The following is a 57,671-nucleotide window of genomic DNA, read 5'->3' on the forward strand; positions in this document are numbered from 1 at the left end:
GTGCGATTGGCGTAGTCCGGGGCGATCTCGCCGGCAAAGCCGGCCTCGCGCAGGGCCTCGAGGAAGGCCCGGTAGCGGGCGGCGGCCGGGCCGAGGGAAGCCTCACTGGTGTCCAGTCTTGCGATCATGATGTCGGTATCGGTATTGGCGCCGTCCTGCTGCGTCGGCTGGCTTGCCGGGCAGGACGAACGGGGAAGAGGTGGCGTCTACTGTACCGCGACAGGCCCATGAGGCGCATCCCGGGTCGTGGCGCGAGACGGGGCTTTTGCCTACAATGGGCGCCTTGCGTTTGCCGCTTTTTTCATCGACGGACAGGATTCCATGCTCGATCCCAAACTGCTGCGCAGCGACCTCGAGGGCGTCGCTCAACGCCTGGCCAAGCGAGGTTTCGCTCTCGATACCGAACGACTTGCCGCGCTGGAGTCCCGGCGCCGTGAACTGCAGGCCGAGACAGAGCGGTTGCAGAACGAGCGCAACACGCGCTCCAAGTCGATCGGCAAGGCCAAGGCCAATGGAGAGGACATCCAGCCGCTGCTCGCCGAGGTGAGTGACCTCGGCGATCGTCTCGATGCGGCCAAGTCCCGTCTCGCCGAGGTGCAGGCGGAGTGGGACGAGCAGGTCAGCGGCCTGCCCAACCTGCCTCACGAGAGCGTGCCGGAAGGGCAGAGCGAGGACGACAACGTCGAGCTGCATCGCTGGGGGACACCGCGTGCGCTCGATTTCACGGCCCGCGACCATGTCGATCTCGGTGCCCTCAAGGGGGAGCTGGATTTCGATCTGGCGGCCAAGCTCACCGGGGCGCGCTTCGCCGTGATGCGTGGCGCCATCGCACGCCTGCATCGGGCGCTGGTCCAGTTCATGCTGGACAAGCAGACCCTCGAGCACGGCTACGAGGAGTGCTATGTCCCCTACATGGTCAACCGCGACTCGCTCTATGGCACCGGGCAACTGCCCAAGTTCGGCGAGGACCTGTTCCGGCTGGAAGATGAGCGTGGCTACTACCTCATCCCTACGGCCGAGGTGCCGCTGACCAACTTCGCGCGTGACGAGATCATCGAGCACAAGTCGCTGCCGGTGCGCTTGACCGCCCATACGCCGTGCTTTCGCAGCGAGGCGGGCTCGCACGGCCGCGATACCCGCGGGATGATCCGCCAGCATCAGTTCGACAAGGTCGAGATGGTGCAACTGGTCGAGCCATCGACCAGCTATGACGCTCTCGAGGAGATGCGTGGCCACGCCGAGGCGATCCTCCAAGCCCTCGAGCTGCCCTACCGTGTCGTCACGCTCTGTACCGGCGACATGGGGGCCGGTGCCGCCAAGACCTACGACCTGGAAGTCTGGCTGCCGAGCCAGGAGACCTACCGGGAGATCTCCTCGGTGTCCAATTGCGAGGACTTTCAAGCTCGTCGCATGCAGGCGCGCTATCGCCACCCGGACGAGAAGAAGCCGCAGTTGCTGCACACCCTGAATGGCTCCGGACTGGCGGTGGGACGTTGCCTGATCGCAGTGATGGAAAACCACCAGAACGCCGATGGCTCGATCACCATCCCCGAGGCGCTGCGCGCCTACATGGGGGGAATGGAAACGATCAATGTGGCGTAACGCGTAAGAGGCGCCTATCCAGAGCGCCTCGGTCTTGGACGAGGGCTGGGGAAGGGCTTTCTCAGGCCTCGACGGCGATCATGTCCGTGCGCTTTGCCCGCTGGCGTGCCAGGGCCCAGCGGACGTGCTCGCGGACCAGGTCGGACGGGTAGGGCAGGCGAGCTCGCAAAGCGGACTCGACGCTCTCGCTCCAGGGCGCGTTGCCCAGCCCCACGGCCAGGTTGCGTAGCCAGCGTTCGTAGCCGATGCGTCGAATGGGGCTGCCCGCGGTCTTGTCGAGAAACTCTTCCTCGCTCCAGGCGAAAAGGCTGACCAGGTCGGCACGGTCAAGATCGTGGCGAGGGGCGAAGTCGCGCTCGCGGCTGGCTCGGGTGAAACGCGTGAAAGGGCAGACCAGCTGGCAGTCGTCGCAACCAAAGACGCGGTTGCCCATGGCGGCGCGGAATTCTTCGGGAATCGCCCCGTGCAGCTCGATGGTGAGATAGGAGATGCAGCGGCGCGAGTCGACGACGCGATCCTCGACGATGGCATCGGTGGGGCAGCCCGTGCGACAGGCGCTGCAGCTGCCGCAATGGGCACCTTCATAGGGCGGGTCCACCGGCAGGGGCAGGTCGGTGTAGAGTTCGCCGAGAAAGAACAGCGAGCCCGCCTTGGGATTGAGGATCATGGCGTTCTTGCCGACCCAGCCAAGGCCCGCCTTGCGGGCCAGGGCACGTTCCATCACCGGCGCCGAGTCGACGAAGGCGCGATAGCCGAACGGGCCGATCTCGTCCTGGATCTGCTTGGCCAGCGTGGCCAGGCGCTTGCGCATCAGCTTGTGGTAGTCGCGGCCTACGGCGTAGCGCGAGACGTAGGCTTTCTCCGGACGGGCCAGCATCCGGGTCGTCTCGACCTCGGGCGGCAGGTAGTCGAGCCGCACGCTGATCACGCGCACCGTGCCGGGCACCAGCTCCTCGGGGCGGGTACGCTTCGTGCCGTGCTTGGCCATGAAGTGCATCTCGCCATGGTGGCCCAGGTCCAGCCAGCGCTGCAGTCGGGCCTCGTCCTCGGCCAGGTCGACATCGGTGATCCCGACTTGCTGGAAACCGAGTTCACGACCCCAGGTCTTGATCGAGTCGGCCAGGGCCTGGAGATCGGGGGATGCGTCGCCTTGAGCAGACGGCTGGGACATGATCGAGCAAACACCACGCAGAATGGCGCCACGACGCTTGGCGTCTGGCGGGGGAAAACGACACACTTCTACATGGTAAAGCATCGTGTGCTGGGGGAATAGCGAATGACACAGGCGCCACCGGAGGATCACAAGGGCCGAGCGCTGTATCGTGCCGAGCAGGTGCGCGAGCTGGACCGGCGCGTCATCGCTTCCGGCGTGGCGGGGTTTGCGCTGATGCAGCGTGCCGCGGCATCGGCCTGGCGATACCTGCGTGAGACCTGGCCAGAGGTGCGCCACCTGAGCGTGCTGTGCGGTGGCGGCAACAACGGGGGCGATGGCCATGTGCTGGCCGCTCTGGCAGCGGCTGAGGGGCTTTCGGTTCAGCGTATCCTCCTCAAGCCCGTGGAGGCGCTCGAGGGGGATGCGCGCCGAGCCGCCGAGATGGCCGATGCCGCCGGCGTCGGTCGTCAGCCATGGCAGGAAGGCATGGTGTTGACCGGCGAGCTGGTGGTGGATGCCGTGCTCGGCACGGGGCTTTCCGGCGAGGTGTGGGGGGCGTCTCGGTCGGCCATTGCGGCCATCAATGCCTGCGGCAAGCCGGTGCTGGCCATCGACATTCCCTCCGGGCTGCATGCCGATACCGGCGCCGAGCTGGGCGAGGCGGTGCACGCCTCCCGGACCGTCACGTTCATCGGCGACAAGCTGGGATTGCACACCGGGCGGGGACCGGCGCGGACCGGCGGTGTGGCCGTTTTTGACCTGGCCGCGCCCCGGGCAGCTTTCGATGGCATGACGCCGGCCGCATGGCGGCTCGATCGGTCGTTGATCGCGTCGCGACTGCTGCCCCGTGAGCGCGATGCCCATAAAGGCGCGGCGGGGCATGCGCTGATCCTGGGGGGCGCACCGGGCATGGGAGGTGCCGGCCTGCTGGCCGCCGAAGCGTGCGCGCGGCTCGGTGCCGGCAAGGTGAGCCTGGCCACCGACCCTGAGCATGTGGTCGCCAGCCTGATACGCCGGCCCGAGGTGATGGCACATGGCGTGCGCGGTCTCGCCGATCTCGGCGAGCTGCCTGGGGCGGCGGATGTTCTGGTCGTCGGGCCGGGACTCGGAAAAGGCAGTTGGGGGCAGGCCATGCTGCAGGGCGCCCTGGCCGCCGGAAAGCCCTTGGTGGTGGACGCCGATGGCCTCAACCTGCTCGCCGAGCGTTTCGCGGAGCAGCGGCGCGATGACTGGATCCTCACCCCGCATCCCGGTGAGGCGGCGCGCCTGCTGGGCATTGCGACCGCCGAGGTGGAGGCGGACCGCCCGGCGGCGGTGCTGGCCTTGCAGCAGCGTCTCGGCGGCGTGGTGGTGCTCAAGGGCGCCGGCAGTCTGGTGGCTGGTCCGGGCGGACTGGCCGTATGCCCCTACGGCAACCCGGGCATGGCGAGCGGCGGTATGGGAGACGCGCTTTCCGGCATGCTGGGAGCCTTGGTGGCCCAAGGGCTCCCGCTGGAGACGGCCGCGCGTCTCGGTGTGCTGGTGCATGCCCTGGCCGCCGACATGGCGGCTCGGCAGGGTGGTGAGCGTGGCTTGCTGGCCAGCGATCTGGCATCCTGTGCGCGAATTCTGGTCAATCCAACGATGGACGAATGACGATGCGGTTGCGACTTGCTGACGAAGACCGACAGGTCGCGCTGGGCGAATGTCTCGGTCGGGCGCTGGCCGGCCAGGGGCGGGTTTATCTGGAAGGGGAGCTCGGTGCCGGCAAGACGACGCTGACCCGGGGCATCCTGCGCGCCTATGGCTACCAGGGAGCGGTCAAGAGCCCGACGTATACGCTGGTGGAACCCTACGAACTGGCGCAGGCACGTGTGCATCATTTCGATCTCTATCGCCTGGGTGACCCGGAAGAGCTGGAATTCATCGGTGGGCGCGACCTGCTCGGCGAAGAGGCGCTTTGCGTGATCGAATGGCCCGCTCGGGGCGAGGGCTGGCTACCCAGGCCCGACCTATGGGTGCGCTTGAGCCTTCAGCCGCCGGGGCGCCAGGCCTTGCTGTCGGCCGAGACGGCACGAGGCCGCGAGGTTCTCGAACGGTTGGCCGCGGATGTGGCCCGGCCTGACGGCTGTCTCGCCGGTACGGACGAAGACGTTTCATGAGGAAAAGGATATTGCGTCGTAACATGGCTCGCTGGCTATTGCCGCTGGCGTTGTTGGTGCCGTTGTGTGCCGAGGCCGCCAGTGTCGATAACCTACGCCTCTGGGCAGCACCCGACCATTCGCGTCTGGTCTTCGACCTGTCGTCGCCGGTTACGGCGGAGGTCTTCACGCTGGAGGATCCGCGCCGGCTGGTGATCGATCTGCAGGACAGCGAATTCAATGCCGATGCCGATCGGCTGGACCTGTCCGGCAGCGCCATCCGCGAGGTGCGCACCGGCGTGCGCAATGGCGACGACCTGCGGGTGGTGCTGGAACTGTCGCGGGCGGTCGAGCCGCGCCATTTCACCCTGGAGCCCAACGAACAATATGGCCACCGCCTGGTGGTGGATCTGGAGTATCCCGGCGAGAGTGCCGTGGAGGACCCCATCGATCCCATCGAAGCCAAGATTCGCGAACAGGAGATTGCCGCCGAGCGGGCCCAGGCCGAGGCGGTGGCCGAAGGGCGCGATCCCGACACCGTGACGCCAGCGGCCAAGCAGGCCCAGCCACATCCCAAGCGCGACATCATCATTGCCGTGGATGCCGGCCACGGCGGTGAGGACCCCGGCGCCACCGGTCCTGCCGGTACACGCGAGAAGGATGTCGTGCTGGAAATGGCCAAGCGCCTGTCGCGGCTGATCAATGCCACCGAAGGCTTCAAGGCGGTGATGATCCGTGATGGTGACTATTATGTCGGGCTGCGTCAGCGCACGCGCATCGCCAGGGAGCAGAAGGCCGACTTCTTCGTCTCGCTCCACGCCGATGCCTTCAACAGCCCCCGGCCACATGGCAGCTCGGTGTTCGCCCTTTCACAGAGCGGGGCGACCTCGGAGACCGCCAAATGGCTGGCGGCGTCGGAGAATCGTTCGGACCTGATCGGGGGCGTGGACGGCAACCTGTCACTGGACGACAAGGACGAGGTCCTGCGCGGCGTGCTGCTCGACCTGACCATGACCGCGACCCTCAACGATTCCCTGACCATCGGCGGGCGCGTGCTGGATCGCATGGGACGTGTCAACGATCTCCACAAGTCGCAAGTGGAGCAGGCGGGCTTCGTGGTGCTCAAGTCACCCGACATTCCTTCACTGCTGGTGGAGACCGGGTTCATCTCCAATCCCCAGGAGGAACGGCGGCTTCGCGATGGCAGCTACCAGCAGCGGATGATGCAGGCCGTCTTTGGCGGTATTCGCGCCCACTTCGAACGCAACCCGCCACCGGCCAGCCTGCTGGCCTGGCAGCGCGATCAGGGGCGCGGCGGTGCCGGTGACGAGTATCGGATCCAGCCGGGTGATACCCTGTCGGAGATCGCGGCTCGTCACAATGTGCCGGTCGGCCAGCTTCGGCAGGCCAATGAGCTCAACGGTGATGTCATCCGGGTCGGGCAAGTGCTGAGGATACCGAGTTCTTAAGCTGGAAGTTTAACGAGCGGCGCTTTGCGCCTGGAAGCGCTTCATCGCGATTGACGGGACGTCAAGCGTTCGACTTCCAGCGTCAGGGGGGGTTATGACAGACAGGCAGCATATCCGGGTTCTCGATCCGCGACTGGCCAACCAGATCGCCGCAGGTGAAGTGGTCGAGCGACCCTCCTCGGTGGTCAAGGAGCTGGTCGAGAATGCCATCGATGCCGGTAGCCGGCGCATCGAGGTGGAGCTGGAGTCTGGTGGGGCACGCCTGATCCGGGTGCGTGATGATGGCGTCGGCATCGACGAGGAAGATCTGCCGTTGGCCCTGTCGCGTCATGCCACCAGCAAGATTGCGTCGCTGGACGACCTCGAGGGTGTGGCGAGCCTGGGCTTCCGTGGCGAGGCGCTGGCCTCGATCAGTTCGGTGTCGCGCCTGGAGTTGATGTCCAACGTCGAGGACGACCCGACCAGCGGCTGGCGTGTGGTGGTGGAAGGGCGCCGCATGGAGCCTCGGGTCACGCCCTCGCCGCACCCGCGCGGTACCACGGTGACGGTGCGCGACCTGTTCTTCAATACGCCGGCGCGCCGCAAGTTCCTGCGTACCGAGAAGACCGAGTTCGGCCACGTGGAAGAGGCCTTCCGCCGCCAGGCCCTGTCGCGGCTGGATCTCGGCTGGGTGCTGCGACACAACCAGAAGACCATCCACCAGTTGAGTCCTGGCGGTGATCTGGTCGGCCACGAGCGTCGTCTGCAGGCCCTGCTCGGCAAGGCCTTCCTGGAAAACGCCCTGCACCTGGACATCGAAACCGGTGGCTTGCGCCTGTGGGGCTGGGTCGGCCTGCCGACCCATTCCCGGGCCCAGGCCGACCAGCAGTACTTCTTCGTCAATGGCCGGGTGGTCCGCGACCGGCTGGTGGCCCATGCCATTCGGCAGGCATATCGTGACGTCCTCTTCCACGGTCGCCATCCCGTGTTCGTGCTGTACCTGGAGGTCGACCCGGCGGTGGTGGATGTCAACGTGCATCCGACCAAGCATGAAGTGCGGTTCCGTGATGGCCGCATGGTGCACGACTTCCTGTTTTCCAGTCTGCACCGGGCGCTCGGCGAGGCGCGCGCCGGCCAACCGGGCGACGGGTCGGTTGCGAAAGAGTCCCCGGCCGGGGAAGGCGCGTCAGACGCGGTGGCGCCATCGTCCAATGAAGTGGCCGAGCCTGCGGGGCGCTGGCAGCAGCAGCCCATGGCGCTGCATGGCCGCGACGAGGGAGGCGAACAGAAGGTGACTCCGGACCGGGTGCGCGCCTTCATGGAAGGCTATCGTGCCCTGCATCCGGAACACGAGGAAAGCCTGCTGACCCCTCAGGCATCCGCGCCGGGAGCAGGCGGCAATGCCGCCGAGGTGGCCCTGGCCGAACGCGAGGCATCGCCCGCGGCGGCGACATCCAGCCCGGCTCCCGCCCCGGCGATGCCGGAGGACGATGCCACCCGAGCGCCGCCCCTGGGCTATGCCGTGGCCCAGTTGCACGGCATCTACATTCTTTCTCAGACCGAGCGTGGCCTGGTGGTGGTGGACATGCATGCCGCCCATGAGCGTATCGTCTACGAGCGCATGAAGGCGCAGGTGCATGGAGACACCGGTGACGGGGGAGGCCTGCAGGCCCAACCGTTGCTGGTGCCGGTGTCCCTGGCGGCCAGTGCCGCCGAGGTGGCCACCGCCGAGGCCGAACGCGACGCCTTCTCGCGACTGGGCGTGGAACTCGACGTGGCCGGTCCGGAAACGTTGCTGGTACGTCAGGTGCCGGCCCTGCTGGTGGACGCCGATGTCGAGTTGCTGGTGCGCGACATGCTCGGCGACCTCGAGCGTTACGGACGTTCCGACCGGCTCGAGGCCCATATCAATGAATTGCTGTCGACCATGGCCTGCCACGGTAGCGTGCGGGCCAACCGCCAATTGACGACGGCGGAAATGAACGCGCTGCTGCGTGACATGGAACGTACCGAGCGCAGCGGCCAGTGCAACCATGGTCGTCCCACCTGGACCGAGATGAGCCTCAAGGAATTGGACCGCCTTTTCCTGCGAGGGCAGTGATCCGACGGAGTTTTCATGAGTGACACCCGCCCGCCGGCCATCTTCCTGATGGGGCCGACTGCCGTGGGCAAGACCGACATGGCCATCGCCCTGCATGAACGCTTGGGATGCGAGCTGATCAGCGTCGACTCGGCGATGGTCTATCGCGGCATGGACATCGGCAGTGCCAAACCGTCAGCCAGCGAACTGGCGCGGGCCCCGCACCGCCTGATCGATATCCGCGATCCCGCCGACCCCTATTCGGCGGCGGCGTTTCGCGAGGATGCGCGCCGCGAGATGCGTCGTATCACCGATGCCGGTCGCGTTCCCTTGCTGGTCGGTGGGACCATGATGTACTACCAGCGTCTCTGGGTCGGCGAGCCCAATCTGCCCTCCGGCGATCCGACGATTCGCGCTGAACTGGATCGGGAAGTCGAGCAGCGCGGGCTGGCCGAGCTGCATGAGGAGTTGGCGCGCATCGATCCGCGCGCGGCCCGGCGCATTCATCCCAACGACCCCCAGCGCCTGACCCGGGCACTTGAGGTCTATCGAATCAGTGGACGTTCGCTCACCGAGCACTGGGATGAGCAGCAACCGGAAACCTTCCCTTGGCGTGTGCTGTCGATAGGACTCGCTCCGGCCGATCGGAGTGTGCTGCACTCACGGATAGCGGCACGTTTCGATGCCATGCTCGAGGCAGGTTTTCTCGATGAGGTGACTGGCCTGATGGCACGAGACGACCTGCATGCGAGACTACCCGCGATGAAGAGCGTGGGGTATCGTCAGGCTTGGGAGTACCTGCAAGGACAGGGCGACCGAGAGACGTTGCGACGCCGGGGCATTGTCGCCACGCGGCAGCTGGCCAAGCGCCAGTTGACCTGGATGCGTGGTTGGCCTGACCTGCATTGGGTTGACATTCTGGCCGGCGAGCCACTCGATCATGTCTTGAAATTGGTGCGCGAATTCAGCAGTTAGCGTAAGATGAGCGTTCCATGAGACCGGTTGATCGGGCTCCACCGGGCAAGAGTGCCACCTCGGGAAAAGAGGTGGGCACCCAATAGCACTATCAATCCCATAAGAGACAATTTAGGGAGAGCAACATGTCCAAAGGACAGTCCCTTCAAGATCCATACCTGAACGTACTGCGCAAGGAGCGCATTCCGGTGTCGATCTTCCTGGTCAACGGCATCAAGCTGCAAGGCCAGATCGAGTCCTTCGACCAATTCGTCATCCTGCTGCGAAACACGGTCAGCCAGATGGTCTACAAGCATGCCATCTCCACGGTGGTGCCGTCGCGCAATGTGCGTCTGCCGGCGACTGACGTGCCCGCGCAGCCGGAAAGCAACGCGTGAGGTATTGATTGTTTTTCGAACGTCCCGACGCCGGTGAGACGGCGGTACTCGTCCATGTGGACTTCCAGGACGAAAGCGAGCGTGAGGATTCCGGAGAATTTCTCGAGCTCGTGCGCTCGGCCGGCGCGGAGCCGGCCACGCTGCTGACCGGCAGTCGAGGCCGGCCCGATCCGCGTTTCTTCATCGGTTCGGGCAAGGTGGAAGAAGTCCGCGAAGCGCTGGCTGTCCACAAGGCCGAGCTGGTGATCTTCAATCATGCTCTCAGTCCTTCCCAGGAGCGTAATGTCGAGCAGGCGCTCAAGTGTCGTGTGCTCGATCGCACGGGACTTATTCTCGACATCTTCGCTCAGCGGGCACGGACCCACGAGGGCAAGTTGCAGGTGGAACTGGCCCAGCTGGAGTACATGTCGACCCGGCTGGTACGCGGCTGGACCCACCTGGAACGACAGAAGGGTGGCATCGGCCTGCGCGGTCCGGGCGAAACCCAGCTCGAGACCGACCGTCGCCTGTTGCGTGGCCGCATCAAGGCGATTCACAAGCGCCTGGACAAGGTGCGTAGCCAGCGTGGCCAGAACCGCCGTGCCCGCTCGCGAGCCGAGATCCCCAGCGTGTCGCTGGTCGGCTATACCAATGCCGGCAAGTCGACGCTGTTCAATGCTCTGACCGAGTCGCGGGTCTATGCGGCGGACCAGCTGTTCGCTACCCTCGATCCTACCTTGAGACGTCTCGAGGTCGAGGATGTGGGGCCGGTCGTGCTGGCCGACACCGTGGGCTTTATCCGGCACCTGCCGCACAAGCTGGTGGAAGCCTTCCAGGCGACGCTCCAGGAAGCCGCCGAGGCGAGCCTGCTGGTTCATGTGATCGACGCCGCGGACCCGGACCGCGACCTGAACGTGAATCAGGTCAACGAGGTGCTGGATGAGATCGGCGCGCTGGACGTGCCGACGCTCAAGGTGATGAACAAGGTCGACCTGTTTGACAGTGCGCCGCGTATCGAGCGCAATGCCGATGGGCGGCCCGAGTCGGTGTGGTTGTCGGCCCGGGATGGCCGAGGCCTGGAGTTGTTCGAGCAGGCCCTCTCGGAGTGTCTGGCCGACGATATCATCGACTTCGACATCACCCTGACGCCTGTCCAGGGCAAGCTGCGGGCCGGCCTGCACGAACTGGGTGCGGTACGCGAGGAGCGCTTCGACGAGCAGGGACGTACCCTGCTCGAGATACGGCTGCCGCGACGTGATTTCCTGCAATTGATGGCACGTCTCGGCGAGAGCGCCAACGATTACCTGCCGGAGGAATTGCAGGAAGGTCCCGTATGGGAGCAATGAGTCGCCTTCGGGCGTCGGCCGGCGTTGCCAACGCCGGTCGGCGCTACAAGGATCGCAACGATGCCCGTCGCGACGCTCCGGTGCGCGACGGTATGCAACGCAGAGTGGAGACGACGTATGGCCTGGAATGAGCCCGGTGGCGGCAACCAGCATGACCCCTGGAGTGGTGGGGGCCGCCGTGGTGGCAACGGCGGTGGCGGCAAGGGGGGCGGCAACCAGGGCCCCCCGGACCTCGATGAGGCCCTGAAGAAATTTCAGAACAAGCTCAACAGCATGTTGGGCGGTCGTGGCAAGCGCGGCGGCAATGGTGGAGGCTCGGGCGGTGGCAAGCCTCGCAACACCTTTGCGTTGCCGGGCCTGCTGCTGATCGTGGCACTGGCTATCTGGGCGGCTTCGGGCTTCTATCTGGTCGATCAGTCGGAGCGCGGGGTCGTGCTGCGTTTCGGCAAGTACCAGGAAACCGTGACACCGGGCTTGCAGTGGAATCCGCCGCTGATCGATGACGTCCACATGGTCAATGTGACGCGGGTACGCTCGATCACCCAGACGCAGTCGATGCTGACCCAGGACGAGAACATCGTTTCCGTCGAGATATCGGCCCAGTACCAGGTTGCCGATCCTCGCGGCTATGTGCTCAACGTGCGCGATCCCGAGCTCAGCCTGGAGAACGCGCTGGACTCCGCCCTTCGCCACGTGGTGGGGGGAACCGACATGATCGATATCCTGACGTCGGGACGCGAGATCCTCGGCAGCTCGGTCAACAGTCGTCTGCAGTCCTACCTGGACAGCTATGGCACCGGCATCATGCTGCAGACATTGAACGTCGAGTCCACCTCGCCGCCCGATGCCGTGCAGGATGCCTTCGATGATGTCATCCGCGCCCGCGAGGATCGCCAGCGCACCATCAACCAGGCCATGGCCTATGCCAATGCCGTGATTCCCGCGGCCCAGGGCCAGGCTCAGCGTATCGTCGAGCAGGGGCAGGGGTATCGCGAATCGGTGGTGGCCGAGGCGCGAGGCCAGGCCAACCGCTTCAACGCTCTCTTGACCCAGTATCAGGATGCCCCGGCGATCATGCGTGAGCGCCTCTACCTGGATACCCTCTCCGAGGTCTACAGTGGCACGCCGAAGGTGATGGTCGACGTCACCGAGCAGAGCCCGCTGATGGTCCTGCCGATGGATCGCCTCAAGCGCAGTGACAGCGGCAGCAAGTCGAGCGATGGCGAGACGCAGCTGGATCCGCAGTTGCTCGAACGCCTGCAAAGCATCCAGTCATCGTCCAGCCCGAGCAGCAGCAACAGCAGCAGCAACGGAATTCGCAGGGAGGGTCGCTGAAATGATCAATAATCGTTCCCTGCTCATCGTCGGCGGCCTGGCCGCGGTCGCCTGGCTGGCCAGCAGCAGCCTGTATGTGGTCGACGAAACCGAGCGTGCGGTGAAGCTGCGTTTCGGCGAGATCATCGAGGAGAACATCCAGCCGGGACTGCACTTCAAGATCCCGATCACCCAGACGATCCGCAAGTTCGATACCCGGGTGCTGACGCTGGATACCGATGCCAGCCGCTATCTGACGCTGGAGCAGAAGGCGGTGATCGTCGATTCCTACGTCAAGTGGCAGGTGGTCAATCCGACCCGCTACTACGAGGCGACCGCCGGCGACGAGATGCAGGCCGTGCGCCTGATCCAGCCCCGGGTCGACGAGAGCCTGCGTAACGAGTTCGGTCGCCTGAACCTGCAGCAGATCATCTCCGAGAAACGCGATGAGTTGATGACCGGGCCTACCCAGGAGCTCGACGAGCTGATGCGCGAGGAGCTCGGGGTGGCCATCCTCGACATTCGCGTCAAGCGCATCGACCTGCCCGAGGATGTTTCCTCGGCGGTATATGATCGCATGCGCTCGGAGCGTGAGCGTGAGGCGCGAGAATGGCGTGCACAGGGCCAGGAAGAAGCCGAACGCATTCGTGCCAACGCCGACCGGCGCCGCCAGGTGCTGCTGGCCCAGGCCCAGGAGCGTTCCGAAACCCTGCGCGGCGAGGGGGATGCCGAAGCGGCAGCGATCTTCTCGCAGGCCTATGGCAAGGACGAGGAGTTCTTCTCCTTCTGGCGCAGTCTCGATGCCTATCGCGATAGCTTCCAGGGTGACGGCGACATGCTGGTGCTGGATCCCTCCAGCGACTTCTTCCAGTATCTCAAGAGCCCGACGCCGACCGACGACTGAGTTGGCCGGCCGGGGAGAGCCCAGGAGGGCGCCGGTGCCGTCGGGCATCGGCGCCAGGGTTCATCCCGACGCCAAACGTGATAGAATCGGTAAACCGGGCGTGGCCCGGTTTTTTTGTGGCCTCTCCACTCCCGGCGAGCTTTCTCCGGCATCCCGCCATGCTTAGTTCCGCCATGCCGTGAGGCTTGCCACAGGCCAACCACTGTCTTGCAGGAAGAACGACATGACCATTGCTGACCGCTGGCTCTTGCCCGACGGCATGGACGAAGTGCTGCCGCCTCAGGCCAGCCGCATGGAGGAATTGCGCCGGGCGCTGCTCGACCTCTATCACTGCTGGGGGTACGACCAGGTGATGCCGCCCCCTGTGGAATTCCTCGACTCCCTGCTGACCGGAACCGGCACCGAGCTGGATCTGCAGACTTTCAAGCTCACCGATCAGATGACGGGGCGCATGATGGGAGCCAGCGCCGATGTGACTCCCCAGGTGGCGCGCATGGACGCCCATTCCCTCAAGCGGCAGGGACCCGTGCGGCTGTGTTATTGCACTAATGTGTTGCGCGCCAAGGCCGACCAGTATCAGGGCGGACGCAGCCCTGTTCAGGTGGGGTTGGAGCTCTTCGGCCATGCCGGGCTGGAGGCCGATCTCGAGATCCTGCGTCTGGCGTTGACCAGCCTGTCCGTTGCCGGTGCCGGCGAGGTTCACCTGGCGCTGGGGCATATCGGCATCTATCGTAGCCTGGTGGAGGCGGCGGAGCTGTCACCGGAGCAGGAACGCCTGGTGTTCGAGGCGCTCGAGCTGAAGTCGCCGGGCGAACTGGCGACTCGGGTCGAAGCCTGTGTCGACGATCCGGCACTGGCAGAGATGTTCCGTGACCTGGTGACCTTGCACGGTGGCCCCGAGGTACTCGACGAAGCCCGGGAAGCGTTTGCCGAAGCGCCCCAGGCGGTAGGAGCAGCCCTCGATCAGCTACGGGCGCTGTATCGTGGCGTGGTCGCCGAACACCCTGAGGTCGAACTCTATTTCGATCTGGCCGAGTTGCGGGGATACCAATATCACACCGGCATGATGTTCTCCGCCTATGTGCCGGGTTACGGCCAGGCCCTGGCCAAGGGCGGACGTTATGACGACACCGGACGTGCCTTCGGGCGTGCCCGACCGGCCACCGGCTTTTCCCTGGAGCTCAAGCTGCTGGCTACCCTGACGCCGAAGGAGCCCCGTGATGGCGGTATCTGGGCGCCAAGCGAAGGCGATGGGCTGAGCGAGGTCGTGAGGGACCTGCGCCAGCAGGGAGAGCGGGTTGTCCAGGCGCTGCCGGGGCAGCGGACCGGCCCCGAACAACATCACTGTCAGCGACATCTGGTGCCGGCCGATGGCGGCTGGCGGGTGGAGGCGCTGCCAGCCTCCGATGACTCGGCCTGATGAGGCCTGGTGAGCCGTTTTATTCGACTCCGGCCGACCGCCGGCGCGCAGCAACGAGAGACGAGACACTATGGGCAAGAACGTAGTCGTACTGGGGACCCAGTGGGGTGACGAGGGCAAGGGCAAGGTGGTCGACCTGCTGACCGAATCTGCCAATGCCGTGGTACGTTTCCAGGGGGGGCACAATGCGGGCCATACCCTGGTCATCGATGGCGAGAAGACGGTCCTGCACCTGATTCCCTCCGGCATCCTGCGAGACGACAAGACCTGTGTGATCGGCAATGGCGTGGTGCTGTCACCGGAAGCGCTGATCGAGGAAATCCGCGAGCTGGAGGCCAAGGGCGTGCCGGTGCGCGAGCGGTTGCGCCTGTCGCCGGCCTGTCCCTTGATCCTGCCGTATCATGTGCGGCTCGATCAGGCGCGGGAGAAGGCCCGTGGCGTGGCCAAGATCGGCACCACCGGCCGGGGGATCGGCCCAGCCTACGAGGACAAGGTGGCGCGTCGAGGGCTGCGTCTCGGCGACATGCTGCACCGTGAGCGTTTCGCCTCCAAGCTCGGCGAGGTGCTGGACTACCACAATTTCGTGCTGACCAAGTACCATGGCGAGCCGGCGGTGGATTTCCAGCAGGTCCTCGACGATGCCATGCGCATGGCCGACGATCTGCGCGACATGGTCTGTGACACCGTCAGCTTGGTCCACGATATGCGCAAGGCCGATGAGAACATCCTCTTCGAAGGGGCCCAGGGCTCGTTGCTGGATATCGACCACGGCACCTATCCCTTCGTGACCAGCTCCAACACCACGGCGGGCGGCACCGCGACCGGTTCCGGCGTGGGGCCGCTGTATCTCGACTATGTGCTGGGCATCACCAAGGCTTACACCACGCGGGTCGGTTCCGGTCCTTTCCCGACCGAGCTGTTCGACGAGCATGGGCGTCATCTGGCCGAGAAGGGGCACGAGTTCGGGGCCACCACCGGTCGCGCTCGCCGTTGCGGCTGGTTCGATGCCGTGGCGCTGCGCCATGCCGTGCAGATCAACTCGGTGTCGGGGCTCTGCCTCACCAAGCTGGACGTGCTCGACGGCCTGGAAAACATCCGCGTCTGTGTCGGCTACCGTAGCAAGGACGGCGATGTTCTCGATGCGCCGGTGGATTCCGAGGGCTATGAAGCCATCGAGCCGGTCTACGAGGACCTGCCGGGCTGGAACGAATCGACGATCGGCGTGAAGAGCGTCGAGGGGCTGCCCGCCAATGCTCGCGCCTACATCCGTTTCCTCGAGGAACAGGTGGGCACGCCCATCGACATCATCTCGACCGGGCCGGATCGCAACGAGACCATCGTGCTGCGTAACCCCTTCGCCGAGTAAGCCAGCCGTCCTTTCGGACGCATCTCGTAGAACCTGAACGCCGCCCATCGGAGCTTCCGGTGGGCGGCGTTGTCGTTCCAGGGCCGGAAACGCGATCGCCCCGCGGGAAGCGGGGCGATCCGGCGTAGAGGGCCTTGTTACGGGCCGATCAGACGCTCTTGGGCTCGCTCATCAGCCCCTTGACGATGGCGTAGCAGGCCACCAGGAGCACGATGGTGAAGGGCAGGCCGGTGGTGATCACCGCGGTCTGCAGGGCCGTCAGGCCGCCACCCAGCAGCAGGGCGATGGCGATGGCCCCCTCGATGAGGCACCAGAACACGCGCTGGGAACGGGGCGCGTCGACCTTGCCGCCGGCGGTGATGGAGTCGATCACCAGCGAACCGGAGTCCGAGGAGGTGATGAAGAACACCATCACCAGCACGATGCCGACGAAGGAGGTGATACTGGTCAGCGGAAGCTGGCCGAGCATCTCGAACAGTTGCAGTTCCAGCGCCGCGTTCTTCACGCCTTCGAAGCCGTCGGTGACGTACTGATCGATGGCGGTGCCACCGAAGGCGGTCATCCACAGTACCGAGACCACGGAGGGCACCAGCAGCACGGCGATCAGGAACTCACGGACGGTGCGGCCACGGCTGACCCGCGCGATGAACATGCCGACGAAGGGCGACCAGGAAATCCACCAGGCCCAGTAGAAGGCCGTCCAGCCTTGGCTGAAGTTGGCATCCTCGCGGCCGAAGGGCATGGACAGGGCCGGCAGGTTGACGATGTAGGCCACCAGGTTCTCGAAGAAGCCCGTGGCGATCATCAGGGTCGGCCCGACGACGATCACGAACATCAGCAGCAGGAAGGCCAGTGCCATGTTGATCTGCGACAGCCGCTGCACGCCCTTGTCGACCCCCAGCATCACGGACCCCAGGGCCACGACCGTGATGCCCATGATCAGCAGCACCATGGTGGCATTGGTGTCGGGGATGCCGAACAGGTAGCCAAGCCCCGCCGAGGCTTGGGAAGCACCGAGACCCAGCGAAGTGGCCAGCCCGAAGAGGGTGGCGAATACCGCCAGGATGTCGATGACATGGCCCGGCCAGCCCCAGACGCGCTCACCCAGAACCGGGTAGAAGATCGAGCGCATGGTCAGCGGCAGACCCTTGTTGAAGGAGAACAGGGCCAGGGCCAGGGCAACCACGGCGTAGATCCCCCAGGGGTGCAGGCCCCAGTGGAAGATGGTCGCGGCCATGCCCAGCGAGATGGCGCCTTGCTGGTCGCCGGCGGCAGCACCCAAGGGGGCCCAGTCGGTTCGCACGCCGTTCTCCACCGTGGTGCCGCCCATGGCGGTACCGAAGTGGGTGATCGGCTCGGAGACGCCGTAGAACATCAGGCCGATGCCCATCCCGGCGGCGAACAGCATGGCGAACCAGCCCGCGTAGCTGAAGTCCGGCGTGGCATGGGCGCCACCGATCCGTACCTTGCCCATGGGGGTGAAGATCAGAACGATGGCGAGGATCACGAAGATATTGGCGGCCAGCAGGAAGAACCAGGACAGGTTGCCGGTCAGCACATCGAAGATGGCGTTGAAGAGCGGCTCGACCTCGTTCTGCATGGCCAGGGTGATGATCACGAAGAACAGGATCACCAGCGAGGAGATGGTGAAGACCTTGCCATGAAGGTCCATGTCCACCCCGAACTTGGTCGCGGTGATGTTGTCCTGCCCGATCACGTAATCGGTATCGATGAGGTTGGCGGGTCCGTCCGGGGCGGGAATGCCCTCGGATCCCGCGTTGGCCTCGTGGGCTTTATCGTCGTTCGTCACGGGACTTCTCCTTGTTGGCGTCGATGAACGGTGGGAAGCAAGGTGTCAGGCGTGCGAATGGAGCATGCCTGACACCTCGACAAGCGTGGCGATACGGTCGTCAAGCGAGAGGCCGGTTCGGCGGCGGGAACCGGAGAGATGCGTCACCCGGTCGGTGCCGATCTCGTCGGTGCGTTCCCCCAGTGCCAGATCCCTGGGCACCATGATCCGCTTGAACATGCTGGGTACTCCTCCCTGATGTTTCGCTCGTTGATGACACGACAAGTGTGGCCGTTTGAAGATGATTGCGTAGGGCATCACTTTCAACGGACTGTTTCGCCACGAATCGTTGCATACCGTACATCATCTCACGCGAATCGTCTGCGCTTGGCGACACATCCGGGCGGGGATGGCTATGTCATGTCGCAATCATCGCTGCCTGAGCGATCAATCGATGAGTGATCCTGCTTCCAGGCTTCAATTTATTGCGTTTCTTCATCGCTGTCACTGCCATGGCGCGATATTCGAGCAGGGTGGCCGCCGGGATGACTCTGGTCCCGTGCGTGCTCTGTTGTTGCCCCGGTAAGCGTCATGAAAGTAAACGTCATGAAAAAAGGAGGCACCGACAGGTGCCTCCCTTCCACGATGGCGACCGCATGTGGGATCGCTCGCCGGGAGCCCGCGAGGGACTCGAGCTCAGGACTCGGGCAGCCACTCCTGCACGACGTCCTGATTCTCCTCGACCCACTGCTTGGCGTTCTCGTACGGGTCGGAGCCTTCTTCCTGGTTCATCAGCATGACTTCGCCCATCTGCTCGGGCGTCCACTCGAAGGCATCGAGGATGGCGTAGGCCTCGGGCATGTCCTCCTTCAGCCCCTGACGCACGATGGTGTTGATGTGCTCGGCACCGCCATAGACGTTCTTGGGATCATCCAGATACTTGAGATCCCAGCGGGCGAACATCCAGTGTGGCGTCCAGCCGGTCACCACGATGTCCTCTTCGTTCTGGATGGCCGACTGAAGGGCGGCGGTCATGGTGGCGCCGCTGCCGCTACGCAGGGTGAGGTCCAGGCCGTACTCGTCGACGACGTCCTCGCTCAGGCTCATCAGGCCGGCGCCCGGGTCGATGCCGATGATCTCGCCATCGAAAGTGTCGGCATTGGCGTTGAGCTCATCGATGGAATCGACGTCGGTATATTCGGGCACGACGAGACCGAGCTTGGTGCCTTCCAGGTTCGGGCCGAGATTTTCGACCTTGTCGCCCACACGCTCCAGATAATCGGCGTGAGTCGTGGGCAGCCAGGCGGCAACGATGGCGTCCGAATCGCCAGTGGAGACGGCCTGCCACATGGCGGCGGCGGACAGCGACGTCATCTCGACGTCGTAACCGGCCTGCTCCAGGACGGCACGAATCACGTTGGTGGAGGCGACTTCCGAGGACCATTCGACATATCCAAGCTCTACCGTCCCCTTTTCCTGAGCCTGGACGCTACCTGCAGCGAGAGCAGTACCGGCAGCCAGCGCGAGGCCAGCGATTCTGAGGCTGTGACGCATAGGTTGCTTGGTCATCTGAATTGCCTTTGTTGGAGATGTTCTTAGAGCATGCAGACCCGGGCGCCGGTATGCAACCGTGCGCCCGGGACATTGTGTGGCCTCAGGATTTGCGTTGCTTGCGCAACGACTGGGTGACGCGATCGAGGATCATGGCCAGGATGACCACCGCGATGCCGGCCTCGAAGCCATCGCCGGGCCGCAGGCGCTGGATGGCGCGCCAGACTTCGCTGCCCAGGCCATCGGCGCCGATCATGGCCGCGATCACCACCATGGAGAGCGCCAGCATGATCGTCTGGTTGATGCCGGCCATGATCGTGGGCAACGACATCGGCAGCTGGACCTTGATCAGCTTCTGGCTGCGGGTAGCGCCATAGGCGTCGGCCGCCTCGACCAGTTCCACCGGCACCTGGCGGATACCCAGGGTGGTGAAGCGGATGGCCGGGGGCATGGAAAAGATGACGGTGGCGAAGATCGCCGACACCGAGCCGATGCCGAAGAACGGGATGGCCGGGATCAGATAGACGAAGGCCGGCATGGTCTGCATGAAGTCCAGTACCGGCATGATGGTGCGATAGAGGCGCTCGGAGAGGGCGGCGGCGATGCCGACCGGCAAGGCGATGACGACGGCCACCAGGGTGGCGATCACCACCAGGGTCAAGGTCTCGATCATCGGATCCCATAGCCCCAGGTTCCAGATCAGTGCCAGGCCGATGGCGGCACCGATGGCCAGACGAGAATTGGCCAGCCACCAGCAAAGCGCGACGATGATCGCCAGCAGGGACCAGTCGGGCAACCACATCAGGGCATCGTTGAGGCCATCGATACCGGTCTGCGTGACTCGGGAGATGCCGCGGGTCACGATGGAATATTCACTGGTCAGCCAGTTCAGGCCACCTTCGATCCAGTCGCCCAGCGGAATGCGCGGAATGTCGATAGCCATCAATCTTCTCCTGCCTGTGCGAGTTCATCCAGGACGGCGCCCTTGACCACCACACCCTGGAGCACCTTGTCATCGTCCACCACGGCGATGGGGAAGCGATTCTCGCTGAACATGGCGAACAGGTTGTGCAGTGGCTCTTCCCGCGTCACGCTGCGGAAGTCCTGGGTCATGGCGTCGGTGACCCTGGCCTTGCCCTGTTCCAGCGCTTCGCTTGCGGCATCGGCGTCGATCAGGCCGATCAGGCGGCGTTCGCGGTCGAGGATGTAGATGGAGTCGAGGCTGTGCTCGCGCATCTTGCGCAGCGCGGTACGTGGCCCATCACTGTCACGCACCGTGGAACGAACCTTGCGCATGGCACTTTCGGCGGTGAGGATGCGCGACTTGTCGACCCCCTCGATGAAGCGACGCACATAGTCGTCCGCCGGCTTGGTGAGAATTTCCTCGGGCGTGCCGATCTGCACCACTTCACCGTCCTTGAGCAGCACGATGCGATCGCCGATGGTCAGCGCCTCGTCGAGATCGTGGGTGATGAAGACCGTGGTCTTCTGCATGCGGTGCTGCAGGGCCAGCAGTTCCTGCTGCATGTCGCCGCGGATCAGCGGGTCCAGCGCCGAGAAGGCCTCGTCCATCAACAGTACGGTGGCGTCGTTGGCCAGGGCGCGCGCCAGGCCGACACGCTGCTGCATGCCGCCGGAGAGCTGATTGGGATAGGCATCCTCCCAGCCGTCCAGGCCGACCTGCTTGAGGGAATTGTCGGCCGCTTCCCGGCGCTTGGCCGGGTCGACGCCTCGCACCTCGAGGCCGAACTCGGCGTTCTGGCGCACGGTACGATTGGGGAAGAGGGCGAAGTTCTGGAACACCATGGAGAAGTGGCGACGGCGGCATTCCAGCAGTTCCTTCTCCTTGAGGTCGGGAATGTTCTCGCCGTCGATGACGATCTCGCCCTCGGTGGGCTCGATCAGTCGGTTGAGGCAGCGAATCAGGGTCGACTTGCCCGATCCGGAAAGCCCCATGATCACCAGAAGTTCACCCTCATGGACATCGAAATCGATATTGGAGAGGCCCAGGGTCTGGCCGGTCTTGTCGAGGATCTCGGGCCGCTTCAGGCCCTGGTCGCGCAATTCGAGCGCCTTCTTCGGCTGGCTGCCGAAGACCTTGCTGAGGTTGCGGACCCGAATCTTGACGTTTCGGTTGTCACTCATTGCTGTGCCTTAGTGGTTCCTGGCCGTGGGCGCGGATGCCATGGCCGGTGCCAGGTTGGGATAAGGGGTCGCATCAGGATGCCAACGGCGTTTGTTGGCGCGCACGAGGCGGCACACCCTAGCGTCGCTTGAATGATGATTCAAATTCGCAGGGCGGCCACGAACGCTCAGGAAGCGCAGGATGCGGGGCTTCCCGTTGCCGGTGTCATCGGTAACAGCCGAAAGAGGCTACCGTCGGAAGCATCATTGAGCAAGTACAGGGCGCCCTCGGTCGTCCCGGGTGATTTCGACCCTGACGGGAAATCACTAGTCGGGCTGGCGGTTGGCGAACACGTCGTGCGGTAGATTCGATTCTCGCTCATTGGCATGGCCATGATCAGCTATTGATAAGGTATGGATGAGGTGTCGGGAGTCAATGGTGTCGCAGGGGAGATCGTGGCTCGCGCTGGCTGTTGATGTGAAACCGGCGACCCGAAAAAGGATAGTCGAAGACGGGGCGAGTCGGGTTCATGTTGTCTCATGTGTCGAAATTAACCATCCCCGAGGCTGGTTTAGCGATAGCGTTCATGATTTCTTGTTCTGGATATCTATTTGTTATTAATGATTTTTTATATTTTTGTGTCGGATTGGCACGAGCTTCGCTTGAGTCTAGGTGCACATCCATCAACGAGGAGCCACACCGAATGACATTCCACTTCCCCGAACAGCGAAGTGCCAGGCGGTCACATCGCTTGACAGCATTGCTCGCCTTGGTGGCATTGAGTCTTGGCACCTTGACGATGGCCGGGTGCAGCGATGGTGGGACGGCGCCAGCAGAAGAGTCGTCATCCATGGAACAGCAGTCCGGTTCCACCGGTAACCAGGATCAGATGAACGGAGATCAGGAACAGAGCGGTTTCTGACATGCCACTCTCCTATTCGCGGTCGCGAAGAAAGAGACGATGTGGCAAGACGTCAAACCCATGGTTTGGCTTTATTGAGGAGACATCAAATGTTGAACCAGGATCTTATCAAGAAGCTCGGTATTCTCGGCATCTCATTCGGCTTGGTGGCCAGTCCGTTGGTGATTGCCGACCCGGCTGATCCGGCGACCGAGAGGAGCGCTCCGGCAGAGGCGGGTAGCGCAACGACGCCGAGCAGCGGCTCGGCAACAACTGCCGGGGAGCCGGCAACATCCGGCACTGCTCAGCAAGGGGCCGCCCAGCAGGAGGATCCCTATGCCACAGGCAATGGCACGACGGGCACTGGCAGTGATGGCAATGTCGGTGGTGAACCTGCATCCGGTGAGCAATACGAACAGAGCGGAGGACAGGGTAGCACCGGAACCATGAGCGGAGACGGCCAGGGTGAGACAGAAGAGAGTGGCTGGTAAGTCCAGCGGGGGCTCCGGCATCGCCCGGTGCGGGTTGGCCCCCTTGGCCTCGCGATAACTCCGGCAGTCTCATTGCAGACCTGCTAATGAAGGAAGGCTTCCACGAGTCAGTGGAAGCCTTCTCAATTCATGGAGTCGTCAACTTCCTCGAGGCGGCGATAGAGAGTGCGTCGTGCGATTCCCAGCAGGTCAGCCGTCCGCCGCTTGTTCCCACCAGTGGCGTCAAGCACTTTATGAATATAGCGCCTTTCCACTTCCTCAAGGCTTGGCCAGGTGCTGTGGCCGGAAGCGGTCATTGCTTCCTGGGTGTTCAGCGGTCGGGGGGAGTGTTCTGGGGTATGTCGGCGGATGCGTTCGGGAAGGTCATCATGGCGTAAAAGCCCTTCTTCGCTGAGGGTGACGGCCCGGATAATGGCATTTTCCAATTCACGAACATTGCCCGGATAATCGTATTCCAGCAAGGCCTGCAGCGCCATGGGTTCGATATGCTCGATCGATTTCTCCTGCTGCTCCGTATGCTTGTCAAGCAAGGACATGATGAGTCTCTCGACATCACCGTGGCGCTCACGTAACGGGGGAATGCGCAAGGAGAAGGTTTCAAGCCGGTAAAACAAGTCGCTGCGAAATCCCCCTGTCTGGATTTCATGCTCGAGATCACGGTGGGTAGCGGCGATGATACGGACATCGATACATTCTTCTTGTTCAGCACCAACAGGGCGAATCTTTTTTTCCTGCAGGGCGCGTAGGAGCTTGGCTTGCAGAGCCATTGGCATTTCACCGATTTCATCCAGAAATAGGCTGCCGTTTTGCGCGCTCTGAAAGAGCCCTTGTCGGGCCGTCTGCGCTCCGGTAAAGGCGCCTTTGACATGGCCGAAACATTCGCTCTCCATCAGCTCGGCTGGAATGCTGGCACAGTTGACTGCTACAAAAGGGCCGGCGTGGCGCTCGCTTTCGGCGTGCAATGCGCGGGCCATCAGTTCCTTGCCGGTACCGCTTTCACCGAGGATCAGCAAGGGAGCATCGCTGTCTGCCAAGCGTACGGCATTGCGAAAGAGCGAGCGCATGGGGGGACTGTTTCCAGTGAGGCCGTGGAAACTTTCCATGGGAGAGGCATGCTGCAAGCGATTCGCCAGTCGTTGGTGCTCCAGTATCCGGAAAACGGCGGCACGCAAGTTTTCCAGGTCCAGAGGTTTGGTCAGGAAATCATTGGCGCCGAGTTTCAGAGCGTCCACGGCCTGGTCGATAGTGCCGAAGGCCGTAATCATGATGAAACCGATGGCGTCATCATCATGTCGCAACTGCTCGAGCAAGGACATTCCGTCCATACCGGGAAGACGCACGTCACTGATGATCAACGAAACCTCTGTATGGCTGAGCTGGGCCAAGGCATGTTCGGCGCTATCGACGCCCAGGGTGGAATAACCGGCATCTTGCAACTCTTCGCACAGCAGATCCAGTATGGCTGCGTCATCTTCAACGACCATAATGGGCAGCGTGTCGACGTGTGGTCCCGCGGCCTCATGTTGACTCATGCGATAGTATCCTCGCGCGGTAGGGTTATTTCGAAGCCGGCGCCACCTAGCGTGCTATCAAAGACTCCGATGGTGCCTCCGTGATCGTTGACAATGCGGTGAACCATGGAGAGCCCCAAGCCACTGCCGAGACCAACCGGCTTGGTGGTAAAGAATGGGTCGAATACCCGGGTCTTGTCCGCTTCTGAGATGCCTTCACCATCATCTTCAATCCATAGCGTAAGTTCTGTGTTGTCGGTTCTGGCGCTTAGGCGAATGTGTGACACGCCAGCGGCCTGAGCGGCATTACGTAGAAGATTGGTAAAAACCTGGACGAGTTGCTGGCCATTGGCCAATAGAGCGGGGGGCGGAGAGGAAACGTCGATGTCCAGGCGAATGTCATGGCGTGCGAGATCTTCCTCGACCAGCGCTTGAGCCCCTTCGAACACTTCATCGAGCGTCACGGTGTCTTTCTCGACATTATGTCGACGGCCCAGGTCCATCAATTGCCGCACGATGAGGACGATACGCGAGACTTCGTCACGAATGCGTTCGATACGGCCTTGCTCATCCGCCCCGAGCTGCCCATGGCGCGAAAGACGCTGGGCTTGTCCCTCGATCACCGTAAGAGGCGTACCAATCTCGTGGGCGACGCCGGCGGCCAGTACACCCAGTTCGGCGAGCTTGCGTGACTTGCGCAAGCGTTTTTCCAGCTCGATTTCTTTCTGGCGGCGCGTTTCGATATCAGCGTCCTTCTCGGCCATGGCATCGAGCATGTCATTGAGTGCCAGGCCAAGACGTCGATATTCATCTGACCCGTGTACCGCGACTCGCTGGCTCCGATCCCCTGCGGCGACACGCTCCATGACCGTCAGTACCCTCGCCAGTGGGCGCTCGATGTGATGTCGGAACCCCCACCATATACTCAACACGATGCCGATCACGCCGATAATGAAAATGCTCAGTGCCATAAGACCGATGAAGTCGGCATAGTTCTCGATGCCCGTATTGAGCCGGTTGACCTGTAAAACGCCGATGACCTCGCCGGAGGGGGTTGTCAAGGGCTTCAGTGCCGAATAGTAGTTCCAGTCACCATCGTTACGGTAAGCCGTCTGAAGCTTGCCGCTCTGGGCAACCTCGCGAATGTTGTCAGGGGAGAACAGGGCCTCGCCAAGCCCAAGTCCGTACAGAGGATGCCCTTCGGTATCGAAGACGTGAGCACCGTAGATGCGATGGAAGGAGAATGCCGATTGCAAGGCATCCTCAAGAGCATTGGGTTCGGAACGGTCGATGGCGTAACCCAATGAAGCCCCTGTGGCTTGGGTGATGATCTGAACCTCGGTTTCCAGCTTGGACCGCAGGTTATCCTCCAGGGAGTAGATCGCTACTAGGCTGAATGCCATCAGAATGGCGAACAACGGCACGATGACCGTGATGAGTATCAGGTTGCGTAAACGCATCGGGTGTCCGGCGGCAGTTCTCGGGGAAAGAGCGGCATGCGCTCATTCGTCTCGCGTCAATCGATAAAGGTCCGCATCAGAGGCATCGTTGAGCAATAGGAGCGAACCATCCCGTGCTTGGTGGATATCGCGTACGCGACCGATCTCGCCGTCGAGAATCACTTCGCGCTCCGCTACGGTGTCATCTTCCAGGGAGAGCCGGATCAACTGCTCGCTGGCGAGTCCGCCTGCCATCAGGTTGCCGTGCCAGCCGGGGAAGACATCGCCGGTGATGTCGGTCAGCCCGGAGGGCGCGAAACGCCCCTCGAAGACATGCACCGGATCGCGCATGCCCGGGGCACTGTTCTTGCCGAGTGGTTGATTGGTGGCATAGTCGCGGCCCAAAGTGACTTCCGGCCAGCCGTAGTTCTCGCCTGCGACGAGCCGGTTGAGTTCATCGCCCGTGCGCGGGCCATGTTCCGTCGACCAGGGCGTGCCATCTTCGGCGGTGACCAGGCCCTGGGGATTGCGATGCCCCAGACTGAAGATCTCGTCATCGATCTGGGGGGCATCGATGAAGGGATTGTCAGCGGGTACCGTTCCCTCGGCGGTCAGGCGCAAGATGCTGCCGGCATGGTCACGGCCGTCCTGGGCGCGTTCAGGGTCGACACCGCGATCGCCGATGCTCATCAGCAGGGTGCCGTCGTCGAGCCAGGCCAGCCGCGAGCCATAGTGGCGCCCTGGTGTCGAAAAACGGTCCTGGGTGAAGAGACGTTCGATGTTCTCGAGGTGCCCCTCCGCAAGCCGGGCGCGGGAGAGGCTGGTGGCGGTGCCGTCATCACCGGTTCGACTCCAGGTGAAATAGACCCAGTCGTGTTCGCCGTCGCCGTACTGGGGATGCAGCACGATATCGAGCAGGCCGCCCTGGCCGTTGTCCGATACCTCGGGTAGCTTCTCGAGTCGTGAGATACCACCGTCAGCGTTGACCAATGCCAAGCGTCCCGCACGTTCGCTGATCAGATAGCGGCCATCCGGGAGTTCGACCACCGCCCAGGGAGTCTCCAGGCCCGACGCGATACGCTCCAGGCGCAATTCATGGTGTAGGGTTGTCAGGCGCTCGACACGGGTGTCGTCGGCCTGTGCTGGACCGATGGCCAGTACCATCATGCCCAGCAACATGGCAGGCGATAGGGACGTGCGGTGCATTCGATCCTCCTCGGTGCGAGTGCTCGCTCGGCATAGAGACCGCCGGGAAGATCCCTTGTTCCTCGTATCGGTTTGCTACATCAAAATAGCGAGCAAGATAGGCAGATAGATCAGCGACAGCAGTGTCGAGCAGAACACCAGGCTGGCCACGTATTCCGGCTCACGCTGGGAGCGTTGGGCGAACAGATAGTTGAACACCGCCACCGGCATGCTCATCTGCAGGATCAGGATGCCGTGCGCCATGGGCGGTAGTGCCAGCAGGCTACCGATGCTCCAGGCTGCCAGGGCGGCCAACGGGATGCGGAGCAGGCTGAAGCCGATGCCCGAGCGCAGGCTGCGGACTTGAATGCTGGCCAACGAAACGCCCAGGGTGATCAGCATCAAGGGGACGGTGAAGCCGGAGATCAAGTCGACACTGTTGTCCAGCCAGAGCGGCAGCTCGGTGTCGGTGAGCAACAAGGTCAAGGCGATCAGGATGGCGTAGACGGTCGGAGTCTTGGCCAGCGACTTAAGTGGGTTGCCGCGGCTGGCAAGCATCGTGCCCAGGGTGAACTGGAACAGCGACACGGTGACCATCACGGTGATGCCAAAGACGAAGCCTGCTTCGCCGAAGGCGTAGAGCACCACCGGCAGCCCCATGTTGCCGGTATTGGGATACATCGACGGGGCTAGAATGACGCGCCAGTCCTTGCGCAACAGGCGCGCCAGGACGAAGGCCACGCCGGCCATGCTCACGATCACCAGGGCCGCGGCCAGCATGGTGCGTCCGAAGCTGCTGGCATCGATATCGGCGCCGGAGAGCGAGGCGATGACCAAAGCCGGCGTGCCGATGTTGAAGACAAGGCGAGTCACGAAGGCGACGGGATAGTCGTGGCCGAGGCGAATCCAGGTGAAACCGAGACCGGCTCCGGCCAGCACGGGCGCCATCACGGCGAAGAGTTCGGCGAACAAGGGTCATCCTCCATGCAGCGGGATGTCGGACTAGGGCGTACGTCAGCCATCAGGCCGGGCCGGCCAGTGCCGAGTGCGGCGTGCGCGAGTCGCGGGCCCGCTCGGCCTGGCGTTGCAGCGACAGATCCAGTCGTTCCACCAGCCCAGCGAGCAAGGCGCGGCGTCGCTCGCTGAGCGACGGCTGGTCGTGCAACGCATCGATCAGGGCATCGCCCGCTCGGCGTACGTCATCGGAGGCATGGCCCTTGGCGCTGGCGGCATAGGCCTGGGCCAGCGCGGCAAAGAAATCCCGTTGCGCGCGACGCAGGTTCGACCCGGTCAGGTCGTCGAGCCGGCGACGTAGCTGCAGGCAGGCGTAACCGATATCCAGGCCCGTCAATCCCAGGGTGAACAGGTGCCGCTGATCCTCGGGCAGCATGTCGTCGTGCTTGGCCAGATGCAGCAGGCGATCGGCCATGCTGCCGATGAAGCGGGTTTCCGCCTCGTGGATGGGGCGATTCGGCAGGTGCCTGAGGTCGCGGACGATGGCGCCGACCAGACGCTTCTTGCGCAGGGTGGGCCCGAAACCGGGAATCAGCCGGAAGCCGCTCACCACCGTGGCCAGCCCGATCATCACGGCGATGGCCCGATTGATGAAGCTGTCGAAGGAAAAGTCCATGCCGTTGCCGGGCATGGTCAGCAGGATATTGCCGATGGTGAAAGCCAGGCAGTAGCCCATCAGGCGTGGATTGGCCGCGCCCAGCAGCCCCAGAAAAAGGGGCGGGAGAAAGATCATTGCCAGCATCGGGAAGCCGCTGGCCTGGGCGAGCAGCACATGGCCGAACAGGAAGGCGCTGGGGATGGCGGCCAGCATGCCCTTGGCGAACATCATGCAGACCATGACGGGGTTGTCGCGACTGGCGAAGAAGGCCGAGAACAACGTGCCCAGCAGCATGGCCACCTGACCGTTGTTCCAGGCAGTGGCTATCCAGAAGCTGGCGAGGGTGGCGAAGATGATACCGGCGCGCACGGCATTCAGTCCCGCAGCCAGGTGATCGCGGTGCCAGGCCAGGGCCGCGCCGCGCAGGCGCTTGCGACCGGGGTGGGAAATGGCGTCGCGGGCATCGAGCATCACCAGGGCGTGGCCGAGCGCCTCGCGTAGCCCGATGATGACCCTTAGCTGCAAGGGTGAGGCGTTCTCGTCGGGGCATTCCAGGACGCGATGGCGCAGTTCATGCAGGCGACGGTGGGCCTGGCCGACGCCGCTGGCCTCGGCGGACAGGCGAAACCCCTCGGCAATCTCGTCGGCCAGGGTGTGGATGGCAGGGTCGAGCCGGTCGCCATAGTGATGCAGCAGTTGCTGCAGGGCGTGCAGGGTTGCCATCAGACGCAGGGTGTGTCGTGTCAGCACATGGCTGGCGCGGATGCGTCCTGTTCCTTCGGGATCCTCGTAGCGTGCGGCCTGGCTGTCGATCTCGAGTTGCGTGAGTGGCTCCAGGCTGCCGGTGAGGGTGGTCTGCAACTCACCGAGATCGGAGGAGTCCGTCAGGCGTCGGGCGGCGTGCTGGAAGGCCTGGTTGACAACCTCGTCGGCCTGCTGCCCGAGGTGATCGCGGACCTTGATTGGCCATAGCAATGAGCTGACCAGGGTGGCGCAGAGGGCGCCCAGTGCCAGTTCGGAGAGCCGCGCGACGGCGATGCCGAAGATGCCGCTAGGCTGGGAGGCACCGATGACCACGATCAGCATGGCCGTGACGGCACCCATGATGCAGCCATAAGAGGCATTGTTGCGCAGCAGGGAGCTGCCATAGGTGCACAGCATGATCCATAGCGTCAGGACCACCAGGGCGGGGACCGGGGCCTGGACGAAGAGCCCCATGATGACGATGCCGGCGGCGCAGCCGAGCACCGTGCCGATGATCTGGCTCAGTCCCTTCTCGACCACCATGCCGCTCATCGGACGAATCTGCAGGAAGGCCGCCGAGATCAATGCCCAGTAGGGGCGTTCCAGGTCGCACCACAGTGCGATGTACAGTGCCAGCAGCATGGCCAGGGTCGCCTTGACGGCGAACTTGACGGCCTGGGAACTGGGGGTCAGGTAGGCTTGCAGCCAGGGCGACATGCGCCGTTACTCCGCGTTCTCGATGATGCGTACGGTGGCCGTCATGCCGGCGCTGAGGGTGACGTCCTCGGGAACCTCGTCGAGCTCGATGCGCACCGGGATGCGCTGGGCGAGCCGTACCCAACTGAAGGTGGGCTGTACCTGGGGAAGCAATTGATTGTTGGTCGAAGTGTTGCTGTCGGCAATGCCGCGCCCGATGCTGGCGACATGGCCGTCCAGTTCGATGTCGCCACTCATCAGGGTGATCCGGGCTGGATCGCCGACCTGGATGTGGGGTGTCTTGGTTTCCTCGAAATAGCCGGTGACATAGAAGGAATCCGCCTTGACCAGCGCCATTACCGGATTGCCGGCATTGACGTAATTGCCCTCGGCAAGCTGCAGGTTGAGAACGTGCCCATCGGCAGGAGCCTGCACGGTCGTGCGTTCCAGGTCGATCTGTGCGCTGTGCAGTGCACTCTGCGCCTGTCCCAGTTGCGCGGCGGCGACGCGGCTGTTGATCTGTGCCGTTTCCTGGCTTTCGGCGCTGATCGCCTGACGGCTCAAGTGGCTACGGCGCGAGGCCTCGTGTTGGCTCAGCTCCAGTTCGGCTTTTCGCTGCTGGACCATGGCCTGGGCCTTTTCCTGGGCTGCCTGATAGCGGGTATCGTCGATGCGGAACAGTATCTCGCCCTTGGCCACGGTCTGATTGTCACTGATCGGCAGCGCGACGACGCGACCCGACACGTCCGGGGCGATGGTCACGACATCGGCGCGGACCCGGCCATCGCGGGTCCAGGGCGTGTAGAGATAGTAGTGCCAGAGCCAGAAGCCGGCAGCGATGGCCACGGCGACGATGATCAGGGTGACGAGGCTGCGGAGGAAGGTGCGCATCATGTTCAGAGGGTCCCCACGGCGGCTGAAGACAGGTAGGCGATGGCTGCGGTGCAGATGACAAACAGGGCGGTGTCGAACCATGCCTCGAACCAGAGTCGTGTCGAGCCGACCAGGCGGTGCAGGATGGACCGAATCAGTAGTGCGCAGACCAGCCCCAGCAGGGCGTAAATCAGCATGGGAGACAGGTAGATCCCTCCCGCGGCGATTTCGCGAAGGCCCATGGTTGTCCCTGTTCAGTCGCTAGCGAAGTGCCTCATGGTAGCAATTTTCGGCGTCCCGGGCACGACAGGCCCCTCATCGGGTCCTCGATGCGGATAGTGTCCGGTCTCACTTGGCAGCAGTATCGGGAGGGATGAGCGCGTCAGCAAGCGTGCCCTCGGGGACTGTGTTGCCATTCGGTCGGACAGGCGCCGCGCAGAAATTCGAGCAATGCCGATATCTTGCGTGGCTGGTGGCCGTGGGCATAGAGCAGGTTGACGGGAGTGGGCGGAATCTGCCAGTCGGGCAGACAGCGTTCGAGCTGACCGGGATGGGCCGCATTACGTCGTTCGGCCATCCAGTTGGGCATCACGCCGAGCCCTTGCCCGCGCGCGATGGCATCGGATTGCAGCACCAGACGATTGACCCGCAGCCGCGATCCAGGCGGACGTATATCGGCCTGGCCCTGGTGTGGATGACGTAATATCAGGCCGTGCTCGGCCTCGCCGAGCAGGTCGATCCAGTCATAGCGTTCCAGTTCATGGGGATGTGTCGGGCGACCATGCCTGGCCAGATAATCGGGATGTGCATACAGCCCGCATGACAACAGCGCCAGTGTCTCCTGGCGCAGGCCGACCTCGCCGGTCTCGCCGAACCAGACCACGACCGACTGCGGTTCCAGGCGTTCGGGCAGGTTCTCGCGAATCATCAGGCTGACATGCACGCCGGGGTAGCGTTTCATGAACGTCTCGATGGCCTGGGCAATCCAGGAACGCCCGAGGGCATCGTGCACCTCGAGGGTCAAGCTACCGCTGATCTCTTCGCGCAGCTCTTCCAGTGCCTTATGCCCCTGGTCGGTCAGGTCGAGAATGCGCAGGCAATAGTCATGGAAAACACGGCCCGCTTCGGTGGGCAGCAACCGGTTGGATTGGCGGCGCATCAGCGGCTGGCCGAGCCGGGTCTCCAACTGCTGGATACGGCGACTCAAGGTCGATTTCGCCACGCCCAGCCGGCGTGCGCTGAGTGTCAGGCTGCCGCTGTCCATGACGTCGGCGAAGGCGACCAGTTCATCGGCATCGTGCATGGTGCTAGGCCCCGGCAACAGTAGATAGCAGGCTATTGTGCCAGATCATCATGCAGATAAAAATCATTGCTTTTTGTATTCGTCCTTGAGGTTGCAGGCCGGGAACCGGACACAAAAAACCCCGGCCTAAGCCGGGGAACAAGGGATCGAAACACGTCGTGCTAGTCAGGAATGCCGAGTGCCCTCGGCGACGGCGTGGTCTCAGAAATCCACGGTCAGTCCGAGGTTGACCTGGCGGCCGTCCAGCACCACGCCATAGTCGTCGCTGGTCACTTCCTTGTCGGCGATGTTGTATATGCCGGCCTTCACGCGGGCATTCTCGTTGAGGTCATAGACCAGCCCGGTGTCGATGAAGCCATAGCCTGGTGTGCCATCGCTCATGCTGTTGCGGCTCAGGTAGTCGCTGGTCTCGCCGCGATAGTTGCCCTGCACCCAGAGGTCGAGGCGTTCGCTGGCCTTCCAGTCAAGCGCGACATTGACCATGTGCTCGGGCGTCTTGTTCAGCGGCTCTCCCTTGAATTCGCCGCTCTTCTGCTCGGAGTCGGTGTAGGTGTAGCTGGAGCTCAGCCCCAGGCGCGGCGTGATGTCGTAGTCCAGCGTCAACTCCATGCCCTGCATCTCGGCTTTTGCGATATTGCGGTAAGTGCTGACGAAGTAGTAGTCGGTGCCGGCGTAGTTGCACTCGCGGTACGAGGGGTCGGAGAAGCCTTCGCTGGGCCCCTGGCAAAGCCTTTCCTCGGAGATCTTGTCATCGAACTGGGTGTGGAAGAGCATCGCGCTGGCGGTGAGATCGCTCTGCGCGCTATCGAACACGAAGCCCAGCTCATAGTTGGTGCTGGTCTCCGGGTCCAGCTCCTCGTTGCCGATGATCACGGCGCTACCGCGACCGGTCGGTCGCCCGAACCCTTCGGTGGCGGCTGCCAGGCCAGGTTGCTTGTAGCCAGTGGAGACGCCTCCCTTGAAGGTCCACTGCGGATCGAGATGGTAGTTGGCATAGACGCGCGGCGAGAAGTGGCCGCCGAACTTTTCGTCGTCGTCGTAACGCAGACCAGTGGTCACGTTGAGGTCGTCGGTGACGCTCCATTCCATCTCGACGAACAGTGCCCCGATCCAGCGGTCGACGCTGTTCACGGCGCCGGGCACATTGGCGTCCAGCAGGCCGTTGGTATCGTCGGTGAAGTCCTCCAGCTTGTACTGACCGCCGAAGGTCAGCATGTGGTCGCCCCAGAAGTAGGTGGTCTGGTTATTGAAGGTCGTGACTTCCTCGCGCTTCTCGTCGCTTGTGTCCAGAACGCGTTCGGAAACATCGTGGCGCAGGTAGGTGTCGGTCAGAAAGGCGCCGTAGCTGCCCTTGTGGCCGATCGTGTAGACGTCCTTGTCGTAGCGAGTGGTGTTCGAGGTGTTGGGATTGCCGCGATAATCGAGCAGGCCGATGCTCTTGCCCGGCGTATGGGTGTATTCCTTGGTCGACGAGGTGTAGCCCAGGGTGTACTCATTCTGGCTGTCGGGGGTCAGGGTGAATTCTGCGCCACCCTGGCGGGTATCGCTGTCGGGCGTGCTCTCGGCGTTGTCGTCCCCGCCGATGAAGTCGCTTTCTTCGGTGCCGATCCAGCTGCCATGCACCCTGACGCCCAGCAATCCCTCGATCAGCGGGCCGCCGGTGACGAAACTGACCTGCTGGCCATCGTTGTTGATGTCGTTGAGGGAGTGGGTGTACTCCGTGGTCACCGAGCCCGACCACTCATCCGTGGTCTTTTTGGTGATGATGTTGATGACCCCGCCCATGGCACTGGAACCATACAGCGAAGACATGGGGCCGCGAATCACCTCGACGCGATCGATCATCGAGATCGGGGGCAGGCCGATCTGCTTGCCGCCGTCGGTGCCGTTGGTGTTGACCGAGCGTCCGTCGGAGATCGGGCGACCGTCGACCAGATAGAGTGTGTAGCTGCTGTCCATGCCCCGGATGCTGATGTCCTTGGAGCCACCCCCGCCTGTGACATAGACGCCGGGGATGTTGTCCATCGCATCGGTGATGTCGGAGTAGGATTGCTTGTTCAACTCCTCGCCGCTGATGACCGAGATACTGGCCGGCGCATCGGAAAGTACCTGTTCATAGCCGGACGCCGTGACCACGACCGGTTCCAGCTCGGCGGCCTCGTCGGCCAGTGCCGAACCGCTGGCACAGGCGGTGGCGATGCCGAGAGCCAATGCCGTGCGGGTGAAGGGAAGGGGAGATGAATCCTGCATGTTCCTTTTGCTCCTTGCTCTGAGGAAACACTGCGTGAGCGCCTGGGCGAGTCAGTCGTTGTCGTATGACGCCAGCCCGGGGAATACCCGGAGAGTCCGTTCTGTAGAGGGACCCAAGACGCGCCAGGCGAGGCCGTGCACGGCGCTGCGATGGCCGCGGAAGGCTCGCTTGATCTGTTGTCATGCCCGGCTTTGGTTCAAAAACGCCTTGCGCCTTTCGACGCGCGGCCATCTCTTCAGCATTTCCCCGAAATGTGTGATGGGGGAGAGATCCGATTGCGTTGTTCTGATGGGCCGCCACGTGGGGCGGGATTGCATCGGGCAAAAACGATAAGGATTCTCATTTGCTTTGGGAAGTGCTATTCATGGAATATGTCGTTGCGTGGATGACAACTGCATACGGGAAGGATCCACCGTCTTGAGTTGCGTTGACTGCAACTCAGCGTTGCGCTCAACGAGGCGCCCGGCATGGTAATGTTCGGCTCTTCATAGGATTGATTCGCATTATTTTCCAGGAGTTTTCGATGAGAGGTTCCGGATGGACTCTGCCTGCGGCTGCGCTGCTGGTATCGACGTTGCCCCTGGCGGCTCAGGCGGATTCGACTGCGGCCGATGAGGGGCCGTCTCTGGTCAGCTTCGACTGGGGAGCCGCGGACACCCTGGAAGCCCTGGGGCTCGAGTCGCATCTCGTCGGCCTGCCGCATCAGGCCGCGCCGGGCTATATGGTGCACCTGCTGGAAGGGCGAGCCGACGTGGGCGGACTCAAGTTGCCGGATCTCGATGCCATCGAGGCGCTTTCGCCCGGCCTGATTCTGATCACCGGGCGCCAGTCGGCCGTGCAGGAAGACCTGCAAGCCGTGGCCGAGACGCGTGACGTCACTCTCGCCGAGGGCGACTACCTGGAGGCGTTGAGCGACAAAGTGAAGGGCCTGGCCGCGCTGTATGGCGCCGAGGTCCAGGCGGAAGAACGGCTCGAGGCGCTGCATGCCGATATCGAGTCGGCACGCGAGAGCCTGGCCGACGCCGTCGATGCCGTGGTGGTCACGCACAACGATGGTCACTACTCCCTGCGCCAGGAACCCGTGGTCAGCGAGCTGTTGCAGATCGACCAGCCAGAGGTTCCGGAGAGCGTCGAACCCGTCAGCCATGGCAGCCGCACCTTCTATCCGGTGACGCCGGATGTGCTGGCCGAGATGTCGCCGGATGTGGTCTTCGTCGTCGACCGCAGCGCGGCCATCGGGGGGACGCCGCTCGAGGCCTCGACCTTGCAGGAGGGCTTGGCCCGTGCCGGCGCCGAAGCCACCCGCGTCGAAGTGCTGTCCCCGGGACTCTGGTATCTCTCCGGTGATGGTTTGCAGAGCGTGCGGGCCCAGATGGACGAGATTACCCAGGCACTGACGCCCTGACACGAGAACCTCGAGATCAACCAACACCGGAGCCGTCTTGCCGTCTCGGCAGTGCCCGGTGAGATGAGGAGACGCCATGCTCTTTTCTCTGCGCAAGACTTCCCCCCTGATGGGGGCCTGCCTGGCCACGGTGCTGGCCTTGGCCACTGGTTCGGCTCAGGCCAGAACCCTCGATACCGCCCATGGCGAGGTTGAGGTCGACGGCCAGCCATCGCGTGTCGTCACGCTCTATGAAGGCGCGCTGGATGCCGCCCTGGCGGCTGGCGTCACGCCGCTGGCGGCGGTGGCCACGCGGGGTGGCCAGGGTGTTGCCGGCTACCTGAGTGATCGGGTGCCGGACATCGCCATGGTCGGCACCAGTCGGGAGCTCAACCTCGAGGCGATCGCCGCCCAGAACCCGGATCTGATCCTTGCCTCGCCCTATCTGAGCGATGAACAGTACGCGCTGGTGTCGCAGCTGGCACCCACCGTGGTGCCCGAGAGCGAAGGCTTCACGCCGAATGGCTGGAAAAACGAGGCGCGCCTGTATGGTGAAGCGCTGGGTCACGCCGAAGAGGTAGAAGAGGCCATCGAGGCCGTGGAAACTCGCGCCGCCGATCTCGCCGAGCGTCTGGATAGCCAAGGCACGACCACGTCGCTGGTGCGCTGGATGCCACAAGGGCCGCTGGTGATGTCGACCGAGCTGTTCTCCACCGGCCTGCTCGAAGCGACCGGTTTCGATGTCACCGACGCTGATCTGGTCAAGGAGGGGCGGCCCCATAGTGATCCGCTGAGCCTGGAGAACCTGGGCGAGGTCGATACGGATCTGCTGTTCATGGCCACGCTCAATGAAGATGGGCGTGAAGCACTGGATGCCGCGCGCCAGTCGCCGGCCTTCTCGCGGCTCGAGGTGGCCAAGCGCGATCAGGTGATTCCGGTGGATGGTCAGCTCTGGACCAGTGCTTCCGGCCCCCTGGCCGCTCAGGCCGTGCTCGATGATATCGAGACGGCGCTGTCGTCCGACGAACGATGATTGCAAGCGCCGAACGCAGGCGTCTGGCCGGCCAGGGGTTGACCCTGGCCGGCTTGCTGTTGCTGGCCTGTCTGGCCAGCTTGCTATGGGGAGCCGGAGATGTCGGGGCGGAGCGCGCCCTGGCCGTGCTGGCGGGACACGGTGACGAGGAAGCGCGTTTCGTGGTCGGAACCCTGCGCGGTTCGCGTACCCTGGTCGGCCTGGCCGTGGGTATGGCGCTGGGCGTGGCCGGCGCGCTCCTGCAGGCGGTATCGCGCAACCCGCTGGCCGAGCCGGGGTTACTGGGTGTCAGCGCTGGGGCGGCCTTCGCGGTGGCCATTGCCCTGTTGCTGGGCACTTCGGCGGCCACGCTGCGAGTCGGTGTGGCACAACTTGGCGCCTTGCTGGGGTGTCTCTGCGTGCTGGGCGTGGCGCGCTTTCGCGGCCTCGGCAACGATCCGGTGCGCCTGGTCCTGGCTGGCGCGGCTTTCACGGGGCTGCTGTCGGCGCTGACCACTCTGCTGTTGCTGTTCGATCAACGTGCTGCCGACGAGATACGCTTCTGGGTGGTCGGCAGTTTGTCCGGCCGGCGGCTGGAGGATCTGCTGGCAGTACTGCCGAGCCTCGCCGTGGCGGCTGCCATCACCCTGGTCATCGCTCGCCCCCTGGCGGCGTTGGCGCTGGGCGAACGACTCGCCGCCGGGCTTGGTCATCATCCCGGTCGGGTTCGTTTGCTAGTGATCCTGGTGGTGGCGCTGCTGGTGGGCGGTGCGACCGCCATCGCCGGCCCCATCGCCTTTGTCGGCCTGGTCGTTCCTTTCGCGGCGCGGGCCCTGGCCGGGCCGGACATCCGCCGCAGCCTCTGGCTGTGCCTGTTGCTGGGGCCTTTGATGGTGATCATCGCCGATGTCATCTCGCGACGCCTGGTGGCGCCCTCGGAGCTGCCGCTCGGTGTGCTGACCGCGCTGTGTGGCGCACCGGTGCTGATCGCCGTGGTGAGACGTCGGCGACTTCCGATGCTGTAATTGCCAATGCTATAGGGAACGCATGAGTCTGCTGGTTCAATCGTCATCGTCCCGGTTGGGGCGGACCAGGCCCGAGGATGCCGTTGCGTCGCCCCGGGGGACCCGACGCCTGGCCTGGAGAGGGCTCAGCATTCTGCTGGACCGACGAACCCTGAGGGCCAATCTGTTGTTGCTGGCCTTGGTGCTGGCAGCGTCGCTGGCGTATCTCTGCCTTGGCGAGCAGATACTCTCGCCGGCTGACGTGCTGGCCGCCTTGCAGGGCACCGGGGATGACCTGTCGACCTTCGTGGTCGACGCGCTGCGCCTGCCGCGCCTCGGGGCGGCGCTCGCGACCGGTGCTGCTTTCGCCCTGGCGGGTTGTCTGATGCAGACCCTGGCCGCCAATCGCCTGGCCACACCGGGCATCATCGGCATCGACAATGGGGCCACGGCGTTCGCCGTGGCTTCAGTGGTGGGGCTTGGTGTCGGCCTGGCGCCGCCGGCCATGGCGCTGGCCGGTGCCGCTACCGCCACGGCGCTGACTTTCGGGCTGGCGCTCGGGGGCGGAACGCAGGGCTACCGGTTCATCGTCGCCGGCATCGGGGTGGGGGCGGTGTTCGGTGCCCTGACCAATCTGTTGCTGGCGCGGGTTGCCATCGATGTGGCCAATGCCGCCTATCCCTGGACGGTGGGGTCGCTGAGCGCCCGGCCTGCAGGTGCGGTCTGGACCCTGGCCGTCGGCCTGGCGATCGGCTTGCCGGTGGCGATGGCCCTGGGCCGTTCCCTGAGCCTGATGGGCTTTTCCGAGTCCGTGGCGCGTAGCCTGGGCACGCGCTTGGGACGCCGCCGTGCCCAGGTGTTGAGTACCTCGGTCGTGCTGACGGGGCTGGCCGTGGCCGTGGCAGGGCCTGTGGGGATGGTGGGCCTGCTCGGTCCGGAGCTGGCCCGGCACCTGGCCTCGAAGCGCAGCGTGCCGGTGCTGGCATCGGCGCTGTCCGGCGCCCTGATCATGGTGCTGGCCGATCTCGCCGGCCGCCTGATGCTGTCGCCACTCGAGATTCCGGTGGGTATCGTCACCGCTGTGGTTGGCGGCCCCTGGCTGTTGTGGATCCTGATTCGTCCCCGTTCACATGGAGTCGCTTGAGATGAATGTCGCCGCTTGTTCCCTTGAAGCGCGGGAACTGACGCTCGCCCATGATCGAACGCCGGTCGTCGTCGATCTGGACGTGCGCCTGCCGGCCGGCCAGGTGACCGCCATCGTCGGACCGAACGGGTGCGGCAAGTCGACCCTGCTGGCGGGGCTGGCGCGTTTGCATTCGCCGCAGAGTGGCCATGTGCTGCTCGATGGCAATGACATCGTCCGGCTGCCAGCCCGGGAGCTGGCCCGGCGGCTGGCGTTGCTGCCCCAGGAGGCCCGGGCACCGGAAGGGCTGACCGTTGCCGAGCTGATCGGTTTTGGCCGCCAGCCGCACCAGAGCTGGTTGCGTCAGTGGTCGGCGGAAGACCGGCGGGTGGTGGACGAGGCGCTGGCGGCGGCGGACCTGCATGCGCTGGCCGATCGTCCGCTGGAGTCGCTTTCCGGCGGGCAGCGCCAGCGCGCCTGGATCGCCATGATCATCGCTCAGCAGACATCGCTGTTGCTGCTCGACGAGCCCACCTCGGCGCTGGACCTGGGGCATCAACTGGAGGTCTTCGAACTGGTGCGGCACTTGGCCGATGAGGGGCGAACCCTGGCGATGGTGCTGCACGATCTGCCCATTGCCTGTCGTTATGCCGATCATCTGGTGGCGATGCGTGAGGGCAGGGTAGTGGCGGCAGGCCCGCCGGGGGAGGTGGTCACGCGGGAGCTGGTACGCGAGCTCTACGGCGTAGACTGCGTTCTGATGCATGACCCGCAGAGCGGGGCGCCGATATTGACGGGATTGCGCCGGATTCGCTGAGGGCAACACGGCTCTGCGGCCCGTCCAAAGACGGTTCAAATGCGCTCTTGGCGATGTTATGCACGGTGCGCCTTGTGCTTCACGATACGCGGCGATTTATGCAGCGCTTTGCTGGGTACTGGCCGAGAGGTGTCAATACGCGTCGAGTTGCCAGGCAGGGCCGGCGTGGCATGACGTCAATATCGATTCGAGGGCCCGGCCAGCGGCCGGGCCCGGATGGTGAGGGCGTGGGTTACTGGGCGGCGTCGTCGGCTGCCTGCTGGGTCTCCTCGCCAACGGATTCCAGGACGTTACCGGCCTTGTCGAGCGCATCGCTGGTGGCCGAACGGGTGGTTTCCCAGGCGCTGGCGGCGCCTTCCTTGGTCTCTTCCCAGGCCTGCTGGAGGTTGTCCTTGGCCTGGTTCCACCAGGTGTTGGTGTACTCAGGCTGCTCCCCGAGAGCCTGGGCATCGAGGTCGAGATGGACGCTGTACTCGATGTTGTCGAGACTCTCGCCGTTGTGGGTCTCTACGGTGAAGTGCTCGGCGCCGACCACGTACTGCTTGTCGCCCAGGTCGAACAGGTCGCCGGTATCGATGACCAGCGCATGGACGCGCATGTCGTTGTCGAGCAGCACGTCTTCCACGTCACCGATGGCCTGGTCGCTGTCGGACTTGGCATAGACATCGGCGTCGAGCAGCTCCTCGGTGGAGTAGAGGCCCTGCGGCGCGGCCATGGCGCTGGCTGACAGCAGCAGGCCGGTACCGAGCAGGACAGGGCGAAGCGCGGTGTTGAGAAGGGTACGTGAGGTCATTAGGGTCTCTCCTTGATCCTGGGTGTCGAGAGGACGACACCGTCATGTGGCATTGTCGAGGGAAGTTCCGCCCTGGCGACCTCTATAACGTTATATATCGCACCGATTGATGCAACTGCTTTTACTCGGATGCATGGCCAATGCTATACCTGCGTGCTCTCGATTACGCATGGAGGATGCAATGACAAGACAACTGATGGCGGCGGGGCTCTCGATGGTGCTGGCTTTCGCCGCCGCCCCTGCCATGGCACAGCAATCGACGCCGCTGAAGGCGGTGGCCACCACCGGCATGGTGGGGGATGTGGTCGGTCAGGTCGGCGGTGAATGCGTCGACGTCACGACCTTGATGGGCCCGGGGGTCGACCCGCACCTCTATCAGGCCAGTGCCCGTGATGTTGCCACTTTCCAGCAGGCCGAGATGATCTTCTACTCCGGCTATTCCCTGGAAGGGCAGCTCGGTGATGTCCTCGAGCGTTTTGCCGAGACCAAGCCGACGATCGCGGTGGCCCCTTCATCCATCGATACCGAGAACCTGATCACCGTTCAGGATGTCTACGGCATCGATCCTCACCTGTGGATGGATGCTTCCCTCTGGTCGCAGATCGTGCCGACGGTCGCCGAGGCCTTGAGCGAGGCCCGGCCCGACTGCGAGTCGCGCATCCAGGAGAACGCGTCGCGCTATAGCGCCCAGCTCGAGGCCCTGCATCAATGGGTGAAGGAGAGCATCGCCTCGATCCCCGAACAGCAGCGCATCCTGGTCACCGCGCATGATGCCTTCAACTACTTCGGTCGTGCCTACGATATCGAGGTGGCCGGTATTCAGGGCATCAGTACCTCCACTGAAACCGGTGTGGCGGATATCCGCGAGATGGCACAGGTCGTCGTGGATCGCGAAGTGCCTTCGGTGTTCATCGAGAGCACCATCAATCCCCGTACCGTGCAGGCCGTCATCGAGGCCGCGCGCGAGAAGGGCCAGGAAGTGTCCATTGGCGGGCAGCTCTATTCGGATGCCATGGGAGAGGCAGGCACTGCCGATGGCACCTACATCGGCATGCTGTATCGTAATACCCGGCATATCGTCGAGGCGCTCGGCGGTGAGACGCCGGTGCTGCCCGAAGCCCTCGACGCCTGGGCGGCGCACTGGGACATCGCTTCCTCGTGAGTCCCCACATCCAACCGTTTTGTTCGAGAGTTCGCTTCGCCCATGACGACGCCGTTACATGAACCGGATCTTGCCCTCCACGTCGAGGATCTGACCGTCAGCTACCATAGCAAGCCGGTGCTGTGGGACATCGACTTCGACGTGCCGCCCGGCGTGATGGCGGCCATCGTCGGTCCGAACGGCGCCGGCAAGAGCACCCTGATCAAGAGCGTGCTGGGCCTGGTGCCTTCGGTGGCGGGGCACGTCACCCTGTTCGGTCGGCCCTATCGGGCGCGTCGCCGGCGGGTGGGCTATGTGCCGCAGCGCTCCAGTGTCGACTGGGACTTTCCGACCACGGCGCTGGACGTGGTCACCATGGGCCTCTATGGCCGGCTCGGCTGGCTCAGGCGACCGGGGCGACGTGAGCGTCGGGAGGCCATGCAGGCACTGGAGATGGTCGGCATGCAGGCATTCGCCGATCGCCAGATCAGCCAGCTATCGGGCGGACAGCAGCAGCGAATCTTCCTGGCGCGGGCGTTGGTGCAGCAGGCCGATGTCTATTTCCTCGACGAGCCCATGGCGGGGGTCGATGCCACCACCGAACGGGCCATCGTGGATATTCTTCGACGCCTGCGCGATGACGGCAAGACGGTGATCGTCGTGCACCATGACCTGCAGACGGTGCGCAGCTACTTCGACTGGCTGCTGATCCTCAATGTCCGGGTCATCGCCCAGGGCCATGTGGAGGACGTCTATACCGCCGAGAACCTGCGCCGCGCCTACGGCGGGCAGATCGCCCTGCTCGACGAGGCGGCCTTCATGCCCGCCGACAAGACCGCGGGGACGTGACGATGTCGCTGCTTGGCTTGTTGCATGACTACACCATCCAGAACGTGGCCATCGGCGCGGCGCTGCTGGGGCTGATCAGCGGCGTGCTCGGCAGTTTCGCCGTGCTGCGCAAGCAGAGCCTGCTCGGTGACACCATGTCCCATGCGGCTCTGCCGGGGGTCTGCATCGGCTTCATCGTCGCCGGTGCCCGGGAGATGGGCATCATTCTGCTGGGGGCGTTGACCACCGGGGCGCTGGCCGCGCTGGTGATGCTGCTGCTGACCCGCAACAGCCGACTCAAGACCGATGCTGGGCTGGGCATCACGCTGAGCACCTCCTTCGCTCTGGGGGTCGTGCTGCTGACTCACATCCAGAACATGAACAATGCTGCCCAGGGCGGTCTCGACGCCTTCCTGTTCGGCCAGGCCGCGGCGACCCTGCGCGGCGACCTGTGGATCATGGGCGGCATCACCGTCGCCGCTCTGGCCCTGGTGATCGCGCTGTGGAAGGAATTCAAGCTGGTATCCTTCGACCCCGAGTTCGCCGCTTCGCTCGGCATGCCGGTGATGTGGCTCGAGGTGATCCTGACGGTGATGATTGCCCTGGCCGTGGTGGTCGGGCTGCAGATGGTCGGCGTGGTGCTGATGGCGGCGATGATCATCGCGCCGGCGGTGGCGGCTCGGCAATGGAGTCATCGGCTCGAGGGCATGGTGATGCTGGCCGCCGTGATCGGTGTGTCGGGCGGGGTGTTCGGCGCCGTGCTGAGTGCCCTGTCACGGGGGCTGGCCACGGGGCCGCTGATCATTCTCAGTGTTTCCAGCGTGGTGATGGTGTCGTTGCTGCTGGCACCGGGCAGGGGATTCGTCTGGGAGGGCGTGCGGCTGTGGCGTGGCCGGCGCCGGCTGCGTTACCAGCAGGTGCTGACCACGCTTTATCGGCTTGCGGTGCATCATGCCGATCCGGTGTTTCGCTCCGAGCAAGGCATGCTGGATACCTATCACGGGCATCGTACCCGAGCGGCATTGCGCCAGTTGCAGAAGCGCGGCCTGGTCGAGTGGCGCTCGGCCCCGCCCGATGAACCCGGCGGGGCCAAGCATTGGGTGTTGACGGCGTCGGGCTTCGAGGAGGCCAAGCGCATCCTCGACTCCCTCGGACAGGAGGAACGCTGATGCTGGCTTCGCTGTTCGACAATGCGGCCCTGATGATCATGCTGGTCGGCGCCCTGGTAGGCATCGCCTCTTCGCTGGTGGGCACCTTCCTGGTGCTGCGCGGCGTCAGCATGCTGTCCGACGCCATCGGCCACTCCATCGTCTTCGGTATCGTCGTCGTCTGGCTGCTGACCCACCAGCAGAGCGGTCCGGTGCAGATCGTCGGTGCCGCCCTGACGGGCCTGCTCACCGTCTTTCTCACCGAGTTGCTGGTCAGCACGCGGCGAGTCAAGAAGGATGCGGCCATCGGGCTGGTGTTTCCGGTGCTGTTCTCGGCGGGGGTGCTGCTGCTCAACCTCTATGCGCGGGACGTGCATATCGATACCCACACGGTGCTGCTCGGCGAGATCGGTTTCGTGTGGCTCGATACCTTGACCATCGGCGATTACCGCGTTCCCCAGGCGCTGTTGTGGATGGGGGCGATGACGCTGATCAACGGGGCCTTCGTCACGCTCTTCTACAAGGAGCTCAAGATCGCCACCTTCGACGAGGCGCTGGCCAAGGCGCTGGGACTGGCTCCTGGCGTGCTGTTCTATCTCTTGTTGCTCCTGACCAGCGGTACCGCCGTGGCGGCCTTCGATGCGGTGGGCGCGGTGCTTTTCGTGGCCTTCGTCATCGTGCCGCCTTCGGCAGCGTATCTGCTGACGGACCGCCTGTGGATGATGTTCGTCTATGGTGCCCTGGTCTCGATCGCCTCCAGCGTTTCGGGCTACTTCCTGGCCGTGGCCTGGAACGTTTCCATCGGCGGCATGATGGCGGTGATGACCGGTGTCTTTTTGCTGCTGGCCTTCCTGGTCGGGCCGCGCTACGGAATGGTCGCCCAGGTGCTGCGACGTCGCGGCCAGCGTCGGGTCAACGAGATCCGCACCCTGGCGGTGCATCTCTACAACCATGAGGACGGGCCGGAGCAGTGGGTGGAGAATGTCACCCAGGCGTTGCGCGAACACTTGCTATGGGATGGCGCCAAGGCGAACCGGGTGGTCGAGCGGAGCTGTGCTGCTGGTCTGATCGAACGCCGGGGCGAGACGCTCGTGCTTACCGCCGCTGGTCGCGAGATGGCCAGGGAGATTCTCGAGCCGACGCGCAATGGCACGGGGTCCTTGACGACGACAGTGTCCTGAGTCGCCCCACGATCATGCCAGGGCCGGCGTGCCCTCCCGGACTTCGACGGCGCGCCATACCTGGCTCGGTGAAGGGCCGTTCGGCAGATCGGCACAGGTGTCGTAACGCATCAACTCCAGTGCGTGACAGCGGATGGTCAGCTTTCCCTCCTGACGTCCGGTGTTCCATGTGACCACGAGGTCGCGATCCGTCTCGTCGGCTTCCGCAGCGTTGTCCTCGACCCTGACGTCTGCCTCCAGGCCTTGCGCTGCCAGCCACTCTAGAGCGGCGACCTGAGCGCACTGTTGGTGCGGCGTGAGTCGGGAGTCGCCGCGATAACAGGGCAGGTAAGGTCGGCCGCGTGCCTCGCTTTCCAGCAACGGCAGGACATCGTCGTCGCCGATGCGCCCATACTTGCGCAGTTGCGGCAGCAGCAGGGCGCTGGCTGCCAGCCGGCAGCCGCCCAGATGGGTACTCTCCCAGACCTCGAAGGGCAGGTTGCGTTGGCGTACCGCCTCGGCCAGGGCCTTGTAGGTGGCGAAGCCGAACTTGGCGCAACACTTGTCCTTCTTGCCGTGGGTGCAGCACAGCACCAGTGAGCGCTCCACCGTTTCGGGCTGCCAGGCGGCCAGGTCATCGCCACGCCGCAGGGCGGCGATGAAGTCGCCGAGTGTGTCGCGGGGGATGTCGAAGGCCTGACGCTCGGGCATCAGGAACACGCGGTGGTGCCGTTCGGACTGCTCTCGTCGGTGGATCAGATTGACGCGTCGCCCTTCGTCGGGCAGGGCATGCAGGGCTGTCAGGAGTGCCTCGGGCATGTCGCTGGCCTGGCGCAGGTTGCGTTGCCATTTGGAACGAGGCCAGCTGAGCAGCAGGTTGCGTTCGGGATGGGTGCCGCTACCGACCAGCGGGTCGTCGATGGCGCGGCTTTCCACGGCGCAGAAGCGTTGGTTCATGGCGCGATCCGTTCGCTGGGTGTCGGGGATGGCGCGGGGGCGCGCATGCCTGGCGTGGGCACGCAGACCAGGCGCCGGGAATGCGGATCGTGGATGACGTTGGCATCGAGATCGAAGACTGCCTTGAGATTGGCAGCGGTGAAGACATCCCGAGGCGCGCCCTGGTGGAGAATGGCGCCGTCTCGCATCATCACCAGGGTGTCGGCGTAGGCGGCGGCCAGGTTGAGATCGTGCAGGACCACCAGCAGGGTTCGGCCGTGCTCATGGGCCAGGCGGGACAGCAGTTCGAGCAGGTCGACCTGGACCTTCAGGTCGAGGAAGGTGGTAGGCTCATCGAGCAGGATCAGGTTCGTTTCCTGAGCCAGCACCATGGCAATCCAGCAACGTTGCCGTTGACCGCCGGAAAGTGCGTCGACGCTGCGCTCGGCGTAGTCCGTGACATCGGTATAGGCCATCGCCTCGCGCACGGCGCGGGCATCCTCTTCGGCATTCTGTCGCCATAGGCGCTGGTGAGGGAAGCGGCCCATGGCGACCAGTTGTCTGACCGTGAGGCCCTCCGGCGCGGCAGGGCCCTGAGGCAGAATGCCCAGGCGCTGCGCCACCTCCCGTGTGTTGCAACGATGGATGTCTTGACCATCGAGGCAGACGCGGCCGGCGCTGGGACGCAGGGTGCGCGCCAGCGTCTTCAACAGCGTCGATTTCCCGCTGCCGTTCGGGCCCAGCAGCACCGTCAGCTTGCCTTCGGCCACCGCCAGGTCGACGCCGTCCAGCACGCGTCGGGATTCATACCCGGCACACAGGGCTTCACCGGTCAGTCGCGGTGGCTTGGCGGATGTTGAATGCATGGGGCCCATCGATGTAGAAGCTGGGTCGGTGACATTAAGACAAAGAGTTCTCATTTTCAATGAACGAGGCGCCTCCGCCAGTCCTTCCCGAACGATGAGATATCAGCATATAGCGAACGGATCGTTCGAATCTCATGGACATCATTAATCTCAACGATTAGGGTAATCATTCTCATTTGCACAGTGCGCCTCGCAATATGTGGCTGATCATGCGGCATATGGGGTTCCGATCACCGTCGGTGCGGGGCCGCCACACGTAGGGACAGGGAGCCTTTCCGGCAGGCAAGCGAGGCTCTCGCGAGCTCGATCGACACAACAAGCACAACCATCCAATACAACTTCGCAACGTGACTAGCGAGGGACGCGCTAACTGGCCTGCCAGCGGGCAGCCGAGACTGGCGGCGGAGCCTCTCCGACGAGGGGCCGCGCCGACGGCACGGCAGACAGCATGGCAGGGGGTTTTTACAGGACGGCATTCTTGCGGAGGCCATATGAGCTATGCCCGTTTCTCTCGCTTACCCGGCGAGACGAGCCGACATGCATCCACGCATGCGTTGCTGAATTGCATCATCAAGGAAGTGGCCATTCCCCATGACACCTTGACTTATCGATGGCCGGTCCGGCGGGAGGGGCTGCCGGAGCGTCTGCATGGCACGCCTTTGTTGATCGAGTGGTCGGCATCATTGTCGTTGTTCGTGATGGTAGATCGGCGCTCGGTGATCGGCAGCCATTTCTATCTTTCCGATGTCTACCTGCGGGCATCGGCGGCCACCGGCTGGCATGTCCCCGAGATGGCGGAGTTGATCGACTCCCTGCTGGCGCACTGCCAGTGGCATGACGGCACGCTCAATCAGGAGCTTCGCGATCAGGTCGTGCAAAGTCAGGAGGTCATGACGACGATCGTCGCGCATGCCGTCGACCATCCCGGACGTCATCCATTGACGGATTATCGTCGGAGCGAGCAGGGGCTATGGTTCGGTCATCCCAATCACCCCACGCCCAAGGCCAGGCAATGGCCGCCTCACCTGTTGCAGGACAGGCCCGCCTATGCCCCGGAATTCAATGCGACCACGGCCCTGCACCAGTTTTCCTTCCCTGTGGAGGGGCTGAGCGTTCAGGCCAATCGGCTGACTGACCGGGATGTGCTGTTGAATGTGGCCGACCAGACCCATGCCGAGGGTAACGAGCGCAGGGTGCTCAGCATGCACCCGGTGCAGGCCGATCTCTTTCGGCGGGATCCCCGGGTGGCGGAGTTGATTCGCCACGGCATCATCGGCGATCTCGGGCAGAGCGGCTGGTCTGCCGCGCCCACCGCTTCCATGCGCACCTGGTATATCGAGGGCCATCCCTGGTTCCTCAAGGGATCGCTCAATGTGCGCATCACCAATTGCGTACGCAAGAACGCCTGGTACGAGCTGGAGAGCACGTTGGTCATCGACCGCATCATGCACCGGCTCGCCCGGATGAAGGACTTGGTGCTGGAGGCGCTGTGCGTGGCCCAGGAACCGGCCACGGTGCACTGGGCGCCAACCGAGGGCGATGATGACATGAAGCGCTGGTTCCGGGAGCAGACCGGTGTGATCCTGCGGGAAAACTTCTGTCAGCGATTCGCGCCCGAACACTGCTTGCTCAGCGCGACGCTGTTCGCCCGCGATACCCAGTTGGCGCCTCTGGTGTTGTCCTTCATCGGCGGTTCGACGCACGGCGAGGGCGAACAGGCACTGCCGTCGGAGCGCCGCGTTCGCCAGTGGTTCCAGACCTATCTGCGCACACTGGTGGCGCCGGTCATGGGGCTGTTCTTCCGCCATGGCATCGTCATGGAACCTCATCTGCAGAATTGCGTGCTGATCCACGACGAGGGCATGCCCTGGAAGATGCTGCTGCGTGACTTCGAAGGGGTCAAGTTGACCGACGACAAGGGCGTGGACTGGCTCGCGGGGGAGTCTCTGCATCCCCGCGTCAGGGAGTCGATGACCTACCGCCGCGAGCAGGGGTGGAACCGAATCGCCTATTGCCTGCTTGTCAACCATGTCGCCGAGGCGATCCTAGCGCTGAGCTGGCAGCGCCCCGAACTGGGCGACGCTCTGTGGCAGGACACCCTGGACGAGTTGCGGCGCGTGCGACAGACCCTGGACATGCCGGCCCCTGAGCTGGATGCGCTGCTCGAGGGTGGTGACCTGCCCTGCAAGACCAACTTCAAGCTACGGCTCATGGCTCAGGCGGACCGACAGGCCGAGTACGTAGCGCTGCCCAGTCCCTGGCAGGTCGCCCGGACGGTGGACAGGGAGGTGGCTTATGGCTGAGCACTTTCGGATTCCCGGGCACATCCTCGATGCCATCGAGGCGCATCGACAGGCATGCCGCGATCCCATGGCGGCGTTCTTCTATGACCTGCCGGCGCTCGCGGCGCAGGGCAGTGCCATGAAGGCGGCATTGCCATCGGGCGTCGAGCTCTACTACGCGATCAAGGCCAACAGCGAGGCGGCCATCATCGATACGCTGGCGCCCGTGGTGGATGGGCTCGAGCTGTCGTCCGGTGGCGAGATCGAGCGTGCCTGCGCCTGTTCGACGCCGCGCCCCTGGGTGCTCTCCGGACCGGGCAAGCTCGACGCCGACATGCGTGAGGCCATGAGCCGAGGTGTCGAGGCTTTCCATGTCGAAAGTCTCGGCGAAGTGGCTCGCCTGCAGGCGATCGCGGCATCGCTGGGGCACGTGCAGCCCGTGCTCGTGCGCATCAATCCCTCGCTGCCCGCGGATTTCTCCAGCCGCCTGAGGATGGCCGGTACCGCCACGCCTTTCGGTATCGATGAGGCGCAGTTGGCCGATGCCGTGCAAGCGGTGGATGAGGCCTCGAACCTGACGCTCGTCGGCTTTCACGTGCATGCCATGTCGCACCAGAAATGCGAGCAGCGACACCAGCGGCTCCTGGCATTCTATCTGGAGCGCTGGCCCGAGTGGCGCGCGCTGGCCCGCCATCCGGAGCAGGTGCTCCAGCTCAACGTGGGGGGCGGGATCGGCGTGAACTATCTCCAGCCGTCCGAGCAGTTCGACTGGCCTGGCCTGTGCCGTGCCCTGGAGCGATGCCTGTCGACCATGCATGAGCCGCCGTTGGTGCGCTTCGAGATCGGCCGTTTTCTCTCGGCCTTCTGTGGCTACTACGCGGTCGAGGTACTCGATACCAAGGTCAGCCACGGGGAAGGCTTTCTCGTCTGTCGGGGCGGCACGCACCAGTTTCGCCTGCCCGCGGCCCAGGGGCACGACCACCCGGTCATCCATTTGCCGCGCGATCCTCGGCGGTCGCGTGAGGGGGAGCGCCGGGCCTGGACCGTGGTGGGGCAGCTCTGTACTCCGAAGGATGTGTTGAGCCGCCAGCAGGCGCTGCAAGGGGTCGAGGTGGGAGACCTGCTGGTGCTGCCGTTGGCCGGCGCCTATGGCTACAACATCTCTCACGCGGATTTCCTGTGCCACCCACGTCCCGATCAGATCTTCGTCTCCGCAAGCCGCGAGGGCAGTGTCCCCGAGACGAGGGCTCAACGGCGCGCCGAGCCGGTGAGCTGACCGAGAGGGTCGCCGTTCCATTTATCAGGTTTTGAAGGTACATCATGTCATCTCTTGAACGTGTTCTGCCGCAGGACGCGGCAACGCTGGGCGATGCCCCGGGATCCGTCTCCACGCCTTTCGCTTCCCCGGAGCACTGGCGGCATCACGGCCGCATCGAGCAGCGTGTCATCGGCCAGCTGTTGCAGACCCTGCTCTATGAAGACGTGCTCCCCTACGAGGTCGCCGGCGAGCCGTCATTCGGTATCTCCGGTGCCACCTCGTTCTCTCTGACCCTGGGCGTGCGCCACTATCGGGTGAGCGGCTGGCAATGCCACAGTTTCCGGCTGATTCGTCTCGAGCATTCCACGCTGACGGTCGAGGACCATGAGGGCACCCCGGCGCCATTGAGCCTGCAGCACTTCCTCGAGGACCTCGAAGCGGCGTTGGGGGATGCCGCGATTCAGCCCGGCTTCGTCAACGAACTGACGCAGACGCTGATCAAGGACGTGCAGTCATCCGCCTGGCCGGTGCCCTATCGAGAGATACCGCAGACGTTGGATGCCGATGCCCTGGAGCAGTACTTCACCGACGCGCACAGCTATCATCCCTGCTACAAGTCACGGCTCGGCTTTTCCCTGCGGGACAACCAGCGTTATGGGCCGGAGTTCGCGCAGCCGCTGCGGGTTTGGTGGCTTGCCGTGCCGGCCCGCCTGGCGCACCAGGGAGCGGTCAGCGGAATGGCGCTGGCCGATCGGGTCGCAGAGGATGCCGGGCCGCGAGTGCTGGCGAGTCTGGATGACTACTTGGCGCGACGGCGGCTGGCGCGAGACGAGGTCGTGCTGATGCCGGTGCATCCCTGGCAGTGGGAAAACGCGCTGGTGCCCGCGCTCTACCCGGAGCTGGCCAGCGGCGAGATCGCCTTGCTGGGCGAGGGCGAGACGACCTATACCGCCCAGCAGTCGATCCGCACCCTGGCCCCGCGGGATACGGACAAGCCGTATCTCAAGCTGGCGATGAGCATCACCAATACGTCCAGCACGCGCATCCTGGCGCGCCATACCGTGACCAACGCGCCCGTCATTACCCAGTGGCTTCAGCGGCTCATCGACACGGACGCGACCGCCAGGGCGGCGGGGTTCGTGATCCTGGGCGAGGTGGCCGGCGTGGCGCTGGACGAGCGCGCCTTTCCCGAGTCCCGATACAACGATGTCTATGGCAAGGTCGGTGCCATCTGGCGGCAGAACGTCAGTGCATTCCTGCAGGACGGCGAGCGGGCCGTGCCCTTCAATGGGCTGAGCCAGTTCACGCGAGATGCCCAGGGGGAACCCGTCGCTCCCTTCATCGCCCCCTGGGTGGAGCGTCATGGGCTGGAAGCCTGGACTCGGCAGCTCGTGCAGGTCGCCACCTTGCCGATCATCCACATGCTGTTCGCCGAGGGGGTGGGGATGGAGTCCCATGGCCAGAATATCGTGGTCATCCACCGCGACGGCTGGCCGCTCAGGGTGGCGTTGAAGGACTTCCATGACGGCGTGCGCTTCAGTACGTCGCATCTGGCACGGCCTGAGCTGGCTCCTGTCCTGGAGCCCGTGCCCGAGCGCCATGCCGCCCTCAACCGCAATTCCTTCATCGTCACCGATGACCTGGAGGCGGTGCGCGACTATTCCTGTGATGCCTTCTTCTTCATTGCCCTGGCGGAGATGGCCGTCTTCCTGCATCGGCACTTCGGCCTGGAAGAGTCGCGTTTCTGGGCCATGACGGCGGATGTGATCAAGGCCTATCAAGAGGCGCACCCGCAGCACGGCGAGCGCTACCGCCGCTTCGATGTCTTCGCTCCCCGGTGGGAGGTGGAGGCCCTGACCCGTCGTCGTCTCTTCGGCGATGACGATCCCCAGATCAAGCATGTGCCCAACCCGCTGGCGGCCTTTGCGCCGGAGGAGGCGGTGTCATGCTGAGGGCCAATCGACTGAAGCGGGCGCTGGCCGAGGGGCGGGAAGTCCACGGTGTCATGGCCTCCCTGCCCACGGCGGCCTCCATCGAACTGATCGCGGAGGCGGGCTTCGACTTTGTGGTGATCGATACCGAACACGTGCTGATCAACCCGGAAACCGTCGAGCATATGATCCGTACCGCCGAGAGCTACCGGCTGACGCCGCTGGTCCGGGTCGCGGATGCCGACCCCAAGATGCTGCTGCGCCTGCTCGACGGGGGCGCCCAGGGCATCGTGCTGCCCAACGTGGAAGACCCTGAGACCCTTGAGCGGGCCGTGGCCGCGTGCAAGTACGCCCCGGAAGGCGAGCGCAGCCTCAATGCCGGGCGTCCCGGTGCCTTCGGCAAGGCCTCCCTGGCGGAATACGTCGTGCAGGCGAATCGGGAGATCATGGTGGTCGCCATGATCGAGAGCCGCCAGGGGGTGGCACGGATCGAGGCGATTTGCGACGTGCCGGGCCTCGACATGGTGCTGGAGGGGGCGGCGGACCTGTCCCAGTCCCTGGGCGTAACCTGGCAGCCCGGCCATCCTGATGTCGTCCAGGCGCTGGAGACGGTCCAGCGCACGGCGAGCGAACGGGGCCTTCCCTACTGCGCTTTCCTACGTCAGCCGGACGCCAAGGCCCGGTGGCAGGCGCGTGGCGTCAGCACCTTCATGCTGGGCGATGAGCGTGGCATCGCCTTTCGTGCCCTGCAGAAGGCGCTCGACGAGGCCAGGGGCACCGAGCAGCAAGAGGTCTCTCCCTCATGAGTTCACCGATGATGCACTTTCCCCTTTCTGATCATCGAGCGAGCCATGTGCCCTCGCTCGACCGTACTGATACCGTTTCGGAGTTCACGACCATGGAATCTTTCAATGCCCAACATCATGCGCAGGCGCAGATCATGCAGTCATTGGTGGATGGTCTGCTGATAGAGGGCATGCTGGACGATCTCGGCGCGGTCTGGCAGGACGCCTCCGAGGTCGACGACAGAGTTGCCCGCCTGCCGGTGTTCCAGGCCCATGGTGGGCAACCCTCGCGCTGGTTCTGGAGCTGGCCCCAGGGTCGGCATCAACGTGTGGTCATGTTGCTGCAGCCCGGTATTGCCCAGGCGTGGGAAAAGGTGCCTCGGACCCCGGTGATCGTGGTGGATAACGAGAGTGGGGAGTGGGCGTCACTCGATCCGGTTGCCTTCATGCGTCGTGTCTTCGGTGCCATGGCGGAAGGCGACGATCAGGCCCTGGGGCAGGGGCAGCAAGTGTTTCTCGAGGCGCTTGCCGATAGCCTCTGGCAGGCGGAACGTTCGGTGGAGCACCGGGTGGCGACACGGGACTTGCTGCGCCGCGATACGGCCGAGCATTTCGCGATCATGGAGCAGTGGGCGTCGTTGCTCGACCGACCCTTCCATCCCACGGCGAAGGCCAAGCAGGGGCTCAGCGAGGACGAGTATCGCGCCTACATGGCAGAGTTCGATGCGCCCATCACGCTGCGCTGGGTCGCGATGGCCCGCGACCGGGTGATGACCGGTGCCGGAGTCGACGAGGCGTGTCCGGCGCCGATGGCCTGGCTCGTCGGTGATGAGGACCGTCAAGCGCTGGAGCGGGAGATGAGCTCACGGGACTTGGCTCGGACACACATCGCCATTCCCGTGCATCCCTGGCAGCACGAGCATGCGCTGCCCCATTGGTTGGAAGCGGCCTTCGCGGCGGGCGACTGCGTCTCGCTGGAGACGGTCACGGCTCCCTGGCTGGCGACGTCCTCGCTTCGCTCCTTGGCACCGACCATGGCGAGTCCGCATTACCTTAAGCTGCCGATGGCCATCCATTCCCTGGGAGCGTCGCGTTACCTGCCGGCGGTCAAGATGTTCAATGGCGATCTCAGCGCCCGCCTGCTGCACCAGGCCAGGGAGAAGGATGCCTGGCTCGCCGAGGGGCTCTACCTGTGCGACGAAGGCAAGTGGTGGGCCTACATGCCGGAGGAGGCGACGCTGTTCGACGAAGCGCCGCGGCACTTGTCCGCCATGGTGCGCAGTTATCCTCGAGCCTTGCTGGAGGACCCGAACGTACGCCTGGTGCCCATGGCCACCCTGGGAACGCCGCTGCCGGGCGGCGAGCACCATGTGTTCGACGACTGGCTGGCACAGCGTGGGATGACGGCCGGCCCCGACGCGATTCGGGTGCTGTTGGGCGAGCTGAGCGATACCTTCTTCGATATCAACCTGCGCATGTTCCGGCTCGGCATGCTGGCCGAAGTGCATGGCCAGAATGCCGTTCTGGTGTTCAGGGAAGGACGGTGCGAGGGATTGCTGCTGCGCGACCATGACTCGCTGAGAATCAATGTCGCGCGCCTGGAGCGGCACGGCATGCAGGACCCGTGCTACTGTATCAAGCCCGGCCACGCCAACACCCTGTACCACGACAGTCTCGAGGCCCTGCTGTTCTGGCTTCAGACCCTGGCCATACAGGTCAACCTGAGGGCGATCATCGAGACGCTGGCGGAGCATTACGCCTTGCCGGTTCGTGATCTCTGGCGAGAGGTGGCGGCTCGTCTTGCGGCCCGGATCGAGGCGATTCCCTTCGACGATCACGACCGCGAGATGCTCAAGGAGGCGCTCTTCGAGAGGGCACAATGGCCTTACAAGCGCCTCATCACGCCGATCATCGAGCGCGCCGGGGGACCGGGCAGCATGCCCTTCGGTACCAGCTCGACCTGCAATCCGTTCATCCGCGCAGGCCTGCCGGATGTGGCCATGCCAGCCGAGGCGCTGAGCGAGGCCTGAGACGAACGGCGCCCGATACGACCCACACCGCCCGACATGCCATCGGGCGGTGTTTTTCTATGGGGCGTGTTGTCAGCGGAACCACTCGGGGAATTCGGCCTCGATGGCGTGTCGCTTTTCCTCCTCCTGTGCCTGCTTTTCCTCCGCAGCGCTGGCCAGCGCGTCGGCACGGTGCGGCGGAATGACGAAGAGCCCATCGTCGTCGCCTACCACCAGGTCGCCGGGATTGATCGTGACGCCGTCGATGGCGACCGGGGTATTGATCTCACCTTCCAGCTCCAGCGCTCTGGTGGTCAGTGGGCTGGTCGAACGAGCGTAGATGGGCAGGTTCAGCCGGGACAGGGCGTCCCAATCGGTGATCGCGCCGTTGGTGACGACCCCCGCAAGCTGCTTGCGCAAGGCGGCGTAGGCCCGGAACTCACCCCAGCAAGCACGATGCTGGTCGCCTGAGACATCGATTACCAGCACATCGCCCGGGCAGGCCATCTTCAGCGCCTCGCGAATGATGCTACCGTCGATGTGGGGAATCCTGACCGTCACGGCCGTGCCGAGAAGCCGGATAGGACGATGCAGTGGCGTGAGCGAGGCAATGGCGCCGAAGTCAGTGAAGTGTCCCAGAGTGGAGGTGGCGAGCGTTCGAAAGCGTTGCCGTTGCTGTGCCGTGAGGGTGTCCTGGCGGGGGGCGATATGAAACATGGGCTTTCCCTGGTCGTGCCATGAAGTGAATGGAGCGATGATGGCCGGCCGATTCAGTGACGGCGGCCACGGGAGCGATGCAGTAGATAGACGAAAAAGGGCGCGCCGATTCCCGAGACGAAGATGCCGGCGGGCAGGTCTTTGGGCAGGAAGGCCACGCGGCCGAGCAGATCGGCATAGAGCACAATCAGGGCGCCGACCAGGGCGGCGGCGGGCACCAGTCGGGCGAAGCCACGTCCCACCAAGCGAGCCGCGATATGCGGGGCGATCAGGCCCACGAAGCTGAGTCCGCCGGCGAAGGCCACGGCCGCGCCCGCCAGAGCCACGCTGCAGGCCATCAACACCAAGCGGCTGCGCAGGAGGCTCACGCCCAGCCCCTGGGCAACCGCGTCGCCCAGCGCCATGGCATCCATGTGCCGCGCCTGGGACAGGCACAGGGGAACGGCGACCAGCAGCCAGGGCAGCAGGCCGAACACGTCTTGCCACTGGGCGGCGTAGAGGCTGCCGGTCAGCCACACATAGGCGGCCATGGCCGACGCATCGTCGCTGATCACGATCAGCAGGGTGGTCACAGCCCCCATGGCGGCGGAGAGGCCGATGCCGACCAGCACCATGCGCGAGGGCGTGATGCCGCCTTTCCAGGCCAGCAGGAACACCAGCATGGCAGAAAGCAGCGCGCCGACGAGCGCGGCAGCCGGCAGCCAGTGGATGCTCAGGCCGGTGCCAAAGAGTGCCAGGAAGGCGACGGCGGTCATGGCGGCACCGCTGGTGATGCCGATCACATCCGGCGAGGCCAGCGGGTTGCGCACGATGCCTTGCAGGATGGCGCCGGCCACGGCCAGAGCCGCGCCCACCAGCACGGCCAGCACGATGCGCGGCAGGCGCAGCTCCCAGATGATGAAGGCAATGTCGCTGTCCTGTGGCGTGGCCAGCGCATCCAATACGTTCACGAACGGCGTGGGGAAACTGCCGAGGCCGAGCGACACGCCCATGCTGGCGAGCAAGACCAGCAGGAGCAAGATGGTGACGCCCAGGTCGCGGAACCGACGGGCCTCGAGGGAACGCTCGCCCTGGCGTTTCAGGGAAGGAGAGGCGGTCATGGTCATCAGGCCTGCTTCCTGCGCGCCAGATAAATGAAGAAAGGCGTGCCGATCAGGGCGGTCATCACGCCAACCGGAACATCCTGAGGGGCCATCAGAAAGCGCGATGCCACATCGGCCAGCAGCAGCAGGCTCGCGCCCAGCAGGGCGCAGGCCGGTAGCAGCCAGCGATGGTCGACGCCGAAGATCCCGCGCGCCATGTGCGGCACGATGAGCCCGACGAAGCCGATCATGCCGGCCAGCGCGACTGAGCTTCCGGCCAGCAGGATCACCGCCAGGCCGAGCAGCAGCTTGATGGTACCGGCACGCATGCCCAGGCCTTCGGCCATGTCGTCGCCCAGCAACAGGGCATTGGCATGTCTGACGAGCAGGGTGCACAGCAGCAGGGCGATACCGAACAGCGGCAGCAGCGGCACTACCAGCGAGAGTTCCCTCCCGGACACGGAGCCGGCCAGCCAGTACAGCACGCTCTCGAAGCTCTGGCGGTCGATGATCAGCAGGCCCTGGCTGAAGGAAACGAACATGGCCGTGACGGCCACGCCGGCCAGGACGACCCGCAACGGCGAGAGCTCACCCTGACGGCCGCGACTCAGCATCATCACCAGGCAAGCGGCGACGAGCCCGCCCAGCAGTGCTGCCCAGACATAGTCGGCCGGTGCGTGGAGGGGCAGCAGCGAGACCGCGATCACCACGAAGAACATGGCCCCCGCGTTGATCCCCAGGATACCTGGCGAGGCCAGTGGATTGCGGGTCATGGTCTGCATCAGGGCGCCGGCGATGGCCAGGCTCGCGCCGACAAGAGCGGCGATGACCGCCCGGGGC

50 protein-coding genes (1 of these 50 running past the window's edge) are annotated in these 57,671 nt (G+C 64.2%); 28 read left to right on the forward strand and 22 right to left on the reverse strand.

Going from position 1 to position 57,671, the window contains the following annotated elements; all coding sequences use genetic code 11:
- The first annotated feature begins 321 nt into the window (after window positions 1–321).
- The gene (serS, locus tag A9O65_RS08800; RefSeq protein ID WP_064698594.1) at window positions 322–1,602 is read left to right on the forward strand and encodes a serine--tRNA ligase; all 1,281 of its coding nucleotides are present in this window, start codon (window positions 322–324) and stop codon (window positions 1,600–1,602) included.
- 61 nt (window positions 1,603–1,663) lie between these two features.
- On the opposite strand, the gene queG is transcribed toward serS, so the two are convergent.
- Window positions 1,664–2,773, reverse strand: a complete 1,110-nt coding sequence (queG, locus tag A9O65_RS08805; RefSeq protein WP_064697886.1) for a tRNA epoxyqueuosine(34) reductase QueG — start codon at window positions 2,771–2,773, stop codon at window positions 1,664–1,666.
- Window positions 2,774–2,878: 105 nt separating this feature from the next.
- Here queG and A9O65_RS08810 point away from each other — a divergent pair, with 105 nt between their 5' ends.
- From A9O65_RS08810 to A9O65_RS08860, 12 genes are all read left to right on the forward strand, one after another.
- Window positions 2,879–4,390: a bifunctional ADP-dependent NAD(P)H-hydrate dehydratase/NAD(P)H-hydrate epimerase gene (locus A9O65_RS08810; RefSeq protein WP_064701903.1), complete on the forward strand. Its 1,512-nt coding sequence runs from the start codon at window positions 2,879–2,881 to the stop codon at window positions 4,388–4,390.
- Between the two features lie 2 nt (window positions 4,391–4,392).
- Window positions 4,393–4,896 (forward strand): tRNA (adenosine(37)-N6)-threonylcarbamoyltransferase complex ATPase subunit type 1 TsaE, encoded by a 504-nt coding sequence (tsaE, locus tag A9O65_RS08815; protein ID WP_064702051.1) that lies wholly within the window; start codon window positions 4,393–4,395, stop codon window positions 4,894–4,896.
- A gap of 23 nt (window positions 4,897–4,919) precedes the next feature.
- The gene (locus A9O65_RS08820; RefSeq protein WP_064701904.1) at window positions 4,920–6,344 is read left to right on the forward strand and encodes an N-acetylmuramoyl-L-alanine amidase; all 1,425 of its coding nucleotides are present in this window, start codon (window positions 4,920–4,922) and stop codon (window positions 6,342–6,344) included.
- Window positions 6,345–6,438: 94 nt separating this feature from the next.
- Entirely contained in the window at window positions 6,439–8,424 is a 1,986-nt protein-coding gene (gene mutL / locus A9O65_RS08825; protein WP_064701905.1) for a DNA mismatch repair endonuclease MutL, read from the forward strand.
- 15 nt (window positions 8,425–8,439) lie between these two features.
- Window positions 8,440–9,378, forward strand: a complete 939-nt coding sequence (miaA, locus tag A9O65_RS08830; protein ID WP_064701906.1) for a tRNA (adenosine(37)-N6)-dimethylallyltransferase MiaA — start codon at window positions 8,440–8,442, stop codon at window positions 9,376–9,378.
- A 125-nt stretch (window positions 9,379–9,503) separates the two neighbouring features.
- Window positions 9,504–9,755, forward strand: coding sequence for an RNA chaperone Hfq (gene hfq / locus A9O65_RS08835; protein WP_064697891.1), 252 nt, complete (start codon window positions 9,504–9,506; stop codon window positions 9,753–9,755).
- Window positions 9,756–9,763: 8 nt separating this feature from the next.
- Window positions 9,764–11,080: a ribosome rescue GTPase HflX gene (gene hflX, locus A9O65_RS08840; RefSeq protein ID WP_064697892.1), complete on the forward strand. Its 1,317-nt coding sequence runs from the start codon at window positions 9,764–9,766 to the stop codon at window positions 11,078–11,080.
- Window positions 11,068–11,211, forward strand: coding sequence for a hypothetical protein (locus A9O65_RS17345; RefSeq protein WP_175473451.1), 144 nt, complete (start codon window positions 11,068–11,070; stop codon window positions 11,209–11,211). The genes hflX and A9O65_RS17345 overlap by 13 nt, the downstream gene beginning before the upstream one ends.
- On the forward strand, window positions 11,198–12,415 hold the full coding sequence (gene hflK / locus A9O65_RS08845; RefSeq protein ID WP_064697893.1) for an FtsH protease activity modulator HflK: 1,218 nt from the start codon (window positions 11,198–11,200) through the stop codon (window positions 12,413–12,415). Before A9O65_RS17345 ends, hflK begins: the two co-directional genes overlap by 14 nt.
- Window position 12,416: 1 nt before the next feature.
- Window positions 12,417–13,298 (forward strand): protease modulator HflC, encoded by an 882-nt coding sequence (gene hflC, locus A9O65_RS08850; protein WP_064697894.1) that lies wholly within the window; start codon window positions 12,417–12,419, stop codon window positions 13,296–13,298.
- 223 nt (window positions 13,299–13,521) lie between these two features.
- Window positions 13,522–14,718: an ATP phosphoribosyltransferase regulatory subunit gene (locus A9O65_RS08855; protein WP_064701907.1), complete on the forward strand. Its 1,197-nt coding sequence runs from the start codon at window positions 13,522–13,524 to the stop codon at window positions 14,716–14,718.
- A gap of 70 nt (window positions 14,719–14,788) precedes the next feature.
- Entirely contained in the window at window positions 14,789–16,084 is a 1,296-nt protein-coding gene (locus tag A9O65_RS08860; RefSeq protein WP_064697896.1) for an adenylosuccinate synthase, read from the forward strand.
- A gap of 148 nt (window positions 16,085–16,232) precedes the next feature.
- On the opposite strand, the gene A9O65_RS08865 is transcribed toward A9O65_RS08860, so the two are convergent.
- The 6 genes from A9O65_RS08865 to A9O65_RS17195 form a co-directional block, all read right to left on the reverse strand.
- Window positions 16,233–17,894 (reverse strand): BCCT family transporter, encoded by a 1,662-nt coding sequence (locus A9O65_RS08865; protein ID WP_064697897.1) that lies wholly within the window; start codon window positions 17,892–17,894, stop codon window positions 16,233–16,235.
- Window positions 17,895–17,939: 45 nt separating this feature from the next.
- Window positions 17,940–18,113 (reverse strand): hypothetical protein, encoded by a 174-nt coding sequence (locus A9O65_RS17350; protein WP_170825733.1) that lies wholly within the window; start codon window positions 18,111–18,113, stop codon window positions 17,940–17,942.
- Between the two features lie 456 nt (window positions 18,114–18,569).
- Window positions 18,570–19,442: a glycine betaine ABC transporter substrate-binding protein gene (locus A9O65_RS08870; RefSeq protein ID WP_064701908.1), complete on the reverse strand. Its 873-nt coding sequence runs from the start codon at window positions 19,440–19,442 to the stop codon at window positions 18,570–18,572.
- 85 nt (window positions 19,443–19,527) lie between these two features.
- The gene (locus tag A9O65_RS08875) at window positions 19,528–20,361 is read right to left on the reverse strand and encodes an ABC transporter permease (protein WP_064698596.1); all 834 of its coding nucleotides are present in this window, start codon (window positions 20,359–20,361) and stop codon (window positions 19,528–19,530) included.
- A 5-nt stretch (window positions 20,362–20,366) separates the two neighbouring features.
- Entirely contained in the window at window positions 20,367–21,569 is a 1,203-nt protein-coding gene (locus A9O65_RS08880; protein WP_064697899.1) for a quaternary amine ABC transporter ATP-binding protein, read from the reverse strand.
- A gap of 517 nt (window positions 21,570–22,086) precedes the next feature.
- Window positions 22,087–22,401, reverse strand: a complete 315-nt coding sequence (locus tag A9O65_RS17195) for a hypothetical protein (protein ID WP_139180651.1) — start codon at window positions 22,399–22,401, stop codon at window positions 22,087–22,089.
- A 159-nt stretch (window positions 22,402–22,560) separates the two neighbouring features.
- On the opposite strand from A9O65_RS17195, the gene A9O65_RS08895 reads away from it, so the two are divergent.
- Window positions 22,561–22,941, forward strand: coding sequence for a hypothetical protein (locus tag A9O65_RS08895; RefSeq protein ID WP_064701911.1), 381 nt, complete (start codon window positions 22,561–22,563; stop codon window positions 22,939–22,941).
- 122 nt (window positions 22,942–23,063) lie between these two features.
- Here the strand turns inward: A9O65_RS08895 and A9O65_RS08900 are convergent, their stop codons facing one another.
- The 9 genes from A9O65_RS08900 to A9O65_RS08940 form a co-directional block, all read right to left on the reverse strand.
- Entirely contained in the window at window positions 23,064–24,473 is a 1,410-nt protein-coding gene (locus tag A9O65_RS08900; RefSeq protein ID WP_064701912.1) for a sigma-54-dependent transcriptional regulator, read from the reverse strand.
- Window positions 24,470–25,912, reverse strand: coding sequence for a sensor histidine kinase (locus A9O65_RS08905; protein WP_064701913.1), 1,443 nt, complete (start codon window positions 25,910–25,912; stop codon window positions 24,470–24,472). Before A9O65_RS08905 ends, A9O65_RS08900 begins: the two co-directional genes overlap by 4 nt.
- Window positions 25,913–25,954: 42 nt before the next feature.
- On the reverse strand, window positions 25,955–27,097 hold the full coding sequence (locus A9O65_RS08910; protein ID WP_064701914.1) for a PQQ-dependent sugar dehydrogenase: 1,143 nt from the start codon (window positions 27,095–27,097) through the stop codon (window positions 25,955–25,957).
- A gap of 75 nt (window positions 27,098–27,172) precedes the next feature.
- On the reverse strand, window positions 27,173–28,048 hold the full coding sequence (locus tag A9O65_RS08915) for an AEC family transporter (RefSeq protein ID WP_064701915.1): 876 nt from the start codon (window positions 28,046–28,048) through the stop codon (window positions 27,173–27,175).
- A 49-nt stretch (window positions 28,049–28,097) separates the two neighbouring features.
- Window positions 28,098–30,149 (reverse strand): FUSC family protein, encoded by a 2,052-nt coding sequence (locus A9O65_RS08920; protein ID WP_064701916.1) that lies wholly within the window; start codon window positions 30,147–30,149, stop codon window positions 28,098–28,100.
- A gap of 6 nt (window positions 30,150–30,155) precedes the next feature.
- Window positions 30,156–31,019, reverse strand: coding sequence for an efflux RND transporter periplasmic adaptor subunit (locus A9O65_RS08925; protein WP_064698597.1), 864 nt, complete (start codon window positions 31,017–31,019; stop codon window positions 30,156–30,158).
- 5 nt (window positions 31,020–31,024) lie between these two features.
- Window positions 31,025–31,243: a DUF1656 domain-containing protein gene (locus A9O65_RS08930; RefSeq protein WP_064697903.1), complete on the reverse strand. Its 219-nt coding sequence runs from the start codon at window positions 31,241–31,243 to the stop codon at window positions 31,025–31,027.
- 140 nt (window positions 31,244–31,383) lie between these two features.
- Window positions 31,384–32,304, reverse strand: a complete 921-nt coding sequence (locus tag A9O65_RS08935) for a LysR family transcriptional regulator (RefSeq protein ID WP_064701917.1) — start codon at window positions 32,302–32,304, stop codon at window positions 31,384–31,386.
- A gap of 201 nt (window positions 32,305–32,505) precedes the next feature.
- Window positions 32,506–34,554 carry a TonB-dependent receptor domain-containing protein gene (locus A9O65_RS08940; RefSeq protein ID WP_064701918.1) on the reverse strand — a complete coding sequence of 683 codons (2,049 nt, stop codon included), beginning with the start codon at window positions 34,552–34,554 and terminating at the stop codon, window positions 32,506–32,508.
- A gap of 524 nt (window positions 34,555–35,078) precedes the next feature.
- On the opposite strand from A9O65_RS08940, the gene A9O65_RS08945 reads away from it, so the two are divergent.
- The 5 genes from A9O65_RS08945 (at window position 35,079) to A9O65_RS08965 (ending at window position 39,895) form a co-directional block, all read left to right on the forward strand.
- Entirely contained in the window at window positions 35,079–35,960 is an 882-nt protein-coding gene (locus A9O65_RS08945) for an ABC transporter substrate-binding protein (RefSeq protein WP_064701919.1), read from the forward strand.
- A gap of 76 nt (window positions 35,961–36,036) precedes the next feature.
- On the forward strand, window positions 36,037–36,972 hold the full coding sequence (locus tag A9O65_RS08950; RefSeq protein ID WP_064697907.1) for an ABC transporter substrate-binding protein: 936 nt from the start codon (window positions 36,037–36,039) through the stop codon (window positions 36,970–36,972).
- On the forward strand, window positions 36,969–37,976 hold the full coding sequence (locus A9O65_RS08955) for a FecCD family ABC transporter permease (protein ID WP_064701920.1): 1,008 nt from the start codon (window positions 36,969–36,971) through the stop codon (window positions 37,974–37,976). Before A9O65_RS08950 ends, A9O65_RS08955 begins: the two co-directional genes overlap by 4 nt.
- A gap of 22 nt (window positions 37,977–37,998) precedes the next feature.
- Window positions 37,999–39,099, forward strand: coding sequence for a FecCD family ABC transporter permease (locus A9O65_RS08960; protein WP_064701921.1), 1,101 nt, complete (start codon window positions 37,999–38,001; stop codon window positions 39,097–39,099).
- A 1-nt stretch (window position 39,100) separates the two neighbouring features.
- Window positions 39,101–39,895, forward strand: a complete 795-nt coding sequence (locus A9O65_RS08965) for an ABC transporter ATP-binding protein (protein WP_064697910.1) — start codon at window positions 39,101–39,103, stop codon at window positions 39,893–39,895.
- Window positions 39,896–40,127: 232 nt separating this feature from the next.
- Here the strand turns inward: A9O65_RS08965 and A9O65_RS08970 are convergent, their stop codons facing one another.
- A complete protein-coding gene (locus tag A9O65_RS08970) occupies window positions 40,128–40,688 on the reverse strand; it encodes a PRC-barrel domain-containing protein (protein ID WP_064697911.1) in 561 nt (186 codons plus the stop codon).
- 181 nt (window positions 40,689–40,869) lie between these two features.
- On the opposite strand from A9O65_RS08970, the gene A9O65_RS08975 reads away from it, so the two are divergent.
- The 4 genes from A9O65_RS08975 to A9O65_RS08990 are packed head-to-tail and all read left to right on the forward strand — an operon-like array spanning window position 40,870 to window position 44,986.
- Window positions 40,870–41,850: a metal ABC transporter solute-binding protein, Zn/Mn family gene (locus A9O65_RS08975; protein WP_064701922.1), complete on the forward strand. Its 981-nt coding sequence runs from the start codon at window positions 40,870–40,872 to the stop codon at window positions 41,848–41,850.
- Between the two features lie 42 nt (window positions 41,851–41,892).
- Window positions 41,893–42,678 (forward strand): metal ABC transporter ATP-binding protein, encoded by a 786-nt coding sequence (locus A9O65_RS08980; protein ID WP_064701923.1) that lies wholly within the window; start codon window positions 41,893–41,895, stop codon window positions 42,676–42,678.
- 2 nt (window positions 42,679–42,680) lie between these two features.
- Window positions 42,681–43,826, forward strand: coding sequence for a metal ABC transporter permease (locus tag A9O65_RS08985; protein ID WP_064697914.1), 1,146 nt, complete (start codon window positions 42,681–42,683; stop codon window positions 43,824–43,826).
- Window positions 43,826–44,986, forward strand: coding sequence for a metal ABC transporter permease (locus A9O65_RS08990; protein WP_064697915.1), 1,161 nt, complete (start codon window positions 43,826–43,828; stop codon window positions 44,984–44,986). Before A9O65_RS08985 ends, A9O65_RS08990 begins: the two co-directional genes overlap by 1 nt.
- Window positions 44,987–44,998: 12 nt before the next feature.
- On the opposite strand, the gene A9O65_RS08995 is transcribed toward A9O65_RS08990, so the two are convergent.
- A complete protein-coding gene (locus tag A9O65_RS08995; protein ID WP_064701924.1) occupies window positions 44,999–45,922 on the reverse strand; it encodes a ferredoxin family protein in 924 nt (307 codons plus the stop codon).
- Window positions 45,919–46,767 (reverse strand): ABC transporter ATP-binding protein, encoded by an 849-nt coding sequence (locus tag A9O65_RS09000; RefSeq protein ID WP_064697917.1) that lies wholly within the window; start codon window positions 46,765–46,767, stop codon window positions 45,919–45,921. Before A9O65_RS09000 ends, A9O65_RS08995 begins: the two co-directional genes overlap by 4 nt.
- A gap of 491 nt (window positions 46,768–47,258) precedes the next feature.
- Between A9O65_RS09000 and A9O65_RS09005 the strand changes: the two genes are divergently transcribed.
- The 5 genes from A9O65_RS09005 to A9O65_RS09025 all read left to right on the forward strand — a co-directional run bounded on the left by A9O65_RS09005 (window position 47,259) and on the right by A9O65_RS09025 (window position 55,053).
- Window positions 47,259–49,070: an IucA/IucC family protein gene (locus A9O65_RS09005; protein ID WP_064701925.1), complete on the forward strand. Its 1,812-nt coding sequence runs from the start codon at window positions 47,259–47,261 to the stop codon at window positions 49,068–49,070.
- A complete protein-coding gene (locus A9O65_RS09010; protein WP_064697919.1) occupies window positions 49,063–50,325 on the forward strand; it encodes a type III PLP-dependent enzyme in 1,263 nt (420 codons plus the stop codon). The genes A9O65_RS09005 and A9O65_RS09010 overlap by 8 nt, the downstream gene beginning before the upstream one ends.
- Window positions 50,326–50,369: 44 nt before the next feature.
- Window positions 50,370–52,259 carry an IucA/IucC family protein gene (locus A9O65_RS09015; RefSeq protein WP_064701926.1) on the forward strand — a complete coding sequence of 630 codons (1,890 nt, stop codon included), beginning with the start codon at window positions 50,370–50,372 and terminating at the stop codon, window positions 52,257–52,259.
- Window positions 52,253–53,044, forward strand: a complete 792-nt coding sequence (locus A9O65_RS09020; protein ID WP_064697921.1) for an HpcH/HpaI aldolase family protein — start codon at window positions 52,253–52,255, stop codon at window positions 53,042–53,044. Before A9O65_RS09015 ends, A9O65_RS09020 begins: the two co-directional genes overlap by 7 nt.
- A gap of 92 nt (window positions 53,045–53,136) precedes the next feature.
- Entirely contained in the window at window positions 53,137–55,053 is a 1,917-nt protein-coding gene (locus A9O65_RS09025; RefSeq protein WP_254783096.1) for an IucA/IucC family protein, read from the forward strand.
- Between the two features lie 72 nt (window positions 55,054–55,125).
- On the opposite strand, the gene A9O65_RS09030 is transcribed toward A9O65_RS09025, so the two are convergent.
- The 3 genes in view from A9O65_RS09030 to A9O65_RS09040 are tightly spaced (at most 53 nt apart) and all read right to left on the reverse strand, a layout consistent with a single transcriptional unit that may run on beyond the window.
- Window positions 55,126–55,749, reverse strand: coding sequence for an RraA family protein (locus tag A9O65_RS09030; RefSeq protein WP_064701928.1), 624 nt, complete (start codon window positions 55,747–55,749; stop codon window positions 55,126–55,128).
- A 53-nt stretch (window positions 55,750–55,802) separates the two neighbouring features.
- Window positions 55,803–56,849, reverse strand: coding sequence for a FecCD family ABC transporter permease (locus tag A9O65_RS09035; RefSeq protein ID WP_064702052.1), 1,047 nt, complete (start codon window positions 56,847–56,849; stop codon window positions 55,803–55,805).
- A 5-nt stretch (window positions 56,850–56,854) separates the two neighbouring features.
- A protein-coding gene (locus A9O65_RS09040; protein ID WP_064697924.1) for a FecCD family ABC transporter permease crosses the window boundary here: on the reverse strand, window positions 56,855–57,671 show its 3' portion. Its footprint extends 182 nt past the window's final position; the window shows 817 of its 999 coding nt (coding positions 183–999); its start codon lies beyond the right edge, outside the window — the gene reads right to left on this strand; the stop codon is at window positions 56,855–56,857.

This window comes from Halomonas caseinilytica, from assembly GCF_001662305.1.
Lineage (GTDB): Bacteria > Pseudomonadota > Gammaproteobacteria > Pseudomonadales > Halomonadaceae > Halomonas > Halomonas caseinilytica.

Coding starts and splice junctions, on each gene's coding strand:
- A9O65_RS08925 (WP_064698597.1), bottom strand. CDS start 31,019: ATGCGCACCTTCCTCCGCAGCCTCGTCACCCTGATCATCGTCGCCGTG.
- A9O65_RS08820 (WP_064701904.1), top strand. CDS start 4,920: ATGGCTCGCTGGCTATTGCCGCTGGCGTTGTTGGTGCCGTTGTGTGCC.
- A9O65_RS08940 (WP_064701918.1), bottom strand. CDS start 34,554: ATGCAGGATTCATCTCCCCTTCCCTTCACCCGCACGGCATTGGCTCTC.
- A9O65_RS09030 (WP_064701928.1), bottom strand. CDS start 55,749: ATGTTTCATATCGCCCCCCGCCAGGACACCCTCACGGCACAGCAACGG.
- A9O65_RS08810 (WP_064701903.1), top strand. CDS start 2,879: ATGACACAGGCGCCACCGGAGGATCACAAGGGCCGAGCGCTGTATCGT.
- A9O65_RS08900 (WP_064701912.1), bottom strand. CDS start 24,473: ATGAGTCAACATGAGGCCGCGGGACCACACGTCGACACGCTGCCCATT.
- A9O65_RS17195 (WP_139180651.1), bottom strand. CDS start 22,401: ATGGATGACGACTCTTCTGCTGGCGCCGTCCCACCATCGCTGCACCCG.
- A9O65_RS09025 (WP_254783096.1), top strand. CDS start 53,137: ATGGAATCTTTCAATGCCCAACATCATGCGCAGGCGCAGATCATGCAG.
- A9O65_RS09035 (WP_064702052.1), bottom strand. CDS start 56,849: ATGACCGCCTCTCCTTCCCTGAAACGCCAGGGCGAGCGTTCCCTCGAG.
- A9O65_RS08980 (WP_064701923.1), top strand. CDS start 41,893: ATGACGACGCCGTTACATGAACCGGATCTTGCCCTCCACGTCGAGGAT.
- A9O65_RS08975 (WP_064701922.1), top strand. CDS start 40,870: ATGACAAGACAACTGATGGCGGCGGGGCTCTCGATGGTGCTGGCTTTC.
- A9O65_RS08960 (WP_064701921.1), top strand. CDS start 37,999: ATGAGTCTGCTGGTTCAATCGTCATCGTCCCGGTTGGGGCGGACCAGG.
- A9O65_RS08930 (WP_064697903.1), bottom strand. CDS start 31,243: ATGGGCCTTCGCGAAATCGCCGCGGGAGGGATCTACCTGTCTCCCATG.
- A9O65_RS08870 (WP_064701908.1), bottom strand. CDS start 19,442: ATGACCAAGCAACCTATGCGTCACAGCCTCAGAATCGCTGGCCTCGCG.
- mutL (WP_064701905.1), top strand. CDS start 6,439: ATGACAGACAGGCAGCATATCCGGGTTCTCGATCCGCGACTGGCCAAC.
- tsaE (WP_064702051.1), top strand. CDS start 4,393: ATGCGGTTGCGACTTGCTGACGAAGACCGACAGGTCGCGCTGGGCGAA.
- A9O65_RS08990 (WP_064697915.1), top strand. CDS start 43,826: ATGCTGGCTTCGCTGTTCGACAATGCGGCCCTGATGATCATGCTGGTC.
- A9O65_RS09010 (WP_064697919.1), top strand. CDS start 49,063: ATGGCTGAGCACTTTCGGATTCCCGGGCACATCCTCGATGCCATCGAG.
- A9O65_RS09005 (WP_064701925.1), top strand. CDS start 47,259: ATGAGCTATGCCCGTTTCTCTCGCTTACCCGGCGAGACGAGCCGACAT.
- A9O65_RS09020 (WP_064697921.1), top strand. CDS start 52,253: ATGCTGAGGGCCAATCGACTGAAGCGGGCGCTGGCCGAGGGGCGGGAA.
- A9O65_RS08910 (WP_064701914.1), bottom strand. CDS start 27,097: ATGCACCGCACGTCCCTATCGCCTGCCATGTTGCTGGGCATGATGGTA.
- A9O65_RS08860 (WP_064697896.1), top strand. CDS start 14,789: ATGGGCAAGAACGTAGTCGTACTGGGGACCCAGTGGGGTGACGAGGGC.
- A9O65_RS08995 (WP_064701924.1), bottom strand. CDS start 45,922: ATGAACCAACGCTTCTGCGCCGTGGAAAGCCGCGCCATCGACGACCCG.
- queG (WP_064697886.1), bottom strand. CDS start 2,773: ATGTCCCAGCCGTCTGCTCAAGGCGACGCATCCCCCGATCTCCAGGCC.
- A9O65_RS08950 (WP_064697907.1), top strand. CDS start 36,037: ATGCTCTTTTCTCTGCGCAAGACTTCCCCCCTGATGGGGGCCTGCCTG.
- A9O65_RS08970 (WP_064697911.1), bottom strand. CDS start 40,688: ATGACCTCACGTACCCTTCTCAACACCGCGCTTCGCCCTGTCCTGCTC.
- A9O65_RS08945 (WP_064701919.1), top strand. CDS start 35,079: ATGAGAGGTTCCGGATGGACTCTGCCTGCGGCTGCGCTGCTGGTATCG.
- serS (WP_064698594.1), top strand. CDS start 322: ATGCTCGATCCCAAACTGCTGCGCAGCGACCTCGAGGGCGTCGCTCAA.
- hflK (WP_064697893.1), top strand. CDS start 11,198: ATGGCCTGGAATGAGCCCGGTGGCGGCAACCAGCATGACCCCTGGAGT.
- A9O65_RS08985 (WP_064697914.1), top strand. CDS start 42,681: ATGTCGCTGCTTGGCTTGTTGCATGACTACACCATCCAGAACGTGGCC.
- A9O65_RS17345 (WP_175473451.1), top strand. CDS start 11,068: ATGGGAGCAATGAGTCGCCTTCGGGCGTCGGCCGGCGTTGCCAACGCC.
- hfq (WP_064697891.1), top strand. CDS start 9,504: ATGTCCAAAGGACAGTCCCTTCAAGATCCATACCTGAACGTACTGCGC.
- miaA (WP_064701906.1), top strand. CDS start 8,440: ATGAGTGACACCCGCCCGCCGGCCATCTTCCTGATGGGGCCGACTGCC.
- A9O65_RS17350 (WP_170825733.1), bottom strand. CDS start 18,113: ATGTTCAAGCGGATCATGGTGCCCAGGGATCTGGCACTGGGGGAACGC.
- A9O65_RS08905 (WP_064701913.1), bottom strand. CDS start 25,912: ATGCGTTTACGCAACCTGATACTCATCACGGTCATCGTGCCGTTGTTC.
- hflC (WP_064697894.1), top strand. CDS start 12,417: ATGATCAATAATCGTTCCCTGCTCATCGTCGGCGGCCTGGCCGCGGTC.
- A9O65_RS09015 (WP_064701926.1), top strand. CDS start 50,370: ATGTCATCTCTTGAACGTGTTCTGCCGCAGGACGCGGCAACGCTGGGC.
- A9O65_RS08955 (WP_064701920.1), top strand. CDS start 36,969: ATGATTGCAAGCGCCGAACGCAGGCGTCTGGCCGGCCAGGGGTTGACC.
- A9O65_RS08935 (WP_064701917.1), bottom strand. CDS start 32,304: ATGCACGATGCCGATGAACTGGTCGCCTTCGCCGACGTCATGGACAGC.
- A9O65_RS08880 (WP_064697899.1), bottom strand. CDS start 21,569: ATGAGTGACAACCGAAACGTCAAGATTCGGGTCCGCAACCTCAGCAAG.
- A9O65_RS08895 (WP_064701911.1), top strand. CDS start 22,561: ATGTTGAACCAGGATCTTATCAAGAAGCTCGGTATTCTCGGCATCTCA.
- A9O65_RS09000 (WP_064697917.1), bottom strand. CDS start 46,767: ATGCATTCAACATCCGCCAAGCCACCGCGACTGACCGGTGAAGCCCTG.
- A9O65_RS08920 (WP_064701916.1), bottom strand. CDS start 30,149: ATGTCGCCCTGGCTGCAAGCCTACCTGACCCCCAGTTCCCAGGCCGTC.
- A9O65_RS08855 (WP_064701907.1), top strand. CDS start 13,522: ATGACCATTGCTGACCGCTGGCTCTTGCCCGACGGCATGGACGAAGTG.
- A9O65_RS08965 (WP_064697910.1), top strand. CDS start 39,101: ATGAATGTCGCCGCTTGTTCCCTTGAAGCGCGGGAACTGACGCTCGCC.